Source organism: Serratia sp. szju (genome assembly GCF_044594185.1).
Lineage (GTDB): Bacteria > Pseudomonadota > Gammaproteobacteria > Enterobacterales > Enterobacteriaceae > Serratia > Serratia bockelmannii.
The window spans coordinates 1,712,592-1,770,262 of sequence record NZ_CP172576.1 but is presented as its reverse complement, the minus strand read 5'-3'; the positions used below and the strand labels follow the sequence as shown (position 1 = coordinate 1,770,262).

Sequence of the window (57,671 nt, the reverse complement as noted above, 5' to 3'; positions counted from 1 at the left end):
ATGGCGTGCGCGCCGCTCAGCAGCTGCTCGAAGTTGTCGTAACCGATGGACAGCGCAATCGACAGACCGATCGCCGACCACAGGGAGTAACGGCCCCCTACCCAGTCCCAGAACTCGAACATGTTGTCGGTATCGATGCCGAACTCGGCCACCGCTTTGCCGTTGGTGGACAACGCAGCGAAGTGCTTGGCCACGTGCTGTTGATCGGCGGCGCTGCTCAGGAACCAGTCGCGCGCGCTGTGGGCGTTGGTCATGGTTTCCTGAGTAGTGAAGGTTTTGGAAGCCACCAGGAACAGCGTAGTTTCCGGATTCAGCGGCTGCAGCGTTTCGGCGATGTGGGTACCGTCAACGTTGGAGACGAAGTGCATGTTCAGGTGGTTTTTATACGGGCGTAGCGCTTCGGTCACCATGTAAGGGCCGAGATCCGAACCGCCGATGCCGATGTTCACCACGTCGGTAATCGGCTTGCCGGTGTAGCCTTTCCACTCGCCGCCGATGACGCGCGCGCAGAACTGTTTGATCTTGGCCAGCACCGCGTTCACTTCCGGCATCACGTCTTTGCCGTCGACCAGGATCGGGCTGTTGCTGCGATTGCGCAGGGCAATATGCAGCACCGCGCGATCTTCGGTGCGGTTGATCTTCTCACCGGCGAACATCGATTTGATGGCGCCTTGCAGATCGGTTTCTTTCGCCAACGCCTGCAGCTTCTCCAGGGTTTCCTGCGTGATGCGGTTCTTGGAATAGTCCACCAACATTTGATCGTTGAAGGTCGCGGAGAACCTGGAGAAACGATCGCTGTCCTCGGCGAACAGGTCGGCGATCCGTACGTCTTTCATCTGTGCATAATGTTGCTGCAGGGCTTGCCAAGCAGCGGTTTGACTAGGATTGATATTTTTCATAGCAACACTCTTAGGCTTGAGAATAAAAATGACGCGTTTGTCCGATTGTAGCCTGTTCGACTGTGATTATGATCGCTTTTCTTGCGATAGGCGCTAACTGTCAACGCATTGCCGCCTCGTTTCAGCTTTCACTCTATACTTTTGGCTAACGGCCTGTTATCGGGGTTGCCGAATTGTCATCAGGCTGTGTCATCGTTACTTATTTCGTCATTTGAAAGGGATCTCGCTTATGGAATTATCCGCCCCACTTATGTTGGTGCTTATCGGCCTGGCGTCGCTGCTGGCGCAGTGGCTGGCCTGGCTGCTGCGTCTGCCGGCCATTTTGCCGCTGCTGCTGTTCGGCATCGTGCTCGGCCCGACGGTGCATCTGGTGCAGCCGGATCTGCTGTTCGGCGATCTGCTGTTTCCACTGGTGTCGCTGTCGGTGGCGATCATCCTGTTCGAGGGGGCGCTGACGCTGCGCTTCGAGGAGATACGCGGCCTCGGCGGCGTGGTGCGTAATCTGGTCACCGTCGGCATGCTGGTCACCTTTCTGGTCATCAGCCTCGCCAGCTGGTGGTTGCTGGATTTCCCGCCGGAGCTGGCGGCGCTGATCGGCGCGGTGACGGTGGTGACCGGGCCGACGGTGATCGCTCCGCTGATGCGCGTGGTGCGACCGAACGCCAACATTAACCAGGTGTTGCGCTGGGAAGGGATCGTCATCGATCCGGTTGGCGCCATCTTCACCCTGCTGGTGTTCGAGTTCATCGTACTGAAGCAGAATGCGGAGTCCTATACCCACCTGTTTTGGACGCTGGGCGTGACTGCCGCCGTCGGCCTTATCGCCGGCGCGCTGTTCGGCTACCTGCTCGGCCTGGCGCTGCGCCGCGTCTGGCTGCCACGCTACCTGCAGAACCTGGCGGTGCTGGCGATCATGCTGACCGCCTTCGGCGTTTCCAACGCCATCGCCGACGAATCCGGCCTGTTGACCGTCACGGTGATGGGCATCTGGCTGGCCAACATGCGCGACGTCGATACCAGCGATATTCTGGCGTTCAAAGAAGAACTGTCGGCGATCCTGATCTCGGCGCTGTTCATCATTCTGGCGGCGCGGCTCGACATCCAGGCGCTGTGGAACATGGGCTGGCCGCTGCTGCTGCTGCTGCTGGCGGTGCAGTTTATCGCCCGGCCGCTGTGCATCGCGGTCTCGACCTGGCGCTCTTCCCTGCATTGGCGCGATCGGCTGCTGCTGTGCTGGATCGCCCCGCGCGGCATCGTGGCCGCGGCGGTCAGCTCGCTGTTCGCGTTGACGCTGCAGCGCAGCGGCTATCAGGGCGCCGACCGGCTGGTGACCGTGGTGTTCGCCATCATCATCGGTACCGTGGTGTTGCAAAGCCTGACCAGCGGCATGATGGCGCGCTGGCTGCGGGTGCAGCAGCAAAAGCCGCGCGGCGTACTGATCGTCGGCGCCAACAGCGTGGCGCGCATGCTGGCGCAGGCGCTGATCAAGCTGAACGTGCCGGTGATCGTCACCGACAGCAGTTGGGAATACTACCGTCAGGCGCGTATGGACGGCATTCCGGCCTACTATGGCCACGCCTACTCCGAACACGCCGAGAACTACCTCGATCTGAGCAATATCGCCCAGGTGTTGGCGCTGTCGCCCAATCGCCACCAGAACGCGCTGGCGGTCTACCACTTCGGCCATCTCTTCGGCGAGGATCACGTGTTTGCCATCCGTTCGGGGGCGCCGCTGAAAGGGCGCGGTGCCAGCGCGGAAAGTTCGCGTTTCCGCCGGCATGAAATTTTATTTAATCAGGAAGCCACCTACGGCCGCCTGAGCAGCCTGCTCGCCAGGGGGGCCACCATCAAAGCAACCAAATTGAATGAAAATTTCGGTTGGCTGGAGTATTTGGAGAAACATCAGGGTGTTATCCCGTTATTCAGCCAAAAGGAGGACGGTTCTCTGCACCCGATTGGCGCCGGTTCCACGCCCACGATGCCCTGTACGCTTATCGCGCTGGTACAAGATGAAAATCCCTCACCGTCTGTACGTTGACAGAATGGCGATAACCGGCTATTCCTAACAGCCTACTTGCGCACCCGGTGCGCAAGCCAGAAGAGGCGCGTCGCCCAGGTAGAGTGTCAGAGGAGCCGTTTCTCCGTTGACGGCACCCGAGGGGGAGCGACGCCGAGGTACGATAATGGCCGGCCATTATCGTATCGACTACAGGGGCTGAATCCCCTGGGTTGTCACCAGGGGATCGCCACAGGGCGATCGACAAGGTGGGGCGCTTCTGGGTGTATCGTAGCCTGACCTCTACGCCTGCCCCCTGTTTACCGCTCTCCCCTTGTGCCAAGGCTATGGAATTACAGTGCCCCCAAACGGGCATCCCTGACACGAGGTTTCTACATGAACCAAGCAGTACCCCAGAATTCCACCGTGGTAGCCAAGTTCGGCGGCACCAGCGTCGCCGACTTTGAAGCCATGAACCGCAGCGCCGACGTCGTGCTGGCCAACCCGCAGGTCCGCCTGGTGGTGTTGTCCGCCTCGGCGGGTGTCACCAACCTGTTGGTCGCCCTGGCCGAAGGCTGCGAGGCCGACAAGCGCAACTACCAGCTTGATGAAATTCGTCGCATCCAGTACGCCATCCTCGATCGCCTCGCGGCGCCTGCGGTGATCCGCGACGAGATAGACCGCCTGCTGGAAAACATCGCCATGCTGTCGGAGGCCGCGTCGCTGGCCACCTCGACGGCGTTGACCGACGAGCTGGTCAGCCATGGGGAGCTGATGTCCACCCTGCTGTTCGTGGAAATCCTGCGCGCCCGCAACGTGCAGGCCGAATGGTTCGACGTGCGTAAAGTGATGCGCACCGACGATCACTTTGGCCGCGCCGTGCCGGACAGCGCCGCGCTCAGCGAACTGGCCCGGACGCAGTTGCAGCCGCGCCTGCAGGAAGCGCTGGTGGTCACCCAGGGCTTTATCGGCAGCGAGCCGAAAGGCCGCACTACCACGCTCGGCCGCGGCGGCAGCGACTATACCGCCGCGCTGCTCGGCGAGGCGCTCGGCGCTGGCCGGGTAGATATCTGGACCGACGTGCCGGGCATCTACACCACCGATCCGCGGGTGGTGCCGGCGGCCAAGCGCATCGACAAAATCGGTTTCGAAGAGGCGGCGGAAATGGCCACCTTCGGCGCCAAAGTGCTGCATCCGGCCACCCTGCTGCCGGCGGTGCGCAGCGACATTCCGGTGTTCGTCGGCTCCAGCAAGGATCCGGCGGCCGGCGGCACGCTGGTGTGCAACACCACCGAGAATCCGCCGCTGTTCCGCGCACTGGCGCTGCGCCGCAAGCAAACGCTGCTGACGCTGCACAGCCTGAACATGTTGCACGCGCGCGGTTTCCTGGCCGAGGTGTTCAACATCCTGGCGCGCCATAATGTCTCCGTCGATCTTATCACCACTTCGGAAGTCAGCATCGCGCTGACCATGGATACCACCGGCGCCACCTCCGTCGGCGGCAGCCTGCTGACCACCTCACTGCTGACCGAACTGTCGTCGCTGTGCCGGGTGGAAGTGGAAGAAAACCTGGCGCTGGTGGCGATCATCGGTAACCAGCTGTCGCGCGCCTGCGGCGTGGGCAAAGAGGTGTTCGGCGTGCTCGATCCGTTCAATATCCGCCTGATCTGCTACGGTGCCAGCAGCTATAACCTGTGCTTCCTGGTGCCGGGCGAAGAAGCCGAACAGGTGGTGCGTACCCTGCATCACAACCTGTTCGAATAAGTCATTATCCCTGATTGCGGGCGCAGCATGCTGCGCCCCTGCGTCTAAAAAATCCGTTCAAAACCTGCAGGGGTTCAGCCTGTTGAACCCGCAAAAAACACAACCACACCCATCGTTCTCAATCTGGCTAAGGAAAACCTGCATGTTGGCTCTACTCACGCGTTTATTCCCCCTGTGGGCGATACTGCTGTCCGTCGCCGCCTATTACACGCCGACCACCTTTACCGGCATCGGCCCCTACGTCAGCCCGCTGCTGATGCTGATCATGTTCGCCATGGGCGTCACGCTGCGACTGGACGACTTCAAACGCGTGCTGGCGCGCCCCGGCCCGGTGGCGGCCGGCATCTTCCTGCACTATCTGATCATGCCGCTGGCGGCCTGGATCCTGGCGATGCTGTTTCGCATGCCGCCGGATCTGTCCGCCGGCATGGTGCTGGTGGGCAGCGTGGCCAGCGGCACCGCCTCCAACGTGATGATCTATCTGGCCAAGGGCGACGTGGCGCTGTCGGTGACCATCTCGGCGGTCTCAACGCTGGTGGGGGTGTTCGCCACGCCGCTGCTGACCCGCCTGTACGTCGACGCCGAGATCAGCGTCGATATCATGGGCATGCTGTTGAGCATTCTGCAGATCGTGGTGATCCCGATCGGCCTGGGCCTGATCGTCCACCATACCCTGACCAAAACGGTAAAGCGCATCGAGCCGCTGCTGCCGGCGCTGTCGATGGTGTGCATTCTGGCCATCATCAGCGCGGTGGTGGCGGGCAGCCAAAGCCATATCGCCTCGGTCGGTCTGGTGGTGATCGTCGCGGTGATCCTGCACAACGGCATCGGCCTGCTGAGCGGCTACTGGGGCGGCAAATTGTTCGGCTTCGACGAGTCCACCTGCCGCACGCTGGCGATCGAAGTCGGGATGCAGAACTCCGGGCTGGCAGCCACGTTGGGCAAAATCTATTTCTCGCCGCTGGCCGCGCTGCCGGGCGCGCTGTTCTCGGTCTGGCACAACCTCTCCGGTTCGCTGCTGGCAGGGTATTGGTCCGGCCGCCCTATCAAGAAAAAATAAACCGCCTGTCGGGACGCAAACAATTGCGTCCCGTTTCTTCCCTGCGAAATTTCGTATTTCCCACTGGTCGGATTGTCATAATTTCCCTCATCCCCTATCATCCGTGAAAAATAAAAATTCAGATTCTTCCTATCCATGCCGATAATGTTGGCAAGAGGAAGAGACGTTCTACTTTTTTTAATTAATTAAGTCACCAGGGTTGCCCGCCATAAAAGAAGCAGCCTAATTATTATTTAGATATATACCCACCGTCTTATTTGCTGCGGCAAATCAAGATACCTCGCAATGTGCATGTCGCTCATTATTTCGGGCCGGCCCTCGGCCGCCCGTGGTTAACCTCATGGATTGGGCTGGCTGCCCCGGCGGCCTCTCATAATGGATTACAATGATAAAAAAAATCACCGCCTTGACGCTGTTGGTCAGCACGGCCCTTTCCGCCGAAACCCTGCCGGATGCCCACATGATGCGGGATATGTCGATGGGCGAGTCGCGCCGCGCGCTGCAAGACAGCACGCGTGAAGTCAACCAGTTGATTGAGCAACGCCGTTACCAGCAGCTGAAGCAGCAGCGCCTGCTGGCGGAGCCGGAGCCGGCCGCGCCCGCCCTGCCGCAGTCCGCGCAGTGCCTGCCGATCGCCGGCGTTTATCTGCAGGGCGTCACCCTGCTCTCGCCGAGCGATTTATCCGCCCTGAGCGCGTTGCCGGAACAGTGCATCAGCAGCAACGATATCAATCGCCTGACCCGTGAATTAACGCGTCTTTATGTGCAAAAGGGCTATATCACCGCGCGCGTGCAAATTGTTCGCCCTAATTCACAAGGAGAATTGGGGTTAAGCGTCACCGAAGGATTTATCGAGAAAATAGAAGGCGGCGATCGCTGGGTCAACAGCCGTTTATTATTTCCGGGGCTGGAAGGCAAGCCGTTGAAATTAACCGATCTCGACCAGGGATTGGATCAGGCTAACCGTTTGCAATCGAATACCACCAAGCTGGATATATTACCCGGCCATCAGGTTGGCGGTTCGGTCATTCGTTTGCGCAATCAGCATGCCAAGCCCTGGCTGATTACCGCCGGCACGGATAATTACGGCCAAAAAAGCACCGGCCAGTGGCTGGCACGTGCCACCGCCACGCTGGACAGCCCGTTCGGCCTGTCGGACTTCGTCAGCCTGAACGCCAACAGCACGCTGGAAAACCCGGCCCACCGCTATAATCGCGCCTATACCCTGCTCTATTCGCTGCCGTACGGCGCGTTCACCTTCAGCGGGTTCGCCAGCTTCTCGTCCTATGAGAACCACCAGCAGCTGCCGCACAACGTGGTCAAACTGCACGGCCAGACCCAACAGTACGGTCTGCGCAGCGACTACGTGTTTTACCGCGATCACGATCAGATAGACAGCCTGAGCGGACAGCTGACCTACAAGCGCATCGATAACTACTTCGAAAGCGTGCGCCTCGAGGTCAGCAGCCCCACGCTGACCCTGGCCGAGCTGAGCGCCAGCCACCTGCAGATTCTGCCCAACGGGGTGTTCAGCGCCAACCTCAGCGTCGAACAGGGCCTGCCATGGCTGGGCGCCGATCGCCACCCGAGCTCGGTGCACCTCGACAGCCAGTTCACCAAAGGCAAGCTGTTCGCCAACCTCAGCCAGCGTCTCAAGCTGGGTGACGCCACCTATCAGCTCAACAACCTGTTCTATGGCCAGTACAGCCGCGACCCGCTGCCCGGCGTGGAGTGGCTGAGCCTCACCGATCGCAGCGCCGTACGCGGCTTCAGCCGCAGTACCCAGTCCGGCGACAACGGCTGGTATCTGCAGAATACGCTGTCGCGCAGCTTCAATTTAGGCGCCGCCACGCTGACGCCGCGCCTTGGCGCCGACGTCGGCCGCATTTTGCCGCGTCAGGATAACTCGGGCTGGCGCAGCAGCGCCGGGCTGAGCAGCGGCGCCACGTTACGCTACCGCCAGGCGCTGGTCGATCTGGAGGTCAGCCGCGGCTGGATCTTGTCGAACCACGCCACGCCCGAGGATCCCGTTCAGGTGCTGGCGCGCTTTTCTTACACCTTTTAATCAGCAGTTTTGCAGGACCCCACGGCAATATACGGAGATACATGGATGAAAAATAATAACTTCAGACTTTCGGCGGCAGGCAAACTGGCCGCCGCGCTGGCGATAATTCTCGCCGCTTCCACCGGCGCCTACGCCGGAGAGATCGTCGCGGCCAACGGCGCCAACGGCCCCGGCGTTTCCACCGCCGCCACCGGCGCCCAGGTGGTCGACATCGTCGCGCCGAACGGCAGCGGACTGTCGCATAACCAATACCAGGACTTCAACGTCAACCAACCCGGCGCGGTGCTGAACAACTCCCGCGAGGCGGGGCTGTCGCAGCTGGCCGGGCAACTGGGTGCCAACCCGAATCTGGGCGGACGCGAAGCCAGTGTGATCCTTAATGAAGTGATCGGCCGCAACCCGTCGCTGCTGCACGGCCAGCAAGAGATCTTCGGCATGGCGGCCGACTACGTGCTGGCCAACCCGAACGGCATCAGCTGCCAGGGCTGCGGGTTCATCAACACCAGCCGCTCCTCGCTGGTGGTCGGCAACCCGCTGGTGGAAAACGGCCTGTTGCAGGGCTACAGCACCCTGGGCAACCGCAATACCCTGAGCCTCAACGGCACCCTGAACGCCAGCGGCGTGCTGGATCTGATCGCACCGAAGATAGACAGCCGCGGCAACGTCATCGTACAAGACTTCACCCACCGCAACGGCAAAGTGACGCCGGCGGCGATCAACGCCATCAGCGGCCTTAACCGCGTGGCGCGCGACGGCAAGGTGCTGGCCAGCGAACAGCCGACGACCGCGCTGGACAGCTACTACCTCGGCAGCATGCAGGCCGGGCGCATCAACATCATCAACACCGCGCAAGGCAGCGGCGTGAAGCTGGCCGGCACGCTGGCTGCCGGCGACGAACTCAAGGTGAAAGCCTACGATATTCGCAGCGAAAGCCGCATTGAAGATGCCAGCAGCAACAAAAACGGCGGCGATAACTATCAAAATTACCGTGGCGGCATCTACGTCAACGATCGCAGCAGCAGCCAGAAGCTGACCCGCACCGAGCTGAAAGGCAAGAACATCAGCCTGGTGGCGGATAACCACGCGCACCTCACCGCCACCGATATTCGCGGCGAAGACATCACCCTGCAGGGCGGCAAGCTGACGCTCGACGGCCAGCAGTTGAAGCAAACTCAAGGTCACACCGACGACCGCTGGTTCTATTCCTGGCAATACGACGTCACCCGCGAACGCGAGCAACTGCAGCAGGCGGGCAGCACCGTCGCCGCCAGCGGCAACGCCAAACTCGTCAGTACTCGGGAAGACGTGAACCTGTTGGGCGCCAGCGTCAGCGCCGACCGGGCGTTGAGCGTCAAAGCGGCTCGCGATGTGCACCTCGCCGGGCTGGTGGAGAAAGATAAGTCCAGCGAACGCGGCTATCAGCGCAACCACACCTCCAGCCTGCGCACCGGCAGTTGGAGCAGCAGCGACGAAAGCGAAAGCCTGAAGGCCAGTGAACTGCGCAGCCAGGGCGAACTGGCGGTGAAAGCCGGCCGCAATGTCTCGACTCGGGGTGCCAAGGTCCACGCCCAGCGCGATCTGACGATCGACGCAGATAACCAAATCCAGGTCGGGGTGCAGAAAACCGCCAACGCCAAAGCGGTGCGCGATGACAAAACCTCCTGGGGCGGCATCGGCGGCGGCGACAACAAGAACAACAGCAATCGCCGCGAAGTTAGCCACGCTTCCGAATTGACCAGCGGCGGCACCCTGCGCCTGAACGGTCAGCAAGGCGTCACCATTACCGGCAGCAAGGCGCGCGGCCAGAAAGGCGGCGAAGTCACCGCCACCCACGGCGGCCTGCGCATCGACAACGCGCTGAGCACCACCGTGGACAAAATCGACGCGCGTACCGGCACCGCCTTCAACATCACCAGCAGTTCGCACAAGGCCGATAACAGTTATCAGAGCAGCACCGCCAGCGAGCTGAAGTCCGACACCAACCTGAAGCTGGTCAGCCGTAAGGACACCGACGTGATCGGCAGCCAGGTCGCCAGCGGCGGCGAGCTGAGCGTCACGTCGCAGACCGGCAATATCAACGTCAAGGCTGCCGAGCAGCAGCAGAACATCGACGAGCAGAAAACCGCGCTCACCGTCAACGGCTACGCCAAAGAAGCCGGCGACAAGCAATACCGCGCCGGTTTACGCATCGAACACACCCGCAACAGCGAGAAAACCACCCGCACCGAGAACCGCGGCGCCACCCTCAGCGGCGGCAGCGTGAAGCTCGACGCGGATAAGGACGTGACCTTCAGCGGATCCAAATTGGTCGCCGACAAAGGCGACGCCAGCGTCAGCGGCAATAAGGTTTCGTTCCTGGCGGCCGACGACAAAACCACCTCGAATACCGAGCAGACCAAGGTCGGCGGCGGTTTCTACTACACCGGCGGCATCGACAAGCTCGGCAGCGGCGTGGAGGCCGGCTACGAGAACAGCAAAACACAGGCGCAGAGCAGCAAGGCCGTCACCTCCGGCAGCGACGTCAAAGGCAACCTGACTGTCAACGCCCGTGACAAGCTGACCCAGCAAGGTGCGCAGCACAGCGTCGGCGGCACCTATCAAGAAAACGCCGCGGACGTCGATCACCTGGCCGCTGCCGACACCACCAGCAGCAACACCACCAAAACCGACGTCGGCGTGAACATCGGTGCCAACGTCGATTACAGCGCCGTGACCCGTCCGGTCGAGCGTGCGGTCGGCAAGGCGGCCAAGCTGGACGCCACGGGCGTCATCAACGACATCGGTGGCATCGGCGCGCCTAACGTCGGCCTGGATATCGGCGCACAGGGCGGCAGCAGCGAAAAACGCAGCAGCAGCTCGCAGGCGGTCGTCAGCTCGGTGAAAGCCGGCAGCATCGACATCAACGCCAAAGGCAAAGTGCGCGATCAGGGCACGCAATATCAAGCCAACAAAGGCGCGGTCACGCTGACGGCGGACAGCCACCGCAGCGAAGCTGCGACAAATCGTCAGGAAGAGCAGAGCCGCGATACCCGCGGCAGCGCCGGCGTGCGCGTCTACACCTCCACCGGCAGCGATCTGACCGTGGACGCCAAGGGCGAAGGCGGCACCCAGCGCAGCAACAGCAGCGCCAGCCAGGCGGTGACCGGCTCGATCGACGCGGCCAACGGCATCAACGTCAACGTGAAAAAAGACGCGGTCTATCAGGGCACCGCGCTGAACGGCGGCAGCGGTAAAACCGCCGTCAACGCCGGCGGCGATATCCGCCTTGATCAGGCCAGCGACAAGCAGAGCGAAAGCCACAGCGGCTTTAACGTCAAAGCCTCCGCCAAGGGCGGTTTCACCGCCGACAGTAAAAACTTCGGCGCCGGGTTCGGCGGCGGCACCCACAACGGCGAAAGCAGCAGCAGCACCGCGCAGGTCGGCAACGTCAGTGGCCAACAGGGCGTTGAGCTGAAGGCGGGCCGCGATCTGACGCTGCAGGGCACCAACGTCAAGAGCCAGGGCGACGTCAGCCTGAGCGCGGGTAACAAGGTCGCACTGCAGGCGGCGGAATCGACCCAAACGCGTAAGGAAAGCAAGCTGTCCGGCAATATCGATCTGGGCGCCGGCAGCAGCGACAGCAAGGAAAAAACCGGCGGCAACCTCTCCGCCGGCGGCGCCTTCGACATCGCCAAGGTGAATGAGTCCACAACCGAGCGTCAGGGCGCCACTATCGCCTCAGACGGCAAGGTCACCCTGTCCGCCAACGGCAAAGGCGATGACGCACTGCATCTGCAGGGGGCCAAAGTCAGCGGCGGCAGCGCCGCGCTCGAGGCGAAAAACGGCGGCATCCTGCTGGAGTCCGCCAAAAACGAGCAGCATAAGGACAACTGGAGCCTGGGCATCAAAGCCAACGCCAAAGGCGGCCAAACCTTCAACAAGGACGCCGGCGGCAAGGTCGACCCGAACACTGGCAAAGATACCCACACGCTGGGTGCCGGTCTGAAGGTCGGCGTGGAACAACAGGATAAAACCACCCACGCCAACACCGGCATCACCGCGGGCGACGTGGCGATCAACAGCGGCAAAGACACCCGTCTCGCCGGCGCGCGTGTCGATGCCGACAGCGTACAAGGCAAGGTGGGCGGCAATCTGCACGTTGAAAGCCGCAAAGACGTTGAGAACGCGGTGAAGGTCGATGTGGATGCCGGTCTGAGCCACAGCAACGATCCGGGCAGCAGCATCACCTCCAAGCTGTCGAAGGTCGGCACACCGCGTTACGCCGGTAAGGTGAAAGAGAAACTGGAGGCCGGAGTGAACAAAGTGGCCGACGCCACCACCGACAAGTACAACAGCGTGGCGCGTCGCCTCGATCCGCAGCAGGACACCACCGGCGCGGTCAGCTTCAGCAAGGCCGAAGGCAAAGTCACGCTGCCGGCAACGCCGACCGGCGAAAAACCGCAAGGCCCGCTGTGGGATCGCGGCGCACGCACCGTCGGCGGCGCGGTGAAAGACAGCATCACCGGGCCGGCCGGTCGCCAGGGGCACCTCAAGGTCAATGCCGACGTGGTGAACAACAACGCGGTCGGCGAGCAATCGGCGATCACCGGTAAGAACGGCGTGGCGCTGCAGGTCGGCGGCCAAACCCAACTGACCGGCGGCGAGATCCGCAGCCAGCAAGGCAAGGTGGAACTGGGCGGTAGCCAGGTCAGCCAGCAGGACGTCAACGGCCAACGCTATCAGGGCGGCGGCCGCGTCGATGCGGCGGCCACGGTTGGCGGCCTGGCCGCCGGTGCGGCGAAACAGGGCGTTGACGGCAACGTGCCGTTCGTCAGCGGCCATGCCTCAACAAAACAGGCGGATGCCAAAGCCGGCGTGTTCAGCGGCAAATAACGCGCCTTTCCTGCACAACGCCCCCGGTTAAAACCGGGGGCGTTTTTTTACAGCGTGCTCGGGGTGTCTTCCCAGTCGCGATCGTCGTCCTTGGCATCCTGATCCAACACGTTGTAAGCCACCGCGCAGAACAGCGAGTTCAGGCGCTTCATGTCCCCCAACAATCCCAAATGCAACGAACTGGTCTCGATGCTCTGCACGTTTTGCTGGTGCAAACGATCGACGTGCGCGTGCGCGTAGCGGCGATCCAGAATGCGGAAGCGGTGCTTGGAACGGCGCAGGCGTTTGGCGCTGGTGACGTCGCCGGACAGGAACACCGACAGCCCCAGGCGCAGGTTGCCGATCAGCCGTTCGTGCAGCCCGTCCAGCTCCGCCAACCCTTCCGCCGAGAAGGCGCGGCGCGCGGCGTGCGACTTGGCGCCCACGTCGCCGGCCATGCGCTCGATGATGTCGCCCGCCTGTTCCAGGTTGAGCGCCATTTCGATGATCTCCGCCCAGCGGCGCGAGTCTTCCTCGCCCAGATCTTCCTTCTGGATCTGCGCCAGATACAGCTTGATGGCGGTGTACAGCACGTCGACGTCATCGTCGAGGCGCCGCACCTCTTTATCGACCCCCTGCTTACCGTGCAGCACTTCACGTTGCAGGATCATCATGTGTTCCACCACGTCGCCCATGCGCAGCGTTTCACGCGCCGCATTGGCCAGCGCCAGCGTCGGCGTATCCAGCGCGCTGGCGTCCAGATGGCGCGGCCGCATGCGCGGATCGTCGGCCGCTTCGTCGACGATCAGCCGCTCGCACAGCGTCGCCATCGGCCCGGCCAGTGGGATCATCACCAGGCAGCGGATCAGGTTGTAGAACACGTGGAAATAGATCACCAGCTCTTCGCTGCCGCCCGGCAGCTGAGCCATCAAATCCGCCAGATAGGAGACGAACGGCAGCACCAGTATGCAGCCCACCAGCTTGAACAGCAGGCTGCCGAGCGCTACGCGCCGCCCGGCGGCGTTCTGCCCGCTGGCGTTGATCATCGCCAGCAGGCCGCTGCCGAGGTTGGCGCCGATCACCAGACAGAGCGCCACCTTCAGCGAAATCACGCCGGTGGCGGTCAGGGTGGCGGTCAGCAGCACCGCCGCCAGGCTGGAATAGCTGACGATGGCGAACAGCGCGCCGGTCAGGGCGTCCAGCATCACGTCGCCGGTCAGCGACGAGAACAGCACTTTCACCCCGGCCGCCTGGGTGATCGGCGTGGCGGCGGCGACGATCAGCTCCAGCGCCAGCACGATCAGCCCAAGGCCGATCAGGACGCGTCCGATCTGGCCGATCCGCATTTGCTTGCGGCTGAGGAACAGGAAGACGCCGACCAGGATCAGCAGCGGCGACAGCCAGGAAAGATCGAAGGTCAGCACGCGCGCCATCAGCGCGGTGCCGACGTCGGCGCCCAGCATGATCACCAGCGCAGGCGCCAGCCCCACCAGCCCCTGCGCGACGAAAGAGGTCACCAGCAGCGCGGTGGCGTTGCTGCTTTGCACCAGCGCGGTCACGCCGATGCCGGAAACGAACGCCAGCGGCTTTTTCTCAACGCTGTCGCTCAACACGCGCCGCAGATTGGCGCCGTAAACCCGCATGATCCCGGTGCGCACGATGTGGGTGCCCCACACCAACAGCGCCACGGACGAAAGCAGGTGAAGAAGGGTCAGCACGGAAGATACGCTCCATTAACGCCCGGCCAAAGGAGGCTGATACCCGATGCTTGTCACGCGACGCAGAGAGGCGAGCCAAAGGATGACGGGTACAGCGCGCGGTCCCGCCTGCCGGGCGTGGGTCTGGCAGGACAGCGGGCGGGCGGCAGACCGCAGAAGAGAAGGGTTAATGCGGCGGCGGGAAGGCCCCGGCGCCGCGCTGCGAAGTCATGCAACTTCCCGCAATACAACAGGTTCCAAGTGTAGCCCAATTTCCGTGCCGTCGGGCCGCAGGTCGGCCACCGAACGGTTGAGCACGTCAACCAGCAATTCTACCTCGCAAACCTGAATCCGATACCGTACCACATTCCCGAGCAAACTGTGACCCAGGATCACCCCGCCGATCCCCTGTCCGGCCGGTAACAGGCCGATGGACTCAGGGCGGATCGCCACCTTGCCGGCATAGCTGCGCCCGGTCAGTTGGGCGGCCTGTTCGGCGGTCAACAGGTTATAGTTGCCGATAAATCCGGCGGCAAAGGCATCCGCCGGCTGGGTATACAGGGTTTCCGCATCGCCGCTCTGCACGATCTGCCCCTTGTTCATCAGCACGATGCGATCCGACAGGGTCAGCGCCTCTTCCTGATCGTGGGTGACGAAGATCGCCGTCAGGTTCAGCTCGCGCTGAATGCGCCGGATCTGCTCGCGCAGGTGCTTGCGGATACGCGCATCCAGCGCCGACAGCGGTTCGTCGAGCAGCAGCAGACGCGGGCGAGTGACCAACGATCGCGCCAGCGCCACGCGCTGACACTGGCCGCCCGACAGCTGATGCGGATAGCGCTTCGCCAAATCGCTCAGCTCCACCAGCGCCAGTACCTCCTGCACCCGCTGGCCGATCTGCCCGGCCGCCAGCTTCTGCATTTTCAGGCCGAAGGCCACGTTGCCTTCCACCGTCATATTGGGAAACAGCGCATAACTTTGAAACACCATGCCGATGCCGCGCTTTTGCGGCGCCAGCGGCACCAGATCCTGGCCCTGCAGCAAAATGTGCCCGCTGTCGACCGGGGTCAGGCCGGCCAGACAGCGCAGCAGCGTCGATTTTCCGCAGCCGCTCGGCCCCAGCAGGGTGACGAACTCCCCCTCTTCGGCGGTGAAATCGATATCCTGAAACACCTGGGTCTGGCCATAGTGTTTGTTCAGTCGGGTGACGTTGAGATAAGCCATCGGGTTAGCCCTTGTTTTTATTCAGCAGGTTCGCCAGCCAGGTGACGAGCAGCACCACGGCGAAATAGGAGATGACCAGCGCGCTGGTAAAGTGCCCGCTGCCGTTGCGCATGTTGAACAGGTAGACCTGCAGCGTTTCATACTGGCTGCCCACCAGCAGGTTGGCGAACACGAACTCGCCGATCAGGAACGAGAACGACAGCAGCACGGCAATTGTTCCGCCCTTGCGCAGGTTCGGCAGCACCACCCACAGCGCCGCCTGCCAAGTGCTGGCGCCGAGCAGGTGCGCGGCGTCCATCAGATCGCGCAGGTTGATCGCCTGCATGTTGTTGCTGATGGCGCGGTAGATAAACGGCAGCGCGATGGTGAAATAGCAGCCCACCAAAATCCAGGGGGTGCCGAGCAGCGGCAGCGGATCGGCGGCGAACAGCTGCATCAGCCCCACCGCCGACACCACCGGCGGCACGGCGAACGGCAGCAGGATCAGCACGTTCATCACCGCGTCCAGTTTGGGAAAGTAGTAAGCGATCACAAACATCGCCGGCAGGATCACCACCACCGACAGCAGCAGCGTGCCGAAGCAGATCAGCAGCGAGTGCCACAGCGCCTGCAAAAAGCGCGGGTCGCTCCACAGCGCCGTCAGCCACTTCAGGGTAAAACCGTCCGGTAAAATGGTGGCGCCCCACTGGGTGGCCAGCGCATAAATCAGCGTCGCCGCCAGCGGCAGCAGCAGGATCAGCAGCAGCAGGCCGGTCACCGTGCGGTGATAGAGGCGTTCAGCACGCGACATGAGCATTCTCCATCCGATTATGAGCGCGCATTGAGGTAGCTCCTGCGCAGCATCCATTGGTGGATTACCGTGATAAACGCCATCATCACCACCAGCAGCATCGCCAGCGCGCTGGCCAGGTTCGGATCGAGGGAGATGTCCCCCGCCACCAACGCCGAGATGCGGATCGGGATCACGTTGAAGTTGCCGGTGGTCAGCGCGTACACCGTGGCGTAGGCGCCCAGCGCGTTGGCCAGCAGGATGACGAAGGTGCCCATCAGCGCCGGCGCCAGCACCGGCAGGCCGATATGCCGCCAGTAGCGCCAGGGGCCGGCGCCGAGCAGCGCCGCCGACTCACGCCAATCGGCGCGCAGCGCATCGAACGCCGGATACAGCAACAGCACGCCCAACGGGATCTGGAAGTAGGTATACAGCACGATCAGGCCGCTCTTCGAATAGAGGTTGAAGCTCTCCATCAAACCGTATTTGCGCAGCAGCAGCGTCAGGCAGCCGTTCAACCCCAACAGAATGACGAAGGCGAACGCCAGCGGCACCCCGGCGAAGTTGCTGGTCATGTTGGTGAACGACATCACGAAGTCATGAAAGCGGGTCTGGCCGAGCTGGCGAAGTGAGTAACTGCCCACTAATGCAATCAGCAAGCCGTAGACGCTCGACCACAGCGAGATCTCCAGCGAGAACTGAAAGGCCTGCAGGTAGAACGGCGACGTGAGGATATCGACATAGTTGCCCCATCCCCAGCCGCTGGTCTCGCTGAAAAAGCTGTGAACCGCGATCCACACCAGCGGGGCGATCTGAAACGCGCCGAACAGCACGATAAACGGCAGCAGGCACAGTGCGGCGATCCATTTGGTTTTGCTGTTCATCGCGCATCCTGCGCCAGCAGCGCCCGGCAGCGCGGCTTGTCATGCGCCGCCTGCAGCAGATCGCAGATCGTGCCGCACAGCTCGGTTTGCTGCGGATCGGCGTCGTCCAGGCTGAAGCCCGCGCCGAACACGAACAGCGGCACCTGGCGCTCTTCCGGCAACACCCCGCCGTGGCTGCGATCGTCGTTCATGCCGTGGTCGGCGGTGACCAGCACCTGATAACCGGCCGCCAGCCACTCGGGCAGGTAGCGCGACAGCGAGCCGTCGGCGCGCCGCGCCGCGTTGCGGTACTGCGGCGAAGAGAGGCCGAAGCGGTGCCCGGCGTCGTCGATGTTCATCGGGTGGATCAGCAGGAAATCCGGCTGATGACGCTGGCGCAGGCTTTCGGCGTCGTCGAACAGATGGCTGTCGGGATAGCCGTCGTCGTAATAGAAATGGCCGTGCTGAATCGGCAGCTCGGGAGCGTCGGTGTGGCGGTCGCGCGCGGCGTCGAACGGCGTGCGGTTATACAATTCGCTGAACCAATGATACGCGGCGGCGGCGGTGGTCAGCCCGGCGGCGCGCGCGTAATGAAACACGCTTTGTTGATGAGAAAGGCGCGAGACGTGGTTGTGCACCACGCCGCTCTCCACCGGCGTGACGCCGGTGAGGATGCATTCATACAGCGGCCGGGAGAGCGAGGGCAACTCGCTCTCCAGCAGGTACAACCGCCCGCGTCCCGCCGCACATTCGGCCTGCAGATACCCCATGGCGTCATGCGCCACCCGGTAGTTGAGGCCGTCCAGCAGCACGAGGATCGTTTTCATGGTGCGTTAACTCACTGCTGCATAAACATAATGACGTTTTCCTGCCACAGGCGCGGCAGCGCTTTGGCGCTCTGTTCCCAGGCCGCCGGATCGGCGATCGGGTGCGCATTCTTGTACTGCTCGGCCGGCAGCAGCTTGGCCTTGACGTCGTCCGGCAGCGTCAGATGTTCGGCGCGGATCGGGCGGGCATAGCCGCGCGCCAGGTTGATCTGGCCGGCGTCGGAGAAGATGTATTCGCGCGCCAGCTTGGCGGCGTTCGGGTGCTTGGCGTATTTGTTGATGATGGTGGTGTAGCCGGAGGTGATCGAGCCGTCCGACGGGATCAGCACTTCAAAGCGGGTTTTGTCGATCTGATCGCGGTAGTTCAGGCCGTTGAAGTCCCACACCACGCCAACCTGCACTTCCCCTTTCTCCAGCGATGCGATCACCGGGTTACTCAGGCTCAGGCGGCCGGCCTTGGCCAGCTTGCCGAAGAATTCCAGGCCCGGCTTGAGGTTTTTCTCGTTGCCGCCCATGGCGTAGGTGGCGGCCAGCACGCCGCTGGCCGCCTGCGACGCGGTGCCGACGTCGCCGATGGTGACCTGATAGCTGCCCTTGAGCAGATCGGCCCAGCTGTGCGGGATGTCTTTCACCTGCTGTTTATTGATGATAAAGGCGATGGTGCCGGTGTAAGCCAGCGCCCAGTGCCCGTCTTTGTCTTTCGCCCAGTCCGGCACCTGATCCCAGGTAGAGGGTTTGTAGGGCTGCGTTACGCCCTTCTGCACCGCCACCGGGCCAAAGGCCGCGCCGACGTCACCGATGTCCGCCGTAGCGTTGTTCTTTTCCGCATCGAATTTGGCGATCTCCTGCGCGGAGCTCATGTCGGTATCGACATGCTTCAGGCCGTACTTGCTCAACAGATCTTGCCAGGTGCCTTTCCAGTTGGCCCAGCTGTCCGGCATGCCGACGCTGTTGACTTCGCCTTCTTTCTTCGCGGCCTGCTCCAGCGCCGCCAGATCGGTATCCGCGGCCCAGCTCATCTGGCTGGATAACACGATGGCACTGGTTAACACAGAAGCGCACAAACGTTTCATAACTGATGCTCCAGGTGGTAGTGTGGGGATGGCTGGACTAGTCCAGCAAGGACCAAACCAATCTAACGGACGAATGTGATAATTATATGTCAGCTTAAAAAAGCGACAGTTTTATCACCCGTTGCAACGGCGAAAACGCGACGCTGGCCTACCTTAAGGAAGGCCAAACGCACTGAAACGGGACACCCGCTGTATGAGTGAAGCACCGACGACCGTCGCCACCATCTGCCAAACGCTGAGCGCCCGCATCACCGCCGGCGAGTTCGCCGCGGGCGGCAAGCTGCCCTCCGAACGCGCCCTGAGCGAACAGTTCGCCACCACCCGCATTACCTTGCAGGAGGCGCTCGGCCAGTTGGAGGCGCAGGGCGTCATCTACCGCCAAGTGCGGCGCGGCTGGTTCATCTCGCCTCCACGTCTTATCTACAACCCGCTGCAGCGCAGCCATTTTCACGCCATGGCGCAGCAGCAGGGGCGCGCCGCCCATACCGAAGCGATCGACAGCGCGGTCGTCACGCTCGACGCGCCGCTGGCCGGCCGCCTGGCGCTGCCCCCCGGCGCCGAGGCCTATCGCATTCGCCGGCTGCGCTACATCGACGGACGTGCGGTGCTGTACTGCGAGCACTACCTCAATCCGGCCTATTTCCCCGGCATTCTGGACGAAGATCTGACCCAGTCGCTGACCGCGCTGTACGCCGCGCGCTACGGCATTCACTACGGGCGGGTGCGTTTCGACATGCTGCCCACCCTGCTGCCGCAGCAGGCCGCCGCCATGCTGAAGGTGACCTACGGCAGCCCGGCGCTGTTCATTACGCGGGTGAATCGCGATCAGCACGACAGAGTGATCGATTGCGACCTGGAATATTGGCGGTACGACGCGCTGCATATCGATGTGGAAGCGCTGTAAATGACAAGGGCGCATCGCTGCGCCCTTGAAGAGGAAAGTCAGTCGGCGTCGTAGCCGAGGTTTGGCGCCAGCCAGCGCTCGACCTCGCTCACGCTCATCCCTTTACGCGCCGCGTAGTCTTCCACCTGATCGCGCTGGATCTGCGCCACCGCGAAGTACTTGCTCTCAGGATGGCTGAAGTACCAGCCGGATACCGCCGCTCCCGGCCACATAGCGAAGGACTCCGTCAGTTCCATGCCGGTGTGGCGGTTGACGTCCAGAAGCTGCCAGATGGTCGCTTTTTCGGTGTGCTCCGGGCAGGCCGGGTAGCCCGGCGCCGGCCGGATGCCCTGATAGTTCTCGCGGATCAGTTCCTCGTTGCTCAGGCTCTCGTCGGCGGCATAGCCCCAGTGTAACTTGCGCACCTGCTCATGCAGGTATTCGGCGAAGGCCTCCGCCAAACGATCCGCCAACGCCTTGACCATGATTTTGTTGTAATCGTCGTGCTGCGCGTCGTACGCCGCCGCCAGCGCGTCTTCCTCCAGCCCGCCGGTCACCGCGAAGGCGCCGAAGTAGTCGGCCTTGCCGCTGCTTTTCGGCGCCACGAAGTCCGCCAGGCAGTAGTTCGGGAAGTCGGTTTTTTCCGTCTGCTGACGCAGATGGCGGCTCACCGCCAGCACCGCGCCGCGCCGTTCGTCGCGGTACACTTCCACGTCGTCGCCGACGCGGTTGGCCGGGAACAGGCCGTAAACGCCACGCGGGTTGAGGCTGCGCTCGGCGGCCAGCCGATCCAGCATCTGATTGGCGTCGTGGAACAGGCGCTTGGCCTCTTCCCCCACCACCTCATCCTCCAGGATGCGCGGGTATTTGCCCGCCAGCGACCAGGTCATGAAGAACGGCGTCCAGTCGATGTAGTGGCGCAGCGTCTCGATGCCGGCCGCCACCGGAAACACGCCGAGCTGCCGCGGCGCCGGCGGCTGATAATCGGCCCAGTCCAGCGCCATGGCGTTGGCGCGCGCCTTCTGCAAATCGACCGGCGGCGTGCGCGGTTTTTTGCGCGCGTGCTGAATGCGCACCGTTTCATATTCTTTGCGGGTGCGCGCCACAAACTCGTCGCGCTGGGTGGCGGACAGCAGTGCCGACACCACGCCCACGGTGCGCGAGGCGTTCTGCACGTAGGTGGTTGGGCCGCTGTAGTTCTGCTCGATTTTCACCGCGGTGTGCGCCTTGGAGGTGGTGGCGCCGCCGATCAGCAGCGGCAGCGTAAAGCCCTGGCGCTCCATCTCTTTGGCCACGTTGACCATCTCGTCGAGCGACGGCGTGATCAGCCCCGACAGGCCGATGATGTCGACGTTCTCCTCGCGCGCGGTGCGCAGGATTTTCTCCGTCGGTACCATCACGCCAAGATCGACGATTTCATAATTGTTGCACTGCAGCACCACGCCGACGATATTCTTGCCGATGTCGTGCACGTCGCCCTTCACCGTCGCCAACAGGATTTTCCCCGCGGAGGTGCCTTGCTGCTTGCTGGCCTCGATGTACGGTTCCAGGTAGGCCACCGCCTGCTTCATCACGCGGGCGGATTTCACCACCTGCGGCAGGAACATCTTGCCCTCGCCAAACAGATCGCCGACCACGTTCATCCCGGCCATCAGCGGCCCTTCGATCACTTCGATTGGGCGTTCGGCCTGCTGCCGCGCTTCTTCGGTGTCCAGCTCGATAAACTCGGTGATGCCCTTCACCAGCGAGTATTCCAGCCGCTTCTCCACCGGCCAGCCGCGCCACTCCGCCTGCTGCACCGCCGCTTCGCCGTCTTTGCTGCCGCGGTACTTTTCCGCCAGCTCCAGCAGGCGTTCGGTGCCGTCCTCGCGACGGTTGAGGATCACGTCTTCTACCGCCTCGCGCAGCTCAGTAGGCAGATCGTCGTAAATCGCCAACTGCCCGGCGTTGACGATGCCCATGTCCATGCCGTTGCGAATGGCGTGATACAGGAACACCGCATGGATCGCTTCACGCACCGGATCGTTGCCGCGGAACGAGAACGACACGTTGGACACCCCGCCGGAGATCATCGCGTGCGGCAGGTGGGTTTTGATGTCGGCGCAGGCTTCGATAAAGTCGACGGCGTAGTTGTTGTGCTCGTCGATGCCGGTGGCGACGGCGAAGATGTTCGGATCGAAAATGATGTCTTCCGGCGGGAAGCCAACGCGTTCGGTCAAAATTTTATAGGCGCGGCGGCAGATCTCGAACTTGCGCTCGCGGGTGTCCGCCTGGCCCACTTCGTCGAACGCCATCACCACCACCGCGGCGCCGTAGCGGCGCACCAGTTTGGCGTGATGGATAAAGGCTTCTTCGCCCTCCTTCATCGAGATCGAATTGACGATGCCCTTGCCCTGAATGCACTTCAGGCCTTTCTCGATAACGGACCACTTGGAGGAGTCGATCATGATCGGCACCCGAGCGATATCCGGCTCGCCGGCGATCAGGTTGAGGAAGCGCACCATCGCCGCTTCGGCGTCGAGCATCCCCTCGTCCATGTTGATGTCGATGATCTGCGCGCCGCTCTCGACCTGCTGACGCGCCACGTCGAGCGCCTCGTTGTATTTCTCTTCTTTGATCAGGCGCTTGAAGCGCGCCGAACCGGTGACGTTGGTGCGCTCGCCGACGTTGACGAACAGCGTGTTGGCGTCGATGGTCAGCGGCTCCAGACCGGCCAGGCGGCAGGCGACCGGGAGCTCCGGCAGCCGGCGCGGCGGCACGCCCTCGACCGCCTTGGCCATCGCGGCGATATGTTCCGGCGTGGTGCCACAGCAGCCGCCGATGATATTGAGGAAGCCGGCCTGCGCCCACTCCCCGACCTGGCGCGCCATCTCGGCCGCATCCAGATCGTACTCGCCGAAGGCATTCGGCAAACCGGCGTTCGGGTGCGCGGTGACGTAGGTCTCCGAGATGCGCGCCAGCTCGGCGACGTACTGGCGCAGCTCGTCCGGGCCCAGGGCGCAGTTCAGGCCGAAGGTCAGCGGCTTGACGTGGCGCAGCGAATTGTAAAACGCTTCGGTGGTCTGGCCGGACAGGGTGCGGCCGGAGGCGTCGGTGATGGTGCCGGAAATCATGATCGGCAGTTCCACCCCCAGCGCTTCGAATTCGGTTTCCACCGCAAAAGCAGCGGCCTTGGCGTTCAGGGTGTCGAAGATGGTTTCGATCATGATCAGATCGACGCCGCCTTCCACCAGCGCGCGGGTCGATTCGCGGTAAGCCGCCACCAGTTCATCGAACGAGATGTTGCGGAACGCCGGATCGTTGACGTTCGGCGAGATGGACGCAGTGCGGTTGGTCGGCCCCAACACCCCGGCGACGTAGCGCGGTTTTTCCGGCGTGCGCGCCGTCCATTCGTCGGCGCAGGCGCGCGCCAGACAGGCGGCCTGATAGTTAATCTCGGCGGACAGCGACTCCATGTGGTAGTCGGCCATGGCGATGGAGGTGGAGTTGAAGGTATTGGTCTCAAGGATATCGGCGCCCGCCTCAAGATAGGCGTAATGAATGGCGGTGATCACTTCCGGCTTGGTCAGCACCAGCAGATCGTTATTGCCTTTCAGATCGCTGCGCCAGTCGGCGAAACGCTCACCGCGGAAATCGCGCTCATCCAGACGGTAGCTCTGGATCATGGTGCCCATGCCGCCGTCCAACACCAAAATGCGCTGCGCTAACTGGCGGCGCAGTTGTTCTACTCGATTCGTCACTGTAACCCCTTCCATTGCCATCCAGCCCATTGCTCAACTGCCGCAAAAACCAACGAGTCATCCTAGCACAGCTTGTAAGGACAAAGGGCCAGGCGACAATTGAGAGTTTTTCAGGTTGTGCGCCAACACCTCCGATGAGCTGACGGCGGCTTGCAATTCATCGACAAAAAACGAAAATGAATTCCATCATACGGAAAAAGGAATCTCACCCATGGCCACCCCTGCTCCCGCCAAGCGCGGCAAGAAGCCCCGCGCAGCAGCCCCCGCCGCCAGTGCGGCGACCGGTCAGGTACAATCGTTGACCCGTGGCCTGAAACTGTTGGAATACATTTCGGAAGCCCAGGGCAACGTGGCGCTGACCGATCTGGCCCAGCAGGCCGGCCTGCCGAATTCCACTACTCACCGCCTGCTCACCACCATGCAGCAGCAGGGATTCGTGCGCCAGGTCGGCGATCTCGGCCTGTGGACCATCGGCTCGCACGCCTTTGTGGTCGGCAGCAGCTTCCTGCAAAGCCGCAACCTGCTGGCGATGGTGCATCCGACGCTGCGCCGCCTGATGGAGGAGTCCGGCGAAACCGTCAACCTGGCGGTGCTGGATACCAGCGAGTACCAGGCGATCATCATCGATCAGGTGCAGTGCACGGCGCTGATGCGCATGTCGGCGCCGATCGGCGGCAAACTGCCAATGCACGCCTCCGGCGCCGGCAAAGCGTTCCTCGCCACCCTGCCGGACGATCAGGTGACCAAACTGCTGCACAAGAAAGGCATGCACACCTACACGCCGCATACCCTGACGCCACACAACCTGAAAGAGGGGCTGGCGCAGATCCGCAAACAGGGCTTCTCCTTTGACGACGAAGAGCACGCGCTCGGCCTGCGCTGCGTGGCGGCCTGCATCTTCGACGAGCACCGCGAAGCCTTCGCCGCCATTTCCATCTCCGGCCCGGTGTCGCGCATCACCGACGATCGCGTGATCGAGCTGGGCGCGCTGGTGATCCACGCGGCGAAAGAGATCAGCCTGGCCTACGGCGGCGTGCGCTGATCCAGCCCATCCGAGGGGCGCCCCAGCGCGCCCCTGCTCCCCTGCCATGCTCTGTTGTCAGCATGTAACAGGCTGTCGGCATCCTGTTTAGCACACAGGCAAAAAGCTTGAAGCCGATCACAGTTAACGATCCTCACGGCGAAAGCCCATTGCAACCGCTCACACTTCCTTCGACAATGTTACCGATAACATGTTACCGGTAACAATCAGACTGAACGAAGGTAACGTCACCCGGTGTTTTGGAGCCAAGCCATGACCAACAATCAAAATCGTATTTACGTCGTTATGGGCGTTTCCGGCAGCGGCAAGTCCGCCGTCGCCGCCGCCGCGGCCCGCCAACTCTCCGCCGGCTTCCTCGACGGCGACTTCCTGCACCCGCGCAGCAATATCCTGAAGATGGCCGCCGGCGAAGCGTTGAACGACGATGATCGCGCGCCGTGGCTGGCCGCGCTCAACGACGCCGCCTTCGCCATGCAGCGCACCAACAACGTGTCGATCATCGTCTGTTCGGCGTTGAAAAAGCAGTATCGCGACCGCCTGCGCGCCGGCAACGGCAACCTGTCATTCATCTATCTGCACGGTGAGTTCCCGGTGATCGAATCCCGCCTGGCGGCGCGCAACGGCCACTTCTTCAAGCCGCAGATGCTGGTCACCCAGTTCGCCGCGCTGGAGCAACCGGGCGCCGACGAGAACGACGTGATGGCGATCGACATCAATCAGCCGCTGGACGCGGTGATCGCCGATACCGTGCGCCATATCCAGAGCTTCCTGCCGCAGGACGTGTGCGCGTGAGTACCGTAACGCTGGTCGGTACCGCAGTCGGCTCGGTTTTACTGCTGTTATTCCTGGTGATGAAGGCGCGCATGCACGCCTTCGTCGCGCTGATGCTGGTGTCCATCGCCGCCGGCATTTTCTCCGGCATGCCGCTGGAACACATCGCCGACACCATGCAAAAAGGCATGGGCGACACGCTGGGCTTCCTGGCGATCGTGGTGGCGCTCGGGGCGATGTTCGGCAAGATCCTGCATGAGGTCGGCGCGCTCGATCAAATTGCGGCGCAATTGCTGAAACGATTCGGACAAAGCAAGGCGCACTACGCGCTCGGCATCGCCGGCCTGATCTGCGCGCTGCCGCTGTTCTTCGACGTGGCGGTGGTGCTGCTGATCGGCATCGTGTTCGCCGTGGCGCGCCGCACCGACGGCAATATCGTCAAGCTGGCCATCCCGCTGTTCGCCGGTGTGGCCGCTGCCGCCTCCTTCCTGCTGCCGGGGCCGGTGCCAATGCTGCTGGCATCGCAGATGAAGGCCGATTTCGGCTGGATGATCGCCATCGGCCTGGTGGCGGCCGTGATCGGCATGCTGATCGCCGGCCCGCTGTACGGCAGCTTTATCAGCCGCTTCGTCAACTGGCCAATGCCGCCGGAAGAGAACGAGCCGACGCTGACCAAGGGCAATCTGCCGTCGTTCGGCTTCAGCCTGGCGCTGGTGCTGTGCCCGCTGGTACTGGTCGGCATGAAGACTATCGGCGCGCGGCTGGTCACTCCCGGCTCGCAGCTGCAGCAGTGGCTGGAGTTTATCGGCCACCCGTTCACCGCCATTCTGCTGGCCTGCCTGATCGTGATTTACGGTCTGGCGAAACCGCGCGGCATGAGCAACGAACAGACCCTGGCCATCTGCTCCGCCGCCGTGCAGCCGGCCGGAATCATCCTGCTGATGACCGGCGCCGGCGGGGTGTTCAAGCAGATCCTGGTGGATTCCGGTGTAGGGCCAGCGCTGGGTGACGCCATGATCGGCGCCGGCCTGCCGATCGCCGTGGCAGCGTTCGCGTTGTCCGCCATGGTGCGGGTGATCCAGGGCTCGGCCACCGTCGCCTGCCTGACCACCGTCGGCCTGGTGCTGCCGGTCACCAGCCAGCTCGGGCTGAACGGCGGGCAGTTGGCCGCGCTGGCCATCTGCATCGCCGGTGGCTCCATCGTGCTGAGCCACGTCAACGACGCCGGTTTCTGGCTGTTCGGCAAATTCACCGGCGCCAACGAACTGCAAACGCTGAAAACCTGGACGGTGATGGAAACCATTCTGGGCAGCGTCGGCGGCGCCATCGGCATGATTGCATTCACGATGTTTTAAATCCTGAATCGCCCCCGGCCTTGCACACCAGGGCTGCAAATCACCCCCGGGGGCACCGCCACAGGCGGCGACTATAACAACAGCAATGTGAGGAAGGCATGATTAATCCAACCTTGTCCCGTGTCACACAGCGCATCATCGACCGTTCCCAGGCCAGCCGCGCCGCCTATCTGGCGCGTATCGAGGCGGCCCGCGCCCAAACCGTCCACCGCGCGCAGCTCGCCTGCGGCAACCTGGCCCACGGCTTCGCCGCCTGTCAGCCTGATGACAAGGCGTCGCTGAAAAACATGGTGCGCAGCGATATCGCCATCATCACCGCCTATAACGACATGCTGTCGGCCCACCAGCCGTACGAACACTACCCGCAGCGGCTGAAGCAGGCGCTGAAAGCGGTCGGCGCCGTAGGCCAGGTGGCCGGCGGCGTGCCGGCGATGTGCGACGGCGTGACGCAGGGGCAGGACGGCATGGAGCTGTCGCTGATGAGCCGTGACGTGATCGCCATGTCGGCCGCCGTCGGCCTGTCGCACAATATGTTCGACGGCGCGCTGTTCCTCGGCATCTGCGACAAGATCGTGCCGGGGCTGGTGATGGCCGCCCTCTCCTTCGGCCACCTGCCCGCGCTGTTCGTGCCGGCCGGCCCGATGAGCAGCGGCCTGCCGAACAAGGAAAAAGTGCGCGTGCGCCAGCTGTACGCCGAGGGCAAGGCCGACCGTTTGGCACTGCTGGAGGCCGAGGCGGCCTCTTATCACGGCATCGGCACCTGCACCTTCTATGGCACCGCCAACACCAACCAGATGGTGATGGAAGTGATGGGTCTGCATCTGCCGGGCGCCTCCTTCGTCCATCCGGACACGCCGCTGCGCGACGCGCTGAACGACGCCGCCGCGCGCCAGGTGACCCGACTGACCGATACCGCCGGCAACTACCTGCCGATCGGCCGCCTGGTGGACGAGAAAGTGGTGGTGAACGGCATCGTCTCGCTGCTGGCCACCGGCGGCTCCACCAACCTGACCATGCATCTGGTGGCGATGGCGCGGGCGGCGGGCATCATCATCACCTGGGACGATTTCTCGGAGCTGTCGGAGGCGGTGCCGCTGCTGTGCCGCATCTACCCGAACGGCCCGGCCGATATCAACCAATTCCAGGCCGCCGGCGGCGTGCCGCTGGTGGTGCGCGAGCTGCTGCAACATGGCCTGCTGCACGAAGACGTGCACACCGTGGCCGGTTTCGGCCTGCGCCGCTACACCCAGGAACCGTGGCTGGACAACGGCCAATTGGTATGGCGCGAAGGCGTGGCCGGCTCGCTCGACGCCAGCGTGATCGCCAGCGTCGCCCAGCCGTTCGAACATCATGGCGGCACCAAAGTGATGGCCGGCAATCTGGGCCGCGCGGTGATGAAAACCTCGGCGGTGCCCGCCGATAACCAGATCATCGAAGCGCCGGCGGTGGTGTTCGACAGCCAGCACGATATCGTGCCAGCGTTCGAAGCCGGCAAGCTGGATCGCGATTGCGTGGTGGTGGTGCGCTTCCAGGGGCCGCAGGCCAATGGCATGCCGGAGCTGCACAAGCTGATGCCGCCGCTGGGTGTGCTGATGGATCGCGGTTTCAAAGTGGCGCTGGTGACCGACGGCCGCCTGTCCGGCGCCTCCGGCAAGGTGCCTTCCGCCATCCACGTCACCCCGGAAGCCTATAGCGGCGGCCTGCTGGCGAAAGTGCGCGACGGCGATCCGATCCGCGTCAACGGCCGCAGCGGCGAGCTGCAGGTGCTGGTCGACGCCGACGAGCTGGCGCGGCGCACGCCATGCCAACCCGATCTGAGCGCGGAACACATCGGCTGCGGCCGCGAGCTGTTCGGCGCGCTGCGCAGCCAGCTGTCAGGCGCCGAGCAGGGCGCCTGCTGCATCAAATTTTAATCGATAGCCTGGCCGCATCGCCGCCTGGCGGCGGCCACAGAGGAGAACGTCAGCATGAACAAGTGGACAACAAGCGCCGAGCAGATCCTGACGGCGGGGCCGGTGGTGCCGGTCATCGTGATCAACAAGCTGGAACATGCGGTGCCGTTGGCGAAAGCGCTGGTCGCCGGCGGCGTGCGGGTGCTGGAGGTGACGCTGCGCACCGCCTGCGCCATGGACGCCATTCGCGCCATCGCCCAAGAGGTGCCGGAAGCGATCATCGGCGCCGGTACGGTGATCAATCCGCAGCAGCTGCGGGAAGTGACCGAGGCCGGCGCGCAGTTCGCCATCAGCCCAGGATTGACCGACGAGCTGCTCAAGGCGGCCACCGCCGGGTCCATTCCGCTGATTCCGGGCATCAGCACCGTTTCCGAACTGATGCAGGGCATGGATTACGGCCTGCGCGAATTTAAATTCTTCCCGGCGGAAGCCAACGGCGGCGTAAAAGCGCTGCAGGCGATCGGCGGCCCGTTCCCGCAGGTGCGTTTCTGCCCGACCGGCGGCATCTCGCCGGACAATTACCGCAGCTATCTGGCGCTGAAAAGCGTGCTGTGCATCGGCGGCTCCTGGCTGGTGCCGGCGGATGCGCTCGAAAGCGGCGACTACGCGCGCATTACCGAACTGGCGCGCACCGCCGTCGCGGGCGCCCAGGCCTGAGTTACATCGCAGCGGTGGCGGCCGGCAGCGCCGCCCCGCTGCGCTGGCTGAACCGCTGCTTCTTGCGATAAGCGAACACGTCTTCCACATGCCCCTCGCGGATGCGCTGCTGCAACCCGCGCCAATACTCCGCGGTAAACAGATCGCTGTGCAGCTCCTCAAACACCTGCCGAATGCGCCGATCGCCGCACAGGAAGTGGCGGAACTCTTCCGGGAACACGTCGTTGGGCGCGATGCTGTACCACGGCTCGCTGGCCAGCTCGTCCTCCGGATAACGCGGCGGCGGAATGTCGCGGAAGTTGACCTCGGTCATGTAGCAAATCTCGTCGTAGTCGTAGAACACCACCCGCCCGTGGCGCGTCACGCCGAAGTTCTTGAACAGCATATCGCCGGGGAAGATATTGGCGGCGGCCAACTGCTTGATCGCATTGCCGTACTCTTCAATCGCATCGCGCATCTGCTGGTCGTTGGCCTGCTCCAGATACAGGTTCAGCGGCGTCATGCGCCGTTCCATATACAAATGTTTGATCACGATGCGATCGCCGAGATCTTCCAGCTTGCCCGGCACTTCACGCCGCAACTCCGCCAACAGCTCAGGGCTGAGACGCGCCTTGTCGACGACGAAATTTTCGTACTCCTGGGTATCCGCCATGCGCCCGACGCGATCGTGCTCTTTCACCAGCTGATAGCAAGCCATCACCTGCGCCTGCGTCACCTCTTTTTGCGGGGCGAACTCATCCTTGATCACTTTAAACACCCGATCGAAGGACGGCAGGGTGAACACCAGCATCACCATGCCTTTCACGCCCGGCGCGATGATGAACTGTTCCTGTGAGTGCGCCATAAAGGTCAGGTATTCGCGATAGCATTCGGTTTTACCGTGCTTCTGGCAGCCGATCGCCATGTACAGCTCGGCGGTGGTCTTGCCCGGCAGGATCTCGCGCAGCCACTCCACCATCGCCGCCGGCAGCGGCGCGTAGACCATGAAATAAGAGCGGGCGAAGCCGAAGACAATGCTGGCCTCGGCCTTGCCAGTCAGGCAGGCATCGATAAACAGCGCGCTCGACTCGCTGTGGTGGATCGGGAGCAAGAACGGATAAACACCGTCGGCCAGGCGCAGCTTGCCGACCAGCCAGGCGGCCTTGTTGCGATAGAACAGCTCGTTGGCGATCTGGAAGGTTGCGCCCGCCAGCTGCGGTGCGCTGAAGGCGCGTTGCAGCGCCTGAGTGATGTCGCGAATATCGCGTGCCAAGTCCTCCCACGGCAGCCGCAGCGGCAGATCGCTCAGCACGCTGCGCAGCATCGCCGGCAGATCGCCATTGGGGGTAAAATCGCGCGCCAGCGGACGCGGTATGTCGCGAAAGCGCCGTTCCGGCTGCGAACTGAAGACGAACAGCTTGTCCGGCGTCAGATCGCGGTGCTTGAACAGCCGGCAATAGACCGAGTTAAAGAAGCTTTCGGCGATCTCGAAACGCGGATAGTCCGGCAGCAGATCGATATAAACCGCTTTAACCCGGCTGGGGAAGTCGGCGTCGAAATATTTCTGCCCGGTGATGCATTTAAGCTGCTCCACCACCAGGCCAACGTGATGGTCATACAGATGGATGCGCTTTTTCATCGCCTGCTGTACCGCCGGCCAATCCGCCTGCTCGAAGCGCTGCTGCGCGCCGGCGGTCACTTCCAGAAAGCGGCCGTACTGCGCATCGAAGCCCTGCAGGATCGTCTGTGCGATCAACAACTCCAGTTTTGCCGCCATCCTTACCCCCGCCAGAAAAAGAAGCCTGCGCATGCAGGCTCCGGGTGAAACGTCTTCAAGCTTGCCGCATCAGAACTGCTGTTCTTCCGTCGAACCGGTCAGCGCGGTGACCGAAGAGGCGCCGCCCTGAATGACGGTGGTGACCTTGTCGAAGTAGCCGGTACCCACCTCCTGCTGGTGCGACGCGAAGGTGTAACCGCGATCCACCGCGGCGAACTCCGCCTGCTGCACCTTCTCGACGTAGTGTTTCATCCCCTCGCCCTGCGCATAGGCGTGCGCCAGGTCGAACATGTTGAACCACATGCTGTGGATGCCCGCCAGCGTGATGAACTGATACTTGTAGCCCATGTCCGACAGCGCCTGCTGGAAGCGGGCGATGGTCTGGTCGTCGAGGTTCTTCTTCCAGTTGAACGATGGCGAGCAGTTGTAGGCCAACAGCTTGCCTGGATATTTGGCGTGGATGGCATCGGCAAAGCGCTGGGCGGCATCCAGATCCGGCGTTGAGGTTTCGCACCACACCATATCGGCGTAAGGGGCATAGGCCAGGCCGCGGCTGATCGCCTGTTCGACGCCGGCATGGGTGCGGAAGAAGCCTTCCGCCGTACGCTCGCCGGTGACGAAGGCGCTGTCATACGGATCGCAGTCAGAGGTCAGCAGGTCGGCCGCATCGGCGTCGGTACGGGCGATCACCAGCGTCGGCACGCCGAGCACGTCGGCCGCCAGGCGCGCGGCGATCAGTTTCTGGATCGCTTCTTGCGTCGGCACCAGCACTTTGCCGCCCATATGGCCGCATTTCTTCACCGCCGCCAGCTGATCTTCGAAGTGCACCCCGGCGGCGCCGGCGGTAATCATCGCTTTCATCAGCTCAAAGGCGTTCAACACGCCGCCGAAGCCGGCTTCCGCATCGGCGACGATCGGCAGGAAATAATCGGTGTACCCTTTGCTGCCCGGCTCAATCTGGTTCGCCCATTGGATCTGATCGGCACGGCGGAAGGTGTTGTTGATGCGCTCGACCACCTTCGGCACCGAGTCCACCGGATACAGCGATTGGTCAGGGTACATGGCCGCCGCGCTGTTGGCGTCGGCCGCCACCTGCCAACCGGACAAGTAGATGGCCTCGACGCCGGCTTTGGCCTGCTGCAGCGCCTGGCCGCCGGTCAGCGCGCCCAGGCAGTTCACGTAGCCTTTGCGCGCCTTGCCGTTCAACAATGCCCACAGTTTGGCGGCGCCGTTTTGCGCCAGGGTGCATTCCGGGTTGACCGAACCGCGCAGGTTGATCACGTCTTCGGCGCTATAGGGGCGGGTAATGCCTTCCCAACGGGCCGATTTCCATTCCTGTTCCAGCTGCTGGATCTGTTGAGAGCGAGAGGTAGACATAATTTTTATCCTTTCAGTCATGTAGGGTTGATTGGGAAAATTCAGGCCAGCAGCTCATAGCCGGGCAGCGTCAGGAAATCGATTAATTCATCTTGCGTGGTGATGCGCTCCATCAGGCTCGCCGCCTCTTCGAACCGGCCGGCGTTAAAGCGCGCTTCCCCTACTTCTTCACGCACCACCAACATCTCTTCTTGCAGCATCTGGCGGAACAGCGCCTTGGTGACCGGGCGCCCGTCGTTCAGGCTCTTCTCGTGGTGGATCCACTGCCAGATAGACGTGCGGGAGATCTCCGCCGTCGCCGCATCTTCCATCAAACCGTAAATCGGCACGCAGCCGTTGCCGGAGATCCAGGCTTCGATGTACTGCACCGCCACGCGGATATTGGCGCGCATCCCCGCTTCGGTGCGTTCGCCGTCGCACGGCTCCAGCAGTTGGGCGGCGCTGATCGGCGCATCCTGCTCACGCAGCACGTCCAGCTGGTTTTGACGATCGCCCAATGCGTTGCCGAACACCTCCATCACCGTGTCCGCCAAGCCCGGGTGCGCCACCCAGGTGCCGTCGTGGCCATTGTTGGCCTCCAGCTCTTTGTCCGCCCGTACCTTGTTCAGCACCCAGGCGTTTTTTTCGGCGTCTTTGCTCGGGATAAACGCCGCCATGCCGCCCATGGCGAACGCGCCGCGCTTATGACAGGTTTTGATCAACAGGCGCGAATAGGCGCTGAGGAAAGGTTTTTCCATGGTCACCGACTGACGATCCGGCAGCACGCGATCGCCGTGGTTCTTCAGCGTTTTGATGTAGCTGAAGATGTAATCCCAACGGCCGCAGTTCAGACCGACGATGTGATCGCGCAGGTGGTAGAGGATCTCGTCCATCTGGAACACCGCCGGCAAGGTTTCGATCAGCACGGTCGCCTTAATGGTGCCGCGCGGCAGATCGAAACGATCCTCGGTAAAGCTGAAGACATCGCTCCACCAGGCCGCTTCCTCCCAGGACTGGGTTTTCGGCAGGTAGAAATACGGGCCGCTACCCTTGGCCAACAGCTGGCGATAGTTGTGGTAGAAGTACAGCGCGAAATCGAACAGGCCGCCGGGGATGGCTTCATCACGCCACAAGACGTGTTTCTCCGGCAGGTGCAAGCCGCGCACGCGAGCGATCAACACCGCCGGATTCGGTTTCAGCTGGTAGATCTTGCCGGCTTCATTGGTGTAGGAGATGGTGCCGTTAACCGCATCGTGCAGGTTGATTTGACCGTCGATGACTTTGTCCCAGCTTGGCGCCAGCGAGTCTTCGAAGTCCGCCATAAACACTTTTACGTTGGCGTTCAGCGCATTGATCACCATCTTGCGCTCGACCGGCCCGGTGATCTCGACCCTGCGGTCACGCAGGTCTTGCGGAATGCCGCGGATTTGCCAGTCACCTTCACGAATGGAAGCGGTTTCCGAAATAAATCCCGGCAGTTCACCGCGATCGATATTTTGTTGCCAGCGGACACGCGCCGCCAGCAGCTCGTTGCGCCGCGGCGTGAATTTCCCCACCAGGTCCGCCAGGAATTCAACCGCTTCGTCCGTTAACACCTGGCGCTCCGCAGCGGCGAAACCCTGCGTAAACCTTAACTCCGTGCCTGCTATCTGTTGCGTCATGACCTTGCTCCTTCCCATCGTTGCACCCGAGCGACCGGCGCATTTTCATCAGAAATCACTGTGGATCAGGGCGGATGAAACGATCCTCAACTGGTCAGATCTCATCCCGATAGCTCTAAGAATACTCAACAAAAAATAAAAATCAAAAACCATTTCCATTTTATTATTAAATATTTTATTAACACTTTATTATCAATTGGTTAGACAAAATAACAACAATGACAGGTAAGGAAACTGGTTCCAATAATTTAATAAAGACGCGCTAACGCCTTGTCGTGAAATGGTTTTTTGGATAAAAGGACGGATAAAAAGAGGATCGTGCAGAGGATGAGCAGTGCGGCGGCCTCGATTCAGCCGCCGGCAGGCAGAAAAGATCAGTCGAGCGTCGGATTCATATGGCGCAGATCGTAAGGCGTGATCTGGTAGACGTAATAGTTGAGCCAATTGGAAAACAGCAGGTGGCCATGGCTGCGCCAGGTGGCTTTCGGTATCAGTGCGGGGTTGTCATCGGGGAAGTAGTTGAGCGGTACGGCAGGATCGAGGCCAGCTTCGTTGTCGCGACAATACTCTCCCGCCAGCGTCATTGTATCGTATTCCGGATGGCCGGTGACGAACGCCAGGCGCTTATCCCTGCTGGCGAACAGGTAGGCGCCGGCCTGCTCGGATTCGGCCAGGATGTCCAGGTCGGTATATTGGCGAATCACCTCGGTCGGGAAATCGGCATAGCGTGAATGCGGCGCCAGGAAGCTTTCGTCGAAGCCGCGCGTCAGCAACGCATGCTGCTGTAGCGTTTGGTGCGGATAAACCCCGGAGAGCTTCACCTCGCGCGTCATCTTGGGAATGCCGTACAGAATATTCAACGCCGCCTGTACCGCCCAGCACACGAACAGCGTGGAGGTAACGTGGTTCTTAGCCCAGTCGATCACCCGTTCGATCTGCGGCCAGTAGGCAACATCGCAGAAATCGACCAGCCCCAGCGGCGCGCCAGTGACGATCAAACCATCGAAGTTCTCATTCTGAATATCCTCGAAGTCGCAGTAGAAGTTATTCAGATGCTCGGCCGGCGTATTCTTCGATTCGCGGCTGTCGATGCGCAGCAGCTGGATATCAATCTGCAGCGGCGAGTTGGAAAGCAGGCGCAGAAACTGGTTTTCCGTTTCGATCTTCTTTGGCATCAGGTTAAGGATCAGCACTTTCAGCGGCCTGATTTCCTGTGTTTTTGCCCGCGAGGATGTCATCACGAAGACATTCTCACCACGCAAGAAATTGACCGCAGGTAACTCATCAGGAACACGAATCGGCATTGCTTAACCCTCACACATCCATTTATACGTTTAGACTTCTAGATGCCCGAAGATAGCGTTTTTTTCCGTCGCTGTCGAGCATTCAGCGGAAAGGTGAAAATGTTTCATTGCGCGAACTGCGTCAGGATCTTTGGCAGGGAGGATGAGAGGTACTGAAAGCAAAAAGGCCATCCTTTCGGATGGCCTCTTGGCTTATTTGGTGCTTGGCAGTGTCCTACTCTCGCATGGGGAGACCCCACACTACCATCGGCGCTACGGCGTTTCACTTCTGAGTTCGGCATGGGGTCAGGTGGGACCACCGCGCTATTGCCGCCAAGCAAATTCTTTTTTCTGCCGAACTTCTAAACCCACTTTAAATAAAGTGGTGCTGATACCCAGAGTCGAACTGGGGACCTCACCCTTACCAAGGGTGCGCTCTACCAACTGAGCCATATCAGCACGCTTAATTTGATGCCTGGCAGTGTCCTACTCTCGCATGGGGAGACCCCACACTACCATCGGCGCTACGGCGTTTCACTTCTGAGTTCGGCATGGGGTCAGGTGGGACCACCGCGCTATTGCCGCCAGGCAAATTCTGTTTCATTCCAACCGCCTCACTTCCATGAAGCCATCAGAACCAATCTCGGAACTTCGCTGAAAATCTCTCTAAAAACACCTTCGGTGTTGTAAGGTTAAGCCTCACGGATCATTAGTACTGGTTAGCTCAATGCATCGCTGCACTTACACACCCAGCCTATCAACGTCTTAGTCTTAAACGTTCCTTCAGGGGCCTTAAAGGCCCAGGGAAGACTCATCTTGAGGCAAGTTTCGCGCTTAGATGCTTTCAGCGCTTATCTTTTCCGCACTTAGCTACCGGGCAATGCCATTGGCATGACAACCCGAACACCAGTGGTGCGTTCACTCCGGTCCTCTCGTACTAGGAGCAACCCCTCTCAATCTTCCAACGCCCACGGCAGATAGGGACCGAACTGTCTCACGACGTTCTAAACCCAGCTCGCGTACCACTTTAAATGGCGAACAGCCATACCCTTGGGACCTACTTCAGCCCCAGGATGTGATGAGCCGACATCGAGGTGCCAAACACCGCCGTCGATATGAACTCTTGGGCGGTATCAGCCTGTTATCCCCGGAGTACCTTTTATCCGTTGAGCGATGGCCCTTCCATTCAGAACCACCGGATCACTAAGACCTACTTTCGTACCTGCTCGAGCCGTCACTCTCGCAGTCAAGCTAGCTTATGCCTTTGCACTAACCTCACGATGTCCGACCGTGATTAGCTAACCTTCGTGCTCCTCCGTTACTCTTTGGGAGGAGACCGCCCCAGTCAAACTACCCACCAGACACTGTCCTCACCCCAGATTATGGGGCCGAGTTAGAACATCAAACATTAAAGGGTGGTATTTCAAGGATGGCTCCACGCAGACTGGCGTCCACGCTTCAAAGCCTCCCACCTATCCTACACATCAAGGCTCAATGTTCAGTGTCAAGCTATAGTAAAGGTTCACGGGGTCTTTCCGTCTTGCCGCGGGTACACTGCATCTTCACAGCGAGTTCAATTTCACTGAGTCTCGGGTGGAGACAGCCTGGCCATCATTACGCCATTCGTGCAGGTCGGAACTTACCCGACAAGGAATTTCGCTACCTTAGGACCGTTATAGTTACGGCCGCCGTTTACTGGGGCTTCGATCAAGAGCTTCGCCTTGCGGCTGACCCCATCAATTAACCTTCCAGCACCGGGCAGGCGTCACACCGTATACGTCCACTTTCGTGTTTGCACAGTGCTGTGTTTTTATTAAACAGTTGCAGCCAGCTGGTATCTTCGACTGGCTTCAGCTCCATCCGCAAGGGACTTCACCTACATGCCAGCGTGCCTTCTCCCGAAGTTACGGCACCATTTTGCCTAGTTCCTTCACCCGAGTTCTCTCAAGCGCCTTGGTATTCTCTACCTGACCACCTGTGTCGGTTTGGGGTACGATTTAATGTTACCTGATGCTTAGAGGATTTTCCTGGAAGCAGGGCATCAACTACTTCTGCACCGTAGTGCATCGTCATCACGCCTCAGGGTTAGTATGCAACCGGATTTACCAGGTCACACCCCCTACACGCTTAAACCGGGACAACCGTCGCCCGGCTAGCCTAGCCTTCTCCGTCCCCCCTTCGCAGTAACACCAAGTACAGGAATATTAACCTGTTTCCCATCGACTACGCTTTTCAGCCTCGCCTTAGGGGTCGACTCACCCTGCCCCGATTAACGTTGGACAGGAACCCTTGGTCTTCCGGCGAGCGGGCTTTTCACCCGCTTTATCGTTACTTATGTCAGCATTCGCACTTCTGATACCTCCAGCAACCCTCACAGGCCACCTTCAACGGCTTACAGAACGCTCCCCTACCCAACAACGCCTAAGCGTCGCTGCCGCAGCTTCGGTGCATGGTTTAGCCCCGTTACATCTTCCGCGCAGGCCGACTCGACCAGTGAGCTATTACGCTTTCTTTAAATGATGGCTGCTTCTAAGCCAACATCCTGGCTGTCTATGCCTTCCCACATCGTTTCCCACTTAACCATGACTTTGGGACCTTAGCTGGCGGTCTGGGTTGTTTCCCTCTTCACGACGGACGTTAGCACCCGCCGTGTGTCTCCCGTGATAACATTCTTCGGTATTCGGAGTTTGCATCGGTTTGGTAAGCCGGGATGGCCCCCTAGCCGAAACAGTGCTCTACCCCCGAAGATGAGTTCACGAGGCGCTACCTAAATAGCTTTCGGGGAGAACCAGCTATCTCCCGGTTTGATTGGCCTTTCACCCCCAGCCACAAGTCATCCGCTAATTTTTCAACATTAGTCGGTTCGGTCCTCCAGTTAGTGTTACCCAACCTTCAACCTGCCCATGGCTAGATCACCGGGTTTCGGGTCTATACCTTGCAACTAATCGCCCAGTTAAGACTCGGTTTCCCTACGGCTCCCCTATACGGTTAACCTTGCTACAAAATATAAGTCGCTGACCCATTATACAAAAGGTACGCAGTCACACCACGAAGGTGCTCCCACTGCTTGTACGTACACGGTTTCAGGTTCTATTTCACTCCCCTCGCCGGGGTTCTTTTCGCCTTTCCCTCACGGTACTGGTTCACTATCGGTCAGTCAGGAGTATTTAGCCTTGGAGGATGGTCCCCCCATATTCAGACAGGATGTCACGTGTCCCGCCCTACTCATCGAACTCACGACCTGTGCATTTTAGTGTACGGGGCTATCACCCTTTGCTGCGCGACTTTCCAGACGCTTCCACTAACACACAAGCCGATTCAGGTTCTGGGCTCCTCCCCGTTCGCTCGCCGCTACTGGGGGAATCTCGGTTGATTTCTTTTCCTCGGGGTACTTAGATGTTTCAGTTCCCCCGGTTCGCCTCATGCCACTATGTATTCATGACATGATAGTGTGTCGAAACACACTGGGTTTCCCCATTCGGGTATCGCCGGTTATAACGGTTCATATCACCTTACCGACGCTTTTCGCAGATTAGCACGCCCTTCATCGCCTCTGACTGCCTAGGCATCCACCGTGTACGCTTAGTCACTTAACCTCACAACCCGAAGATGTTTCCATCGTTCGTGCTGCAAACATTTGAGAGACTCTATGACAGGTTACTCTTCATCCCAATACATCTACGGAGGGATAAATTTCAGCCGTCATGTTTCAATTTTCAGCTTGTTCCAGATTGTTAAAGAGCAATATCTTAAACATGACTCGCAAGTCATCTTTAAGATTTTTTCGGTTATCGCTAACCGGTGATAATGTCTTTCACTCATTATCGGAATGGCGTCCCCAAGGGGATTCGAACCCCTGTTACAGCCGTGAAAGGGCAGTGTCCTAGGCCTCTAGACGATGGGGACCCGAAAATCCGATTAAACTGAATAACTTAATCGGTTCGTATCAGCATGAATGACTCATGGCATCAACAGGTAGCGCTTTGCTCGTTACTTTTTCATCAGACAATCTGTGTGAGCACGCCACTCGAACTAATATCTTTAGGTAAGGAGGTGATCCAACCGCAGGTTCCCCTACGGTTACCTTGTTACGACTTCACCCCAGTCATGAATCACAAAGTGGTAAGCGCCCTCCCGAAGGTTAAGCTACCTACTTCTTTTGCAACCCACTCCCATGGTGTGACGGGCGGTGTGTACAAGGCCCGGGAACGTATTCACCGTAGCATTCTGATCTACGATTACTAGCGATTCCGACTTCATGGAGTCGAGTTGCAGACTCCAATCCGGACTACGACATACTTTATGAGGTCCGCTTGCTCTCGCGAGGTCGCTTCTCTTTGTATATGCCATTGTAGCACGTGTGTAGCCCTACTCGTAAGGGCCATGATGACTTGACGTCATCCCCACCTTCCTCCAGTTTATCACTGGCAGTCTCCTTTGAGTTCCCGGCCGAACCGCTGGCAACAAAGGATAAGGGTTGCGCTCGTTGCGGGACTTAACCCAACATTTCACAACACGAGCTGACGACAGCCATGCAGCACCTGTCTCAGAGTTCCCGAAGGCACCAATCCATCTCTGGAAAGTTCTCTGGATGTCAAGAGTAGGTAAGGTTCTTCGCGTTGCATCGAATTAAACCACATGCTCCACCGCTTGTGCGGGCCCCCGTCAATTCATTTGAGTTTTAACCTTGCGGCCGTACTCCCCAGGCGGTCGATTTAACGCGTTAGCTCCGGAAGCCACGCCTCAAGGGCACAACCTCCAAATCGACATCGTTTACAGCGTGGACTACCAGGGTATCTAATCCTGTTTGCTCCCCACGCTTTCGCACCTGAGCGTCAGTCTTCGTCCAGGGGGCCGCCTTCGCCACCGGTATTCCTCCAGATCTCTACGCATTTCACCGCTACACCTGGAATTCTACCCCCCTCTACGAGACTCTAGCTTGCCAGTTTCAAATGCAGTTCCCAGGTTGAGCCCGGGGATTTCACATCTGACTTAACAAACCGCCTGCGTGCGCTTTACGCCCAGTAATTCCGATTAACGCTTGCACCCTCCGTATTACCGCGGCTGCTGGCACGGAGTTAGCCGGTGCTTCTTCTGCGAGTAACGTCAATTGATGAACGTATTAAGCTCACCACCTTCCTCCTCGCTGAAAGTGCTTTACAACCCGAAGGCCTTCTTCACACACGCGGCATGGCTGCATCAGGCTTGCGCCCATTGTGCAATATTCCCCACTGCTGCCTCCCGTAGGAGTCTGGACCGTGTCTCAGTTCCAGTGTGGCTGGTCATCCTCTCAGACCAGCTAGGGATCGTCGCCTAGGTGAGCCATTACCCCACCTACTAGCTAATCCCATCTGGGCACATCTGATGGCAAGAGGCCCGAAGGTCCCCCTCTTTGGTCTTGCGACGTTATGCGGTATTAGCTACCGTTTCCAGTAGTTATCCCCCTCCATCAGGCAGTTTCCCAGACATTACTCACCCGTCCGCCGCTCGTCACCCAGGAAGCAAGCTCCCCTGTGCTACCGCTCGACTTGCATGTGTTAAGCCTGCCGCCAGCGTTCAATCTGAGCCATGATCAAACTCTTCAATTAAAAGCTTGATTTGCTTCCACTCGAGAAGCGATGCTCAAAGATTTACTGCATGAATTTTACTTCAGTTAGTCACTCTTCAAGACTTGATATTTTTTTGCATCCGAAGATGCTGGATATCGTCTTGTGGAGTGCCCACACAGATTGTCTGATAAATTGTTAAAGAGCAGTGAGTTAGGCGCTTTCGCTTGCTAACTCGAGGTGGCGTATATTACGCTTTCCTCTTTCAGAGTCAACCCTAATTTTCAGGATTTTTTCTCTTTCTTCCCGGCCGCTGTGTGAAGTGAATCACTTGCGCCGTGTCGATGGAGGCGCATTATAGGGATCCGAGTTTTTTGCACAACCCCTTTTTTGATCTTTTCTTTCTGTTTGCACACTTTTCAGCCCTTCCGGGTGGATCTTGTGCGATCAGGGCCATTTTCCGCAGGATCCGGCGCTGAGATTGGTTGTAATTCCATCGTCAGAGTCTAGTATTGCCGGTAAATATGATCCCGAGGTGAGGCAGCACTATGTCCGATGCAGTACGTTCTTATCTTCAATACACCCCTAAACTCGGTCAGCGCGTCCTGATCGATCCTTCCAGCGTCGTCATCGGCGACGTCGATCTGGCGGATGACGTCAGTATCTGGCCGCTGGTCGCCATCCGCGGCGACGTCAATGCGGTAAAGATCGGCGCACGCAGCAATATTCAGGACGGCAGCGTACTGCACGTGACTCATCGCTCCGAACATAACCCTGACGGTTATCCCCTGCTGATTGGAGAAGACGTGACCGTGGGCCATAAAGCGATGCTGCACGGCTGCGCCATCGGCAACCGAGTGCTGGTCGGTATGGGATCAATCCTGTTGGACGGTGCAGTAATAGAAGACGACGTGATGATTGGCGCCGGCAGTTTAGTGGCGCCGGGCAAACGTCTGGCCAGCGGCTATCTCTATATGGGTAGCCCGGCACGCCAGATTCGGCCGTTAACCGCCGCCGAGTTGGAAGGGTTGCTTTATTCTTCGAACAACTATGTACGCTGGAAAGATGAATACCTGTCGGAAGACATCTGACAGCCCCCCGTTCCCTATAAAGAGAACGGGCGGGATTTATGCCGCCAGTTCGCTGCGCAGCTGGCGCAATACCGGCTCGATCTCTGGCATTACGCCGTGCCAAAGCAGGAAGGCATGCGCCGCCTGCCCCACCAGCATACCCAGCCCATCGGCATATTCCGTTGCCCCCTGCTTCTGCGCCCAGGCTAGAAACGGCGTGACGCCCTGCTGATAAAACATGTCATAGCAACGGGTTTGCGCGTTAACTACGCCCGCAGGCAACGCCGGGACCTCCCCGCTGATGCCGGACGCCGTCGCATTGATCACCAGATCGAACGCTTGCTGATCACATTGATCCATCGGCGCCGCCGAGATCTCCCCCAGATGCCGGAAAGCGTCGGCCAACTCTTGGGCCCGGCTGAAGGTACGGTTGGTGATTGTTAACCAGCAGCCGAAAGACAGCAGCGGCAGGATCACACCGCGCGCCGCACCGCCGGCGCCCACCAGCAGAATGCGATCCTGCGGCCGGATCAATTGCTGACGCTGCAGATCGGTCAGCAAACCGATGCCGTCGGTGTTATCCCCCAATAGATCGCCATTCGGCAACACCTTCAGAGTATTGACCGCACCAGCCATCGCTGCGCGCTCGCTCAGCTCAGAAGCGGCCGAATAAGCTCGCTCCTTGAAAGGCACCGTGACGTTCGCCCCCAGCCCTCCGGCATGAATAAACGCCTGCAGGCTGGTTTCAAAACCGTCCAGCGGCGCCAGCACTGTTCCATAAGGATGCTCAATGCCGGTCTGGGCAGCAAACAGCGCATGAATTCGCGGCGACTTGCTGTGGCCGATAGGGTTGCCAAATACCGCAAACTTCTCCATGCCTATTACCTCTAGCCCTGACGGATCTGTTCGCCGGTCAGAACATCTCTGATTTCGGAAGGATTAAGACGGCCACCCACCTTGCCGTGCAATACCGGGAAAGCTTCGCCGAATTGCCGCGTGACCTCATCCGCACTGCGGCATGGCTCCAGCCCGCTGAGATTGGCGCTGGTCGATACCAGCGGCTTGCCGTACTGCCGGCACAGCAGCTGCACCAACGGATGATCGCTGACGCGCACCGCCAGCGAGCTGAAGCGCCCGGTCAACAAACGTGGCGTCTCCAGGCGAGCAGGCAACACCCAGGTTACCGGCCCAGGCCAGCTGGCAAACATCGTCGTGCGCTGCTGTTCGCTGAGCGCACTGTCGTCGATATAAGGTTTAAGCTGCGCATAGTCGGCGGCGATCAGAATCAGCCCCTTTTCCCACGGCCGCTGTTTCAGCGCCAGCAATGCATTGACCGCCTGTTCGCTGTCGGGATCGCAACCCAGGCCGAATACGGCTTCGGTAGGATAGGCAATCACCTGCTGTTGATGCAAAGCATCGATGATAGATAAAAGGTTCGGGCTTAATTCTGAGTTCATGATGTGATTATTCTGTAGTCGCGACGGGTTTTCCGCACAGCTTGCTGGCGCAGCACAGGACGGGCCCTTTTGCCGTGCGCTTTTCCATCAGCAGCGGATAATGGCAATAGGCGCATTCACCGGCGACAGGTTTAACATTGAGGGCGAACTGGCATTCCGGGTAACGATCGCAGGAATGAAAAACCTTGCCGTAACGCGACTTGCGCTGCAGCAGTTTGCCTTGGCCGCACTGCGGACAGGTAATGGCGGTTTCATCAGGCTTATCGATCACTTCAGTGTGATCGCATTGCGGATAATCGCTGCATCCGATAAACATGCCATAGCGCCCCTGGCGCAGCACCAACGTCGCCTGACACTTCGGGCACGGTTGCCCATCCAACACTTTGACGATATGCCCATCGGCCTGCGCTTTCAGCGGGCGAATATATTGGCATTCAGGATACTGGGAACAGCCGAGGAAGGGGCCGTGGCGACCGCTACGGATCACCAGCTCGGCCCCGCATTCCGGGCAGGGTTCATTTTGCCTGGCGGCAAAAATCGCGTTTTTTGTCATAACGTCTTCTATGCGCGTTATCGGCTCAATGCAGATAACCTTCGTTCACTTCAAACAACAGTTCTTCCATTTGCTGATAGGCGCTTTCATATCCGGGGATATTAAACAGCACCATCAACACGACCCATTTCAGATCTTCGAGATCGAATTCCGCATTATCCAAAGCCATAACGCGATCGATAACCATTTCACGGGTTTCGAGGTTCAATACCTGAATCTGTTCCAGGAACAGGAGAAAACCACGGCAGCCGGCGTCCAAACGCGCACCTTCCTCTTCGGTATAGATCCGCATTGCCAGCGGATCGGCATCCATAAAGTAAGGGGCATTTTGACCTTCTTGCAGGTCAGCCAACTTCTCAAGCCAATTCAACGCGTTGTAGATATCATCCCGATGAAACCCCGCCTGAGCGAGATCATCGGTCAGTTGATCCTGATCGACGCGCATCTCTGGTTCATTGTGGATATAAGTTTCAAACAAGTACATGAGTACGTCGAACATGGCTTGCCCTCCTTATTCGGACATAGCCGCCGGGTACAGCTGCGATCCACCCTGCTAACTCCAGTTCGAGTAACTTGATTACCACCACTGGCACAGGTTGGCCGGCACGTTCAGCGACGACGTCAACAGGTGTCACCTCATCTCCTACGTTAGCCAACACATCGGCAAATGGCAATTCAACTTCAGCCTGCGACGCACAAATAGTTGTATTTTCGTTCAGTGACAGCCATTGAAGGCCGCTTCCCAGCAATTCGGCGATATCTTTCGGCCCGGTGACCAAATGCGCACCCTGCTGGATTAACCAATGCGTACCCTCACTCATCGGGTTTCCCAATGGCCCAGGCAAGGCGAACACCTCACGCCCCTGCTCCAACGCATAGCGAGCCGTCACCAAGGTACCGCTGCGCAGCGAAGCCTCTATGACCAGAACGCCCAGGCTGAGCCCGCTGATAATACGGTTACGGCGAGGAAAATGGTCGGCCAGAGGCAAGTCGGTGACTAAATGATCTGAAATCACAGCGCCGCCCTGCTCGACTATCTGCTCCGCGAGCCGGCGGTGCCGGCGCGGATAGATATTGCCCAGCCCGCTACCCAACACCGCAATCGTGCCGCCATTGGCCGCCAGCGCCGCACGATGGCAAATGCCGTCGATGCCGATCGCCAAACCACTGGTGATGGTGAAACCGCAACGCGCCAACTCCTCGGCGAAATGGTTCGCCCAACGCTCGCCGTAATGGCTGAACTGCCGGCTGCCAACCATAGCGAGCTGAGGTTGCAACAGCACCCGAGGATCGCCCTTGATCAGCAGAAACAGCGGCGCGTCGTCGATCTGAGCCAAGTTTTCAGGATAGCCGGCCGCCCCATAGTTCAGCATACGGTGCGCCGGCTCCTCCAGCCAACGCAGGGTGGCCGCCAGATAACCGGGATCCAACTGGTTGAACTGCGTCTGCTGCCGTTCGTTCAATCCCAGCTCATGCAGCACGCGGCGAGGCTCGCAACCCATTTGCGATAGCTGCTGCACGATCCGGCTGGCCACGACGGTCTGTAGCCCCGTTACCCCTCGCATCCGTAAAGCGATCTCTTCCGGCCGCATCGTCTGTTCCCTCAGCAAAAACGGTGGTATTACCAATCTGAGCAATTGGTGCACAATGCTGTCAATCAGGTCGGGAAATGTCTAGAATAGAGGTTAAACCTCGTTCATTACTCGGATACAGATCTAAAGATATATGTCAGTCTTGCAGGTATTACATTTCCCAGACGAGCGTCTGCGCAAAGTCGCAGCGCCGGTAAAAGAAGTCAATGCAGATATCCAGCGCATCGTGGATGATATGTTTGAAACCATGTACGCAGAGGAAGGCATTGGCCTGGCTGCGACTCAGGTGGATATCCATCAGCGCATTATCGTGATCGACGTCTCCGAGAATCGCGATCAGCGCCTGGTGCTGATCAACCCGGAGCTGCTGGAAAAAAGCGGCGAAACCGGTATCGAGGAAGGCTGTCTTTCCATTCCCGAGCAGCGTGCGTTAGTGCCGCGCGCCGCGCAGGTGAAGATCCGCGCACTGGATCGTGAAGGCAAACCTTTCGAGCTGGAAGCGGACGACCTGTTGGCGATCTGCATCCAGCACGAGATGGATCACCTGATGGGCAAACTGTTCGTCGATTACCTGTCGCCGCTCAAGCGTCAGCGCATTCGTCAGAAACTGGAAAAAATGGCCAAGCTTCAAGCCCGCGCCTAACCGATCAGGAAATCAACGTGTCTGACTCTTTACGGATTATTTTCGCCGGAACACCAGACTTCGCAGCGCGTCATCTTGACGCGCTGTTGTCATCTGAGCACCAGATTGTCGGCGTTTTTACCCAGCCCGACCGCCCGGCAGGCCGCGGCAACAAGCTGACGCCCAGCCCGGTCAAAGTGCTGGCCGAGCAGCACCAACTGCCGGTATTTCAGCCCAAATCGCTGCGTCCCGAAGAGAGCCAGCGCCTGGTGGCCGATCTCAACGCCGACGTGATGGTGGTAGTGGCCTACGGGCTGATCCTGCCGCAGGCGGTGCTGGATATGCCGCGTCTCGGTTGCATCAACGTACATGGCTCGCTGCTGCCTCGCTGGCGCGGCGCGGCGCCGATCCAGCGTTCGCTCTGGGCCGGTGACAGCGAAACCGGCGTGACCATCATGCAGATGGACGTCGGTCTCGATACCGGTGACATGATGCACAAGATTGCTTGCCCGATTGAGAGCAGCGATACCAGCGCCAGTCTCTACGACAAGCTGGCACAGCTCGGCCCGCAGGGCATGTTGACTACGCTGCACCAAATGGCAGACGGCAGCGCCACCCGCGAAGTTCAGGATGAAGCGCTGGTCACCTACGCCGAGAAACTGAGCAAAGAAGAAGCTCGTCTGGACTGGACACTGTCCGCCGCACAGCTGGAGCGCTGCATCCGCGCCTTCAACCCTTGGCCGGTCAGCTATTTCACCATCGACGATCAACCGGTGAAAGTGTGGCAGGCCAGCGTACTGGCGCAAAGCGCCAACGCGGAGCCAGGCACCGTTGTCCATGCCGACAAGCACGGTATTCAGGTGGCGACTGCCGACGGTATCCTCAACCTGATCCAACTGCAGCCCGCCGGCAAGAAACCGATGTTGGCGCAAGACCTATTAAATTCACGTCGTGAATGGTTTACCCCGGGTAACCGGCTGTAAGTCACCCCACAGCCCGGCCGTTCATCGTCGGGCCGTTATTTTCTTAATGCCGATCGTTATCAGCTTCAGCCTATGAAAAATAATTACAATCTCCGCAGCATCGCTGCCAAAGCCATCGGCCAGGTGCTGGATCAAGGGCAGTCGCTAAGCACTGTCCTGCCGGCACTGCAAACCTCCATCAGCGATAAAGACCGCGGGTTGCTGCAGGAACTGTGCTTCGGCACGTTACGTGTACTGCCGCAGCTTGAATGGTGTATTCAACAATTGATGGCCAAGCCGCTGACCGGCAAGCAGCGTACGCTGCACTATTTGCTGATGGTCGGCTTGTATCAGCTGTTGTATACCCGTATCCCGGCGCACGCCGTGCTGGCAGAAACCGTGGAAGGCGCGGTAGCGCTGAAACGCCCGCAGTTGAAAGGCCTGATTAACGGTGTCTTGCGGCAGTTCCAGCGCCAGCAGGAAGAGCTGCTACAGCGCGCTGTCAACAACGACAGCCGCTATCTGCACCCGAGCTGGTTGCTGAAACGCATTCAACAAGCTTATCCCGCCAACTGGGAACAGATCGTCGACGCCAATAACCAGAAGCCACCAATGTGGCTGCGCGTCAACCGCCTGCATCACAGCCGCGAAGCTTACCTGCAGCTGTTGACCGACACCGGCATCGCCGCGGAGCCTCATGCAGACTATGCCGACGCAGTGCGGTTGCTGGCGCCTTGCGCCGTGGCCGATCTGCCTGGGTTCGCCGACGGCTGGGTCACCGTGCAAGATGCCTCAGCCCAGGGCTGTGTCGATCTGTTGGATCCGCAAGACGGCGAACAGATCCTCGATTTGTGCGCCGCTCCTGGCGGCAAAACCACGCATATTCTGGAAGCGGCGCCGAAAGCGCACGTCATGGCCGTCGATATCGACGAACAGCGTCTGGCACGGGTGAAGGAAAACCTGCAGCGCCTGCGTTTGCACGCAGAAGTTAAGCTGGGCGATGGCCGCACTCCGCAACAATGGTGCGGTGACAAACAGTTCGACCGTATCCTGTTGGACGCGCCTTGTTCCGCTACCGGCGTGATCCGCCGTCACCCCGACATCAAATGGCTGCGCCGCGATCGCGACATCGCCGAACTCGCCGCGCTTCAGGCCGAGATCCTGGAAGCCGTCTGGCCGCATCTGAAATCGGGCGGCGTGATGGTTTACGCCACCTGCTCTATCCTGCCGGATGAAAACAGCAGCCAGATCGCCGCGTTCTTGCAGCGCCACGCCGATGCCAAGCTGGTTGAAACCGGCGATGCGCAGCGGCCAGGGCGGCAGAATATCCCGCATCCCGAGGACGGCGATGGCTTCTTTTACGCTAAGCTGATTAAAATGTAATTCTTCAGGGCGTGCTCGCGCGCCCTAAGTCTTTCAGTGTGAAGCAGAGAACACGATGAAAATAATTATTCTTGGTGCCGGTCAGGTTGGCGGGACGCTGGCGGAAAACCTGGTGGGTGAAAACAACGACATCACCGTCGTCGATACCGATTCAGGTCGGTTACGTCAGCTGCAGGATAAATTCGATCTTCGGGTGGTTCAGGGACATGGCTCCCATCCTCGGGTGCTGCGCGAAGCCGGCGCAGAAGACGCCGACATGCTAGTCGCCGTCACCAACTCCGACGAAACCAACATGATCGCCTGCCAGATCGCCTATTCTCTGTTTAATACTCCCAACCGTATCGCCCGCATCCGCGCGCCGGAATACATCCGCGAGTCGGAGAAACTGTTCCTGCCGGAAGCGGTGCCAATCGACCATCTGATTTCGCCGGAGCAGCTGGTCATTGACTATATCTACAAGCTGATTGAGTACCCCGGGGCACTGCAGGTGGTTAACTTCGCCGAAGGCAAGGTCAGCATCGCCGCGGTTAAAGCCTATTACGGCGGCCCGCTGGTCGGCAATGCGCTCTCTTCAATGCGCGAACACATGCCGCATATTGACACCCGCGTCGCCGCTATTTTCCGCCAGGATCGGCCGATCCGTCCGCAAGGCTCGACCATTATCGAAGCCGGTGATGAAGTGTTCTTCGTCGCCGCCTCACAGCACATCCGCGCGGTGATGAGCGAACTGCAGCGGCTGGAAAAACCGTATAAGCGCATCATGATCGTCGGCGGCGGCAACGTCGGCGCCGGCCTGGCCGCCAAGCTGGAAAAAGACTACAACGTCAAACTGATCGAGCGGAATCAGCAACGCGCCGCCGAACTCGCCGAACAGCTGCACGATACCATCGTGTTCTACGGCGATGCCTCCGATCAGGAACTGCTGGCCGAAGAGCACGTCGAGCAGGTGGATGTTTTCATCGCCATCACCAACGACGATGAGGCCAACATCATGTCCGCCATGCTGGCTAAGCGCATGGGCGCCAAGAAGGTAATGGTATTGATCCAGCGCCGCGCCTATGTCGATCTGGTGCAGGGCAGCGTGATTGATATCGCCATTTCGCCGCAGCAGGCGACCATCTCCGCCCTGTTGGGGCACGTGCGCAAAGCGGATATCGTCAGCGTTTCGTCGCTGCGCCGCGGCGTGGCGGAAGCGATCGAGGCGATTGCCCACGGCGATGAAAGCACGTCCAAAGTGGTCGGCCGCATCGTCGAAGATATCAAGTTGCCACCGGGGACGACCATCGGTGCGATCGTGCGTGGCGACGACGTGATCATTGCCAACGGCAACAGCAAAATCGAACAGGGCGATCACGTCATCATGTTTATTACCGACAAGAAATTCGTGCCTGACGTTGAACGCTTGTTCCAACCGAGCCCGTTCTTCTTGTAGAACGAATTTATTTGGCTATGGTCTATAATCGCGTGGTTGTTCTCTGCCTTGGGAGGAGATAAAACTTCTCTCCTTTTGTGGCAAAGGGAAATTGCTTTGTTAAACTTGAGTTATTAATTCTGCAAGGGGTGCGTTCTATGAGTATGTTGAAAGAGTTTCGCGAATTTGCCATGCGTGGCAACGTGGTCGATCTGGCCGTCGGTGTGATTATCGGTGCCGCATTCGGCAAGATCGTTTCGTCCTTCGTGGCTGATATCATCATGCCACCGCTGGGCTTACTGATCGGCGGCGTCGACTTTAAACAGTTCCATCTGGTATTACGTGAAGCTCAGGGCGCCGTACCGGCGGTGGTAATGAACTACGGTTCATTCATCCAAACCGTATTCGACTTCGTGATTGTCGCCTTCGCCATCTTCCTGGCGATTAAATTGATGAACAAAATGCGCCGCAAACAAGAAGAAGTGCCCGCAGCGCCGCCGGCACCTACCGCAGAAGAGAAACTGCTGACGGAAATCCGTGATTTGCTGAGCCAGCAACAGCAGCCAAAACTGTAAGACAGCGTTTGGTTATGCCAATAAAAAGCCACCTGATGAAGGTGGCTTTTTTAATACTTAAAACCAGAAGGCCAGTGGTAAATTATCGCTTGATAGTTTACCACTGGCCTCCCAGTTACCGCCTTTGTTGTGTTTTTCTTTACGCCGATAGCTGCCTTTACCTTTCACATTCTTTTCTACCCGCTGACGGAATAGAGGATCATGCAGCAGCGCCTCAATGGCGTTATCTTGAATCTGGCCTTTGGTGTGACGATATTTCGTCATGATAATGCTCCTGTAAAATATGAGGGATAAAACGGGGCGATAATACTGCCGGCAATATAAAAATTAAAGTGCCGTCAGCAACCTTTTTTGCCTTTGTCATCGCTGGCGCCCTGTTCCAAAGCTTCCAGGATCGAACAATAATTGCTGGTATGGGCAGTGCCACAGCAGGCGTCGCTCAGCCGCTTCAACGATTCACGCATACGCGTCAGCTCAGCCAACTTGCTTTCCACTTCGCTCAGGCGCGCATCAACGATCGACTTTGACTCCTGGCAGGTATGATGCTCAGGATCGACGCGGATCGACAGCAGCTCAGCGATCGTTTCCAGAGTAAATCCCAACTGCTTAGCATAGCGAATAAAGCGCAGCCGTTGAAGATCCTGCTCGGTGTAGAGTCGATAACCGCCCTCGGTGCGGACATTGTGATCCATCATGCCCTGCTTTTCATAGTAACGCACGGTATCAGGCGTTACTTCGGCAAGCTTGGCCAACTGACCTATCTTGAACATTACTGCTCCTCTCGGGTGAACTTGCCATCCAGTGCGCATTGATATTCACCATGCAAGAAATCCGTGCTCATCCCAGCCTGACGCAATCGATGTTCCAACAGCAACATGCGCTTGCTGAGATCGACATAGTCTGGGTGCTCACTGTTGATCCCTTGCAGTAAGCGAGCAACGGTTAGCGCCTCTTTGCGATCTTCCAGTTCCGGTGGCAAGTAACCGGCATTTTTCAGCAGACGGTAACCCGCGCGCAGTTCAGCCGGCACCGCGCTATCGTCTTCCAGCGCTAATGGTTGTCCCTGGCCGGGCAAATTGTCGAACTCGCCTTTATCTTGGGCATCAAGGATATGACGTTCCGCCCATTGATCGAGCAACCCCATGGCAAACAGCCTCGGTTAGCCTAATGATTAAGCCTTAGCATAGCGGATAGGGGCGAGGATCTTAAGCACAGCGGGGGAATTGCGCACATTTGGCTGGATTTGGACGTAAAAAAACCGGGCAAGCCCGGTTTTTTTACGCGTCTACAGATTACTCTGCAGTTGCCACTTCTGCTTGAGACTCAGCACGATCAACCAGCTCGATGTATGCCATCGGCGCGTTGTCGCCTGCGCGGAAGCCACACTTCAGAATGCGAGTGTAACCACCGGCACGGCTCGCGAAACGCGGGCCCAGCTCGTTAAACAGTTTTGCCACGATCTCGTTATCACGAGTACGGGCGAATGCCAGACGACGATTAGCTACGCTGTCGGTCTTGGCAAGAGTAATCAGCGGCTCAACAACGCGACGCAGCTCTTTTGCTTTTGGCAGGGTCGTCTTGATGATCTCATGACGAACCAAAGAGCCGGCCATGTTACGGAACATAGCCTGGCGATGGCTGCTGTTACGGTTCAGTTGACGACCACTCTTACGATGGCGCATGACCTTATCCTTCTCAGTAAAACCTTAACCTGTGATCCGGTTACTCGTCAGCAATGCTTGCCGGCGGCCAGTTTTCCAGGCGCATGCCCAGAGACAGACCACGTGAGGCCAGCACGTCTTTAATCTCGGTAAGAGATTTTTTACCCAGGTTTGGCGTTTTCAGCAACTCAACCTCGGTACGCTGTACCAGATCACCGATGTAGTGGATAGCTTCTGCCTTGAGGCAGTTAGCAGAGCGGACAGTCAATTCCAGATCGTCAACAGGGCGCAGCAAGATCGGATCGAACTCTGGTTTCTCTTCTTTAACTTCCGGCTGACGCACATCACGCAGGTCAACGAAAGCTTCAAGTTGTTCAGCCAGAATGGTGGCCGCACGGCGGATCGCCTCTTCAGGATCGATCGTGCCATTGGTCTCCATCTCGATGACCAGCTTATCCAAGTCAGTACGCTGTTCTACACGCGCAGCTTCAACATTGTAGGCGATACGCTCTACAGGGCTGTAGCAGGCGTCAACCAACAGACGACCGATTGGGCGCTCATCTTCTTCCGAATGAATTCGGGCAGAAGCCGGCACATAACCGCGACCGCGCTGAACTTTGATACGCATGCTGATAGCCGCGTTCTCATCAGTCAGGTGGCAAATCACGTGCTGAGGCTTGACGATTTCGACATCACCATCATGGGTGATGTCGGCAGCGGTCACAGGGCCAATGCCAGATTTATTCAGGGTAAGAATAACTTCGTCTTTGCCTTGAACTCTCACCGCCAGCCCTTTCAGGTTGAGCAGGATCTCCAGGATATCTTCCTGTACGCCTTCTTTGGTGCTGTACTCATGCAGTACACCATCAATCTCAACCTCGGTCACCGCGCAACCCGGCATAGATGAAAGCAGAATACGGCGCAGTGCGTTGCCAAGAGTATGGCCAAAGCCACGCTCTAAAGGCTCAAGGGTCACCTTGGCGTGCGTCGAACTGACTTGCTCGATATCTACCAGGCGCGGTTTTAGAAACTCTGTCACAGAACCCTGCATTGTGTCCTCTCTTTGGTACTAAGCTTTACTTGGAGTAAAGCTCGACGATCAGGTGTTCGTTAATGTCCGCAGACAGATCGGTACGTTCAGGCATACGCTTGAACACGCCTTCCATCTTAGCAGCATCAACTTCCAGCCAAGTCGGCTTTTCACGCTGCTCAGCCAGCTCCAGAGAAGCTTTAACACGAGACTGCTTTTTAGCTTTCTCGCGGATGCTGACTACGTCATTCGGAGATACCTGATAAGAAGCGATGTTAACAACGTGACCGTTTACCATAACTGCTTTGTGGCTAACCAGCTGACGTGACTCTGCACGAGTAGCGCCGAAGCCCATACGGTAAACAACGTTGTCCAGACGACCTTCCAGCAGCTGCAACAGGTTTTCACCGGTGTTGCCCTTCAGGCGGGTTGCTTCTTTGTAATAGTTACGGAATTGACGCTCCAGAATGCCGTACATACGGCGAACTTTCTGCTTCTCACGCAACTGAACACCGTAATCAGACAGACGCGGTTTACGCGCACCGTGCTGACCAGGTGCTTGTTCAATTTTACACTTGGAATCGATCGCGCGAACGCCAGACTTAAGGAACAGGTCTGTGCCCTCACGACGGCTCAGCTTGAGCTTAGGACCCAAATATCTTGCCATTTTCTTTCTCCAACAATCCTAAAAGCTGCGTTACACGCGGCGCTTTTTCGGCGGACGACAACCGTTATGAGGGATCGGAGTCACATCAGTAATATTAGTGATGCGGAAACCAGCCGCGTTCAGAGCGCGGATAGTAGACTCACGACCAGGACCAGGTCCTTTAACCATAACTTCCAGGTTCTTGATACCGTATTCTTTTACTGCGTCAGCACAACGTTCTGCTGCAACCTGTGCTGCGAACGGAGTGGACTTACGAGAACCACGGAAACCGGAACCACCGGCTGTTGCCCAACCCAAAGCATTACCCTGACGATCAGTGATGGTAACGATGGTGTTGTTGAAAGAAGCATGGATATGAGCCACGCCGTCAGAGACTTGCTTTCTTACACGCTTACGTGTACGAACAGGTGCCTTTGCCATTATTCAATAACCCCGATTATTTCTTGATCGGCTTGCGCGGACCCTTACGGGTACGAGCGTTGGTCTTGGTGCGCTGACCGCGTACCGGCAGACCACGACGATGACGCAAACCACGATAGCAACCAAGGTCCATAAGACGCTTGATGCTCAGGGTAATTTCACGACGCAAATCACCCTCGACGGTGTATTTGGCAACTGCATCACGAAGCTTTTCGATTTGCTCTTCAGACAGCTCACTGATCTTAACATTTTCAGCAATACCCGTGGATGCACAGATAGCCTGTGAACGGGTTTTACCGATACCGAAGATCGACGTTAAGGCGATAACGGTATGTTTATGATCAGGAATGTTAATGCCTGCTATACGGGCCACTATGCACTCCTACTATTTTATACAGCAACACCATTCTGAAAAGCCCGTTTTCAGGATACTCAAATAATGTTGCAGTGCGACATACAAAAGATTGGCTGGCTAATCTAGCCAGCTCAACCCAACTTTGCAAGAAAAATATGCGAGATAATCAGCCTTGACGCTGTTTATGCTTCGGCTCGGCGCTGCAAATCACACGAACGACACCGTTACGCTTAACGATTTTGCAGTTACGACATAATTTCTTGACGGAAGCACGAACTTTCATTTTTACTCTCCGTAACTTCTCAAACGAATCTGACTAGCGGTTATAGCCTTTCAGATTTGCTTTCTTCAATGCAGACTCGTACTGACTTGACATCATCAGAGTTTGCACTTGAGCCATAAAGTCCATGATGACGACAACCACGATCAGTAGCGAGGTACCACCAAAGTAGAATGGTACTTTCATTGCATCACGCATGAACTCCGGGATCAGGCAGATGAAAGTAATGTACATCGCGCCCACCAGGGTTAAACGCGTCATTACTTTATCGATATACTTCGCCGTTTGCTCTCCCGGACGAATTCCTGGTACGAAGGCACCGGACTTCTTCAGGTTATCTGCTGTCTCACGCGGGTTGAAAACCAACGCCGTGTAGAAGAAACAGAAGAAGATGATTGCAGACGCATAGAGTAACACATAAAGCGGTTGCCCTGGCTGCAAATACAGCGAAATCGTAGTCAGCCAGTTCCAACCGGTACCGCCCCCAAACCATGATGCAATCGTGGCCGGGAACAGAATAATGCTGGAAGCGAAAATCGCCGGGATAACACCCGCCATGTTCACTTTCAACGGTAAATGTGTACTCTGTGCTGCATAAACACGACGACCTTGTTGACGCTTCGCATAGTTAACGACGATACGACGTTGACCACGCTCGATGAAAACAACGAAGAAGGTTACTGCAAACACCAATACTGCAACCAACAGCAGCAGGAGGAAGTGCAGGTCGCCTTGCCGCGCTTGCTCGATAGTATGGGCCACTGCCGGCGGGAGCCCCGCTACAATACCCGCGAAGATAATGATCGAGATACCGTTGCCGATACCGCGCTCAGTAATCTGCTCACCCAGCCACATCAGGAACATTGTCCCGGTTACCAGGCTCACAACCGCAGTAAAGTAGAATGCAAAGCCTGGATTTAACACCAGGCCCTGCATACCAGGCATATTCGGCAGACCGGTAGCAATACCAATCGACTGGAATATGGCCAATACCAGCGTACCGTAACGGGTGTACTGGCTAATCTTGCGACGGCCAGCCTCCCCTTCTTTCTTGATTTCCGCCAACGCTGGATGAACCACCGTCAGCAGCTGGATAATGATCGATGCCGAGATATACGGCATGATCCCCAGAGCAAAGATAGAAGCACGGCTGAGGGCACCACCAGAGAACATGTTAAACATTTCAATGATAGTGCCTCTCTGCTGCTCAAGCAATTTGGCAAGCACAGTGGCATCGATACCAGGAATCGGAATGAAAGAGCCGATGCGGAAGACAATCAGCGCGCCGATGACAAACAAAAGTCTGCGCTTCAGCTCGCCGAGCCCGCCTTTAGCACTTTGAAAATCTAATCCTGGTTGCTTAGCCATCTGCTACTTATTCCTCAATTTTACCGCCAGCAGCCTCGATAGCAGCACGAGCGCCTTTGGTGACACGCAGACCACGCAGGGTTACCGGACGAGCGACTTCGCCAGAAAGTACAACTTTCGCGAATTCGATCTGGACACCAACTACGTTAGCGGCTTTCAGCGCGTTCAGGTCGATAACATCGCCTTCAACCAGAGCCAGTTCAGACAGACGAACTTCTGCCGTGATCATCGCTTTGCGTGAAGTGAAGCCGAATTTCGGCAGACGACGGTACAGAGGCATCTGACCACCTTCAAAACCACGACGTACGCCACCGCCAGAACGAGACTTCTGACCTTTGTGACCACGGCCGCCGGTTTTACCCAGGCCAGAACCAATACCACGACCTACACGCTTAGGCGCATGCTTGGCACCTTCAGCCGGAGACAGAGTATTTAAACGCATCTGTTACTCCTCAACTTTAACCATGTAGGAAACCAGGTTGACCATACCGCGAACAGCAGGAGTATCCTCGCGCTCTACGGTGTGACCAATACGACGCAGACCCAGACCGAGCAGAGTAGCTTTATGCTTCGGCAGACGGCCAATTGAGCTGCGAGTTTGTGTAACTTTAATAGTCTTAGCCATGGTCAATTACCCCAGAATGTCGGCAACGGATTTACCACGCTTAGCAGCGACCATTTCAGGAGACTTCATATTCGCCAGAGCGTCGATAGTTGCACGAACCACGTTGATCGGGTTGGTGGAACCATAAGCTTTAGCCAATACGTTGTGCACCCCAGCAACTTCGAGAACGGCGCGCATTGCACCACCCGCGATGATACCGGTACCTTCATGAGCAGGCTGCATGAACACGCGAGAACCCGTGTGAGCGCCCTTAACAGGGTGCTGCAGGGTGCCGCTGTTCAGCGCGACGTTCATCATGTTGCGACGGGCTTTTTCCATCGCTTTCTGGATCGCTGCTGGAACTTCGCGTGCTTTGCCGTAGCCAAAACCAACGCGACCGTTACCATCACCAACTACAGTCAGTGCGGTAAAGCTGAAAATACGGCCACCTTTTACGGTTTTAGATACGCGGTTTACCGCGATCAGCTTTTCCTGCAGTTCGCCAGCTTGTTTTTCGATGTGAGCCATCTTAAACCTCTTCCTTAGAACTGAAGGCCAGCTTCACGGGCAGCAT

At 59.0% G+C, this 57,671-nt stretch carries 48 protein-coding genes, 2 tRNA genes, 4 rRNA genes and 1 riboswitch (2 of these 55 cut by a window edge); of the genes, 17 read left to right on the top strand and 37 right to left on the bottom strand.

What is annotated here, in order from left to right; all coding sequences use genetic code 11:
* Positions 1-899 carry the 5' portion of a glucose-6-phosphate isomerase gene (gene pgi, locus RE418_RS08385; RefSeq protein ID WP_004936690.1) on the bottom strand. The gene continues 748 nt to the left of window position 1, outside the view, so the window shows 899 of its 1,647 coding nt (coding positions 1-899); it begins with the start codon at positions 897-899; the stop codon falls past the left edge of the window.
* Positions 900-1,128: 229 nt separating this feature from the next.
* Between pgi and RE418_RS08380 the strand changes: the two genes are divergently transcribed.
* The 5 genes from RE418_RS08380 (at position 1,129) to RE418_RS08360 (ending at position 12,656) form a co-directional block, all read left to right on the top strand.
* Entirely contained in the window at positions 1,129-2,937 is a 1,809-nt protein-coding gene (locus RE418_RS08380; RefSeq protein ID WP_025304469.1) for a sodium:proton antiporter, read from the top strand.
* 52 nt (positions 2,938-2,989) lie between these two features.
* A riboswitch (Lysine riboswitch) is annotated at positions 2,990-3,183 on the top strand.
* Between the two features lie 108 nt (positions 3,184-3,291).
* The gene (lysC, locus tag RE418_RS08375; protein WP_025304470.1) at positions 3,292-4,659 is read left to right on the top strand and encodes a lysine-sensitive aspartokinase 3; all 1,368 of its coding nucleotides are present in this window, start codon (positions 3,292-3,294) and stop codon (positions 4,657-4,659) included.
* A gap of 142 nt (positions 4,660-4,801) precedes the next feature.
* Positions 4,802-5,719 carry a ketopantoate/pantoate/pantothenate transporter PanS gene (gene panS, locus RE418_RS08370; RefSeq protein WP_025304471.1) on the top strand — a complete coding sequence of 306 codons (918 nt, stop codon included), beginning with the start codon at positions 4,802-4,804 and terminating at the stop codon, positions 5,717-5,719.
* Positions 5,720-6,104: 385 nt separating this feature from the next.
* The gene (locus RE418_RS08365) at positions 6,105-7,784 is read left to right on the top strand and encodes a ShlB/FhaC/HecB family hemolysin secretion/activation protein (protein ID WP_049296296.1); all 1,680 of its coding nucleotides are present in this window, start codon (positions 6,105-6,107) and stop codon (positions 7,782-7,784) included.
* 45 nt (positions 7,785-7,829) lie between these two features.
* Positions 7,830-12,656 (top strand): hemagglutinin repeat-containing protein, encoded by a 4,827-nt coding sequence (locus RE418_RS08360; protein ID WP_089181389.1) that lies wholly within the window; start codon positions 7,830-7,832, stop codon positions 12,654-12,656.
* A 47-nt stretch (positions 12,657-12,703) separates the two neighbouring features.
* On the opposite strand, the gene RE418_RS08355 is transcribed toward RE418_RS08360, so the two are convergent.
* The 6 genes from RE418_RS08355 to RE418_RS08330 all read right to left on the bottom strand — a co-directional run bounded on the left by RE418_RS08355 (position 12,704) and on the right by RE418_RS08330 (position 19,085).
* On the bottom strand, positions 12,704-14,353 hold the full coding sequence (locus tag RE418_RS08355) for a Na/Pi cotransporter family protein (protein WP_016930295.1): 1,650 nt from the start codon (positions 14,351-14,353) through the stop codon (positions 12,704-12,706).
* Between the two features lie 207 nt (positions 14,354-14,560).
* Complete coding sequence (locus tag RE418_RS08350) at positions 14,561-15,553, bottom strand: ABC transporter ATP-binding protein (protein WP_089181390.1); 993 nt, start codon at positions 15,551-15,553, stop codon at positions 14,561-14,563.
* A 4-nt stretch (positions 15,554-15,557) separates the two neighbouring features.
* Positions 15,558-16,343, bottom strand: a complete 786-nt coding sequence (locus tag RE418_RS08345; protein ID WP_025304475.1) for an ABC transporter permease — start codon at positions 16,341-16,343, stop codon at positions 15,558-15,560.
* Between the two features lie 17 nt (positions 16,344-16,360).
* A complete protein-coding gene (locus tag RE418_RS08340; protein WP_015379247.1) occupies positions 16,361-17,206 on the bottom strand; it encodes an ABC transporter permease subunit in 846 nt (281 codons plus the stop codon).
* Positions 17,203-18,012, bottom strand: a complete 810-nt coding sequence (locus RE418_RS08335; protein WP_043139627.1) for an alkaline phosphatase family protein — start codon at positions 18,010-18,012, stop codon at positions 17,203-17,205. Before RE418_RS08335 ends, RE418_RS08340 begins: the two co-directional genes overlap by 4 nt.
* Before the next feature lie 11 nt (positions 18,013-18,023).
* Entirely contained in the window at positions 18,024-19,085 is a 1,062-nt protein-coding gene (locus RE418_RS08330) for an ABC transporter substrate-binding protein (protein WP_004936660.1), read from the bottom strand.
* A gap of 193 nt (positions 19,086-19,278) precedes the next feature.
* On the opposite strand from RE418_RS08330, the gene RE418_RS08325 reads away from it, so the two are divergent.
* The gene (locus RE418_RS08325) at positions 19,279-19,989 is read left to right on the top strand and encodes a UTRA domain-containing protein (protein ID WP_089196315.1); all 711 of its coding nucleotides are present in this window, start codon (positions 19,279-19,281) and stop codon (positions 19,987-19,989) included.
* A 38-nt stretch (positions 19,990-20,027) separates the two neighbouring features.
* On the opposite strand, the gene metH is transcribed toward RE418_RS08325, so the two are convergent.
* Positions 20,028-23,723, bottom strand: a complete 3,696-nt coding sequence (metH, locus tag RE418_RS08320) for a methionine synthase (protein WP_197824323.1) — start codon at positions 23,721-23,723, stop codon at positions 20,028-20,030.
* Between the two features lie 196 nt (positions 23,724-23,919).
* On the opposite strand from metH, the gene iclR reads away from it, so the two are divergent.
* The 5 genes from iclR (at position 23,920) to RE418_RS08295 (ending at position 29,485) form a co-directional block, all read left to right on the top strand.
* Positions 23,920-24,750, top strand: a complete 831-nt coding sequence (iclR, locus tag RE418_RS08315; protein ID WP_004936648.1) for a glyoxylate bypass operon transcriptional repressor IclR — start codon at positions 23,920-23,922, stop codon at positions 24,748-24,750.
* Positions 24,751-25,002: 252 nt separating this feature from the next.
* Entirely contained in the window at positions 25,003-25,542 is a 540-nt protein-coding gene (gene gntK, locus RE418_RS08310) for a gluconokinase (protein ID WP_004936645.1), read from the top strand.
* The gene (gene gntU / locus RE418_RS08305; protein ID WP_025304479.1) at positions 25,539-26,876 is read left to right on the top strand and encodes a gluconate transporter; all 1,338 of its coding nucleotides are present in this window, start codon (positions 25,539-25,541) and stop codon (positions 26,874-26,876) included. Before gntK ends, gntU begins: the two co-directional genes overlap by 4 nt.
* Before the next feature lie 98 nt (positions 26,877-26,974).
* Entirely contained in the window at positions 26,975-28,789 is a 1,815-nt protein-coding gene (edd, locus tag RE418_RS08300) for a phosphogluconate dehydratase (RefSeq protein ID WP_049204304.1), read from the top strand.
* A gap of 54 nt (positions 28,790-28,843) precedes the next feature.
* Positions 28,844-29,485 carry a bifunctional 4-hydroxy-2-oxoglutarate aldolase/2-dehydro-3-deoxy-phosphogluconate aldolase gene (locus RE418_RS08295; RefSeq protein ID WP_049296301.1) on the top strand — a complete coding sequence of 214 codons (642 nt, stop codon included), beginning with the start codon at positions 28,844-28,846 and terminating at the stop codon, positions 29,483-29,485.
* Position 29,486: 1 nt separating this feature from the next.
* Here RE418_RS08295 and aceK read toward each other — a convergent pair whose 3' ends face one another.
* The 10 genes from aceK to RE418_RS08245 all read right to left on the bottom strand — a co-directional run bounded on the left by aceK (position 29,487) and on the right by RE418_RS08245 (position 41,129).
* A complete protein-coding gene (gene aceK / locus RE418_RS08290) occupies positions 29,487-31,241 on the bottom strand; it encodes a bifunctional isocitrate dehydrogenase kinase/phosphatase (RefSeq protein ID WP_399676047.1) in 1,755 nt (584 codons plus the stop codon).
* A gap of 69 nt (positions 31,242-31,310) precedes the next feature.
* A complete protein-coding gene (aceA, locus tag RE418_RS08285; protein WP_089181392.1) occupies positions 31,311-32,618 on the bottom strand; it encodes an isocitrate lyase in 1,308 nt (435 codons plus the stop codon).
* Between the two features lie 41 nt (positions 32,619-32,659).
* Complete coding sequence (gene aceB, locus RE418_RS08280) at positions 32,660-34,258, bottom strand: malate synthase A (RefSeq protein ID WP_049296303.1); 1,599 nt, start codon at positions 34,256-34,258, stop codon at positions 32,660-32,662.
* A 374-nt stretch (positions 34,259-34,632) separates the two neighbouring features.
* Positions 34,633-35,562 (bottom strand): homoserine O-succinyltransferase, encoded by a 930-nt coding sequence (gene metA / locus RE418_RS08275; RefSeq protein ID WP_025304485.1) that lies wholly within the window; start codon positions 35,560-35,562, stop codon positions 34,633-34,635.
* 201 nt (positions 35,563-35,763) lie between these two features.
* Positions 35,764-35,879 (bottom strand): 5S ribosomal RNA (gene rrf, locus RE418_RS08270).
* 45 nt (positions 35,880-35,924) lie between these two features.
* A tRNA-Thr gene (locus RE418_RS08265) sits at positions 35,925-36,000 on the bottom strand.
* 14 nt (positions 36,001-36,014) lie between these two features.
* Positions 36,015-36,130: ribosomal RNA gene (gene rrf, locus RE418_RS08260) — 5S ribosomal RNA — on the bottom strand.
* Positions 36,131-36,229: 99 nt separating this feature from the next.
* A 23S ribosomal RNA gene (locus RE418_RS08255) occupies positions 36,230-39,137 on the bottom strand.
* Between the two features lie 234 nt (positions 39,138-39,371).
* Positions 39,372-39,447: transfer RNA gene (locus tag RE418_RS08250), tRNA-Glu, on the bottom strand.
* Positions 39,448-39,587: 140 nt separating this feature from the next.
* Positions 39,588-41,129, bottom strand: a 16S ribosomal RNA gene (locus RE418_RS08245).
* The 16S, 23S and 5S rRNA genes sit together here with 2 tRNA genes alongside, the layout of an rRNA operon.
* A 506-nt stretch (positions 41,130-41,635) precedes the next feature.
* On the opposite strand from RE418_RS08245, the gene RE418_RS08240 reads away from it, so the two are divergent.
* On the top strand, positions 41,636-42,178 hold the full coding sequence (locus tag RE418_RS08240) for a gamma carbonic anhydrase family protein (RefSeq protein ID WP_025304486.1): 543 nt from the start codon (positions 41,636-41,638) through the stop codon (positions 42,176-42,178).
* Positions 42,179-42,214: 36 nt separating this feature from the next.
* Here RE418_RS08240 and aroE read toward each other — a convergent pair whose 3' ends face one another.
* The 5 genes from aroE to dprA are packed head-to-tail and all read right to left on the bottom strand — an operon-like array spanning position 42,215 to position 45,759.
* The gene (aroE, locus tag RE418_RS08235; protein WP_089181393.1) at positions 42,215-43,033 is read right to left on the bottom strand and encodes a shikimate dehydrogenase; all 819 of its coding nucleotides are present in this window, start codon (positions 43,031-43,033) and stop codon (positions 42,215-42,217) included.
* Positions 43,034-43,044: 11 nt separating this feature from the next.
* Complete coding sequence (gene tsaC, locus RE418_RS08230) at positions 43,045-43,614, bottom strand: L-threonylcarbamoyladenylate synthase type 1 TsaC (RefSeq protein WP_089181394.1); 570 nt, start codon at positions 43,612-43,614, stop codon at positions 43,045-43,047.
* Between the two features lie 7 nt (positions 43,615-43,621).
* Entirely contained in the window at positions 43,622-44,167 is a 546-nt protein-coding gene (locus RE418_RS08225) for a type I DNA topoisomerase (RefSeq protein WP_025304489.1), read from the bottom strand.
* Between the two features lie 25 nt (positions 44,168-44,192).
* Positions 44,193-44,666, bottom strand: coding sequence for a DUF494 family protein Smg (gene smg, locus RE418_RS08220; RefSeq protein WP_025160381.1), 474 nt, complete (start codon positions 44,664-44,666; stop codon positions 44,193-44,195).
* Positions 44,638-45,759, bottom strand: coding sequence for a DNA-protecting protein DprA (gene dprA, locus RE418_RS08215; RefSeq protein ID WP_089181395.1), 1,122 nt, complete (start codon positions 45,757-45,759; stop codon positions 44,638-44,640). Before dprA ends, smg begins: the two co-directional genes overlap by 29 nt.
* A gap of 133 nt (positions 45,760-45,892) precedes the next feature.
* On the opposite strand from dprA, the gene def reads away from it, so the two are divergent.
* From def to mscL, 5 genes are all read left to right on the top strand, one after another.
* On the top strand, positions 45,893-46,402 hold the full coding sequence (gene def, locus RE418_RS08210) for a peptide deformylase (RefSeq protein ID WP_015379260.1): 510 nt from the start codon (positions 45,893-45,895) through the stop codon (positions 46,400-46,402).
* Positions 46,403-46,419: 17 nt separating this feature from the next.
* Entirely contained in the window at positions 46,420-47,364 is a 945-nt protein-coding gene (gene fmt, locus RE418_RS08205; protein WP_089181396.1) for a methionyl-tRNA formyltransferase, read from the top strand.
* 72 nt (positions 47,365-47,436) lie between these two features.
* On the top strand, positions 47,437-48,726 hold the full coding sequence (rsmB, locus tag RE418_RS08200; RefSeq protein ID WP_089181397.1) for a 16S rRNA (cytosine(967)-C(5))-methyltransferase RsmB: 1,290 nt from the start codon (positions 47,437-47,439) through the stop codon (positions 48,724-48,726).
* Between the two features lie 55 nt (positions 48,727-48,781).
* Entirely contained in the window at positions 48,782-50,158 is a 1,377-nt protein-coding gene (trkA, locus tag RE418_RS08195; protein WP_004929716.1) for a Trk system potassium transporter TrkA, read from the top strand.
* Between the two features lie 137 nt (positions 50,159-50,295).
* Positions 50,296-50,712 (top strand): large-conductance mechanosensitive channel protein MscL, encoded by a 417-nt coding sequence (mscL, locus tag RE418_RS08190; RefSeq protein WP_049208534.1) that lies wholly within the window; start codon positions 50,296-50,298, stop codon positions 50,710-50,712.
* A gap of 57 nt (positions 50,713-50,769) precedes the next feature.
* Here mscL and RE418_RS08185 read toward each other — a convergent pair whose 3' ends face one another.
* The 14 genes from RE418_RS08185 to rplR form a co-directional block, all read right to left on the bottom strand.
* Positions 50,770-50,976: an alternative ribosome-rescue factor A gene (locus RE418_RS08185; protein WP_033639242.1), complete on the bottom strand. Its 207-nt coding sequence runs from the start codon at positions 50,974-50,976 to the stop codon at positions 50,770-50,772.
* A 74-nt stretch (positions 50,977-51,050) separates the two neighbouring features.
* Positions 51,051-51,482 carry a Zn(2+)-responsive transcriptional regulator gene (zntR, locus tag RE418_RS08180; RefSeq protein ID WP_016930321.1) on the bottom strand — a complete coding sequence of 144 codons (432 nt, stop codon included), beginning with the start codon at positions 51,480-51,482 and terminating at the stop codon, positions 51,051-51,053.
* On the bottom strand, positions 51,482-51,856 hold the full coding sequence (locus RE418_RS08175; RefSeq protein ID WP_049208531.1) for a DUF1992 domain-containing protein: 375 nt from the start codon (positions 51,854-51,856) through the stop codon (positions 51,482-51,484). The genes zntR and RE418_RS08175 overlap by 1 nt, the downstream gene beginning before the upstream one ends.
* Positions 51,857-52,004: 148 nt before the next feature.
* Positions 52,005-52,394 (bottom strand): 50S ribosomal protein L17, encoded by a 390-nt coding sequence (rplQ, locus tag RE418_RS08170; protein ID WP_004929726.1) that lies wholly within the window; start codon positions 52,392-52,394, stop codon positions 52,005-52,007.
* 40 nt (positions 52,395-52,434) lie between these two features.
* Entirely contained in the window at positions 52,435-53,424 is a 990-nt protein-coding gene (locus tag RE418_RS08165) for a DNA-directed RNA polymerase subunit alpha (RefSeq protein WP_002919219.1), read from the bottom strand.
* 25 nt (positions 53,425-53,449) lie between these two features.
* The gene (gene rpsD, locus RE418_RS08160; protein WP_025304496.1) at positions 53,450-54,070 is read right to left on the bottom strand and encodes a 30S ribosomal protein S4; all 621 of its coding nucleotides are present in this window, start codon (positions 54,068-54,070) and stop codon (positions 53,450-53,452) included.
* 30 nt (positions 54,071-54,100) lie between these two features.
* The gene (gene rpsK / locus RE418_RS08155; RefSeq protein ID WP_004929731.1) at positions 54,101-54,490 is read right to left on the bottom strand and encodes a 30S ribosomal protein S11; all 390 of its coding nucleotides are present in this window, start codon (positions 54,488-54,490) and stop codon (positions 54,101-54,103) included.
* Between the two features lie 16 nt (positions 54,491-54,506).
* On the bottom strand, positions 54,507-54,863 hold the full coding sequence (gene rpsM, locus RE418_RS08150; RefSeq protein WP_004929734.1) for a 30S ribosomal protein S13: 357 nt from the start codon (positions 54,861-54,863) through the stop codon (positions 54,507-54,509).
* Between the two features lie 148 nt (positions 54,864-55,011).
* Positions 55,012-55,128, bottom strand: coding sequence for a 50S ribosomal protein L36 (gene rpmJ / locus RE418_RS08145; protein WP_002227352.1), 117 nt, complete (start codon positions 55,126-55,128; stop codon positions 55,012-55,014).
* Positions 55,129-55,161: 33 nt separating this feature from the next.
* The gene (secY, locus tag RE418_RS08140; protein ID WP_004929740.1) at positions 55,162-56,493 is read right to left on the bottom strand and encodes a preprotein translocase subunit SecY; all 1,332 of its coding nucleotides are present in this window, start codon (positions 56,491-56,493) and stop codon (positions 55,162-55,164) included.
* Between the two features lie 7 nt (positions 56,494-56,500).
* Positions 56,501-56,935 carry a 50S ribosomal protein L15 gene (rplO, locus tag RE418_RS08135; protein ID WP_004929742.1) on the bottom strand — a complete coding sequence of 145 codons (435 nt, stop codon included), beginning with the start codon at positions 56,933-56,935 and terminating at the stop codon, positions 56,501-56,503.
* Positions 56,936-56,938: 3 nt separating this feature from the next.
* Positions 56,939-57,118, bottom strand: a complete 180-nt coding sequence (gene rpmD / locus RE418_RS08130; RefSeq protein ID WP_048232028.1) for a 50S ribosomal protein L30 — start codon at positions 57,116-57,118, stop codon at positions 56,939-56,941.
* 6 nt (positions 57,119-57,124) lie between these two features.
* A complete protein-coding gene (rpsE, locus tag RE418_RS08125) occupies positions 57,125-57,625 on the bottom strand; it encodes a 30S ribosomal protein S5 (RefSeq protein WP_004929747.1) in 501 nt (166 codons plus the stop codon).
* A 14-nt stretch (positions 57,626-57,639) separates the two neighbouring features.
* Positions 57,640-57,671: the 3' portion of a 50S ribosomal protein L18 gene (gene rplR / locus RE418_RS08120; protein WP_004929748.1), read on the bottom strand. 322 nt of this gene lie beyond the right edge of the window; 32 of the gene's 354 nt are visible here — the last part of the coding sequence; its start codon lies off the right edge, out of view; it ends in the stop codon at positions 57,640-57,642.

Bases quoted from the DNA above. Each gene is read 5' to 3' on its own strand.
- RE418_RS08380 (WP_025304469.1), top strand. From the start codon at position 1,129: ATGGAATTATCCGCCCCACTTATGTTGGTGCTTATCGGCCTGGCGTCG.
- lysC (WP_025304470.1), top strand. From the start codon at position 3,292: ATGAACCAAGCAGTACCCCAGAATTCCACCGTGGTAGCCAAGTTCGGC.
- panS (WP_025304471.1), top strand. From the start codon at position 4,802: ATGTTGGCTCTACTCACGCGTTTATTCCCCCTGTGGGCGATACTGCTG.
- RE418_RS08365 (WP_049296296.1), top strand. From the start codon at position 6,105: ATGATAAAAAAAATCACCGCCTTGACGCTGTTGGTCAGCACGGCCCTT.
- RE418_RS08360 (WP_089181389.1), top strand. From the start codon at position 7,830: ATGAAAAATAATAACTTCAGACTTTCGGCGGCAGGCAAACTGGCCGCC.
- RE418_RS08350 (WP_089181390.1), bottom strand. From the start codon at position 15,553: ATGGCTTATCTCAACGTCACCCGACTGAACAAACACTATGGCCAGACC.
- RE418_RS08345 (WP_025304475.1), bottom strand. From the start codon at position 16,343: ATGTCGCGTGCTGAACGCCTCTATCACCGCACGGTGACCGGCCTGCTG.
- RE418_RS08340 (WP_015379247.1), bottom strand. From the start codon at position 17,206: ATGAACAGCAAAACCAAATGGATCGCCGCACTGTGCCTGCTGCCGTTT.
- RE418_RS08335 (WP_043139627.1), bottom strand. From the start codon at position 18,012: ATGAAAACGATCCTCGTGCTGCTGGACGGCCTCAACTACCGGGTGGCG.
- RE418_RS08330 (WP_004936660.1), bottom strand. From the start codon at position 19,085: ATGAAACGTTTGTGCGCTTCTGTGTTAACCAGTGCCATCGTGTTATCC.
- RE418_RS08325 (WP_089196315.1), top strand. From the start codon at position 19,279: ATGAGTGAAGCACCGACGACCGTCGCCACCATCTGCCAAACGCTGAGC.
- metH (WP_197824323.1), bottom strand. From the start codon at position 23,723: ATGGAAGGGGTTACAGTGACGAATCGAGTAGAACAACTGCGCCGCCAG.
- iclR (WP_004936648.1), top strand. From the start codon at position 23,920: ATGGCCACCCCTGCTCCCGCCAAGCGCGGCAAGAAGCCCCGCGCAGCA.
- gntK (WP_004936645.1), top strand. From the start codon at position 25,003: ATGACCAACAATCAAAATCGTATTTACGTCGTTATGGGCGTTTCCGGC.
- edd (WP_049204304.1), top strand. From the start codon at position 26,975: ATGATTAATCCAACCTTGTCCCGTGTCACACAGCGCATCATCGACCGT.
- RE418_RS08295 (WP_049296301.1), top strand. From the start codon at position 28,844: ATGAACAAGTGGACAACAAGCGCCGAGCAGATCCTGACGGCGGGGCCG.
- aceK (WP_399676047.1), bottom strand. From the start codon at position 31,241: ATGGCGGCAAAACTGGAGTTGTTGATCGCACAGACGATCCTGCAGGGC.
- aceA (WP_089181392.1), bottom strand. From the start codon at position 32,618: ATGTCTACCTCTCGCTCTCAACAGATCCAGCAGCTGGAACAGGAATGG.
- aceB (WP_049296303.1), bottom strand. From the start codon at position 34,258: ATGACGCAACAGATAGCAGGCACGGAGTTAAGGTTTACGCAGGGTTTC.
- metA (WP_025304485.1), bottom strand. From the start codon at position 35,562: ATGCCGATTCGTGTTCCTGATGAGTTACCTGCGGTCAATTTCTTGCGT.
- RE418_RS08240 (WP_025304486.1), top strand. From the start codon at position 41,636: ATGTCCGATGCAGTACGTTCTTATCTTCAATACACCCCTAAACTCGGT.
- aroE (WP_089181393.1), bottom strand. From the start codon at position 43,033: ATGGAGAAGTTTGCGGTATTTGGCAACCCTATCGGCCACAGCAAGTCG.
- tsaC (WP_089181394.1), bottom strand. From the start codon at position 43,614: ATGAACTCAGAATTAAGCCCGAACCTTTTATCTATCATCGATGCTTTG.
- RE418_RS08225 (WP_025304489.1), bottom strand. From the start codon at position 44,167: ATGACAAAAAACGCGATTTTTGCCGCCAGGCAAAATGAACCCTGCCCG.
- smg (WP_025160381.1), bottom strand. From the start codon at position 44,666: ATGTTCGACGTACTCATGTACTTGTTTGAAACTTATATCCACAATGAA.
- dprA (WP_089181395.1), bottom strand. From the start codon at position 45,759: ATGCGGCCGGAAGAGATCGCTTTACGGATGCGAGGGGTAACGGGGCTA.
- def (WP_015379260.1), top strand. From the start codon at position 45,893: ATGTCAGTCTTGCAGGTATTACATTTCCCAGACGAGCGTCTGCGCAAA.
- rsmB (WP_089181397.1), top strand. From the start codon at position 47,437: ATGAAAAATAATTACAATCTCCGCAGCATCGCTGCCAAAGCCATCGGC.
- trkA (WP_004929716.1), top strand. From the start codon at position 48,782: ATGAAAATAATTATTCTTGGTGCCGGTCAGGTTGGCGGGACGCTGGCG.
- mscL (WP_049208534.1), top strand. From the start codon at position 50,296: ATGAGTATGTTGAAAGAGTTTCGCGAATTTGCCATGCGTGGCAACGTG.
- RE418_RS08185 (WP_033639242.1), bottom strand. From the start codon at position 50,976: ATGACGAAATATCGTCACACCAAAGGCCAGATTCAAGATAACGCCATT.
- zntR (WP_016930321.1), bottom strand. From the start codon at position 51,482: ATGTTCAAGATAGGTCAGTTGGCCAAGCTTGCCGAAGTAACGCCTGAT.
- RE418_RS08175 (WP_049208531.1), bottom strand. From the start codon at position 51,856: ATGGGGTTGCTCGATCAATGGGCGGAACGTCATATCCTTGATGCCCAA.
- rplQ (WP_004929726.1), bottom strand. From the start codon at position 52,394: ATGCGCCATCGTAAGAGTGGTCGTCAACTGAACCGTAACAGCAGCCAT.
- RE418_RS08165 (WP_002919219.1), bottom strand. From the start codon at position 53,424: ATGCAGGGTTCTGTGACAGAGTTTCTAAAACCGCGCCTGGTAGATATC.
- rpsD (WP_025304496.1), bottom strand. From the start codon at position 54,070: ATGGCAAGATATTTGGGTCCTAAGCTCAAGCTGAGCCGTCGTGAGGGC.
- rpsK (WP_004929731.1), bottom strand. From the start codon at position 54,490: ATGGCAAAGGCACCTGTTCGTACACGTAAGCGTGTAAGAAAGCAAGTC.
- rpmJ (WP_002227352.1), bottom strand. From the start codon at position 55,128: ATGAAAGTTCGTGCTTCCGTCAAGAAATTATGTCGTAACTGCAAAATC.
- secY (WP_004929740.1), bottom strand. From the start codon at position 56,493: ATGGCTAAGCAACCAGGATTAGATTTTCAAAGTGCTAAAGGCGGGCTC.
- rplO (WP_004929742.1), bottom strand. From the start codon at position 56,935: ATGCGTTTAAATACTCTGTCTCCGGCTGAAGGTGCCAAGCATGCGCCT.
- rpmD (WP_048232028.1), bottom strand. From the start codon at position 57,118: ATGGCTAAGACTATTAAAGTTACACAAACTCGCAGCTCAATTGGCCGT.
- rpsE (WP_004929747.1), bottom strand. From the start codon at position 57,625: ATGGCTCACATCGAAAAACAAGCTGGCGAACTGCAGGAAAAGCTGATC.